Origin of the sequence: Azonexus hydrophilus, assembly GCF_001956855.1 — a bacterium.
GTDB lineage: Bacteria > Pseudomonadota > Gammaproteobacteria > Burkholderiales > Rhodocyclaceae > Azonexus > Azonexus hydrophilus_A.
The window spans coordinates 1-55,584 of sequence record NZ_MTHD01000007.1; the positions used below are offsets into that span (position 1 = coordinate 1).

The following is a 55,584-nucleotide window of genomic DNA, read 5'->3' on the forward strand; positions in this document are numbered from 1 at the left end:
GGCGGCACGCTGACGCTGACGCTGAACGCCTCGGGTGCGAACCCGGCGACGGAAGGTGTGGACTACAAGGCAGCGACGTTCCAGTACAGCCTGGACAATGGCGTGACCTGGCAGAACGCGGTTGAAGGCACGGCCTTCGCGGTGAATGCGGGTGACAGCCAGGTGCTGGTGAAGACGGACACGTTCGACGACACGATTTTTGACCCGAACGAAACCTTCACACTGGGTGCCATCCTGGGCAGTGCCGGTGCAAACTACAGCGATACGGCGATTGCCACGATCGTCGATAACGATGTGACCATCACTACCAGTGCCGCGACGGTTTCGGAAGAAGGTTTGCCTGGCGGCAACCCGGATACCATCGGTAGCCCGGATACCACGAATTCAGCGACCTACAGCGGTTCGATGAACATCGAAGGGCCGGGGCCGCTGAGCATTTCCTTCAACGCACCGACCAATCTCACTTCCGGTGGTGATCCGGTCACCTGGACTACTTCGACAGTGGCTGGCGCAACGGTTCTGAGCGGTTCCGCCGGCGGTCAGGAGGTTCTGACGCTGACGATGCAGAGCAACGGCAACTACCAGGTTGAACTCAAGGGCCCCCTGGATCATTCAGGTGTCAATGTTGAGGATGCACTGTCTCTCAATATCGGCGTTACGGTCAGCAATGGATCCGACAGCAAGACCTCGAACCTGACGGTTCAGGTTGAAGATGATTCCCCGGTTGCCGGCACGCTGGTCCAGGACGTTGCCGTTACCCAGAACACCAATGTGATGATCGTTCTGGATAACTCCGGCAGTATGGATGGCACCCGTCTGACCCTGGCCAAGGCGGCGTTGGTCAATCTGATCAACACCTACGACGGTTATGGTGAGGTTGCGGTACAACTGGTGACCTTCTCGACCACTGCCAGCAGCTCCAGCCCGGTCTGGGTCAGTGCGAAGGACGCCATCGACCTGATCAACTCGGTTGTTGCTAATGGCTGGACCAACTACGATGCGGCACTTGCCCAGGCCATGGCCTCGTGGAGCAATGAAGGCAAGTTGACCAGCGTGCCGGCGGGTGGAACCCTGCAGAACGTGGTTTACTTCCTGACCGACGGTGAGCCGAACTACAACGACGGTAATACTTCTGCGCTGGTCAATAGCGGTGCCTCGAGCGGTGGAGCCGATGCGGGTATCCAGGCGGCAGAAGAAGCCATCTGGACGAACTTCCTGGCAGCCAATGGCATCAACTCGATTGCCATCGGCGTCGGTTCGGGTATCAGCACTGACGCGATGACGCGTATCAACCCTGTTGCCTACAACGGCACGACCGGGACGAATACCAATGCCATCCAGGTGCTCAATGAAAACAATCTGTCGGCCGTGTTGCAATCGACGGCGATTCCGAGCAGTTCCGGCAATCTCCTGAGTGGTGCAACGCCAGGTGCCGTTGGTGCCGATGGCGGTTACATCAGCATCATCTCCATCGGTGCTGTCGGTGATCGGAGCACATATACCTGGAATCGTACGACCAACACCATCAGTGCTGCCAACGACGCCGGTGCGACCAACACCTATGCCTGGGATGCGGCAACGCATACCCTGACCGTCACGACGGAGCAGGGCGGGACCTTTGTCATCGACATGGATACCGGTGATTACACCTACCGTCCGTCGGCAACGATGGTCGGTACAGCTCAGGAAGTCGTCGGGTTCACGCTGGTTGATGCCGACGGTGACCAGGGGAATGGTCAATTGACGATGAATGTGTCGCGCAATGCCGGTGGCGAAATCACGGGTAGCGCTTCGGCTGAGACGCTGAACGGTACCGCAGGCAACGACATCATCAACGGCATGGCCGGTGACGACATCATTTCCGGCTTTGACGGTGATGACAAGCTGTCGGGTGGTGCCGGCAACGACACCCTGTCGGGTGGTGCCGGCAACGACATCCTCTACGGTGGTGCCGGCAATGACACGCTTAACGGTGGCGATGGCAACGACACGCTCTGGGGTGGCGCTGGCAGTGACACTCTGACGGGTGGCCTGGGTGCAGATACGTTTGCCTGGGGGCTTGCCGATGCTGGTAGTGTGTCCTCGCCAGCGGTCGATACCATCACCGACTTCGGCACGGCCAGCTTTGCCAGCGGTGGCGATCGTCTGGATCTGCGCGACCTGCTGCAGGGCTCGGCAACCACGGCTGATGCCCTCGACAACTTCCTGCACTTCCAGTATTCGGGTGGCAATACGACGATCTACGTCAGCGCCAGTGGTTCCTTCAGCAACAACAATGCCGCTTCTGGCCTGCCCAGCAACGTCAACAACAACGACGTCCAGCAGATCATCCTCAATGGCGTCAATCTGGTAGGTAGCAGCAGCACCGATCAGCAGGTCATCCAGAACCTGCTGACCCAGGGCAAGCTGGTGGTTGACTGATTCCTGCGGTCGACAGCAAAAAGGGGCGGATTTCTTCCGCCCCTTTTTTTACGTCCGCGAAAATCAGGCGGAATAGCTGCGCAGGCGTTCCAGGCTGGGGATTTCGATGTCACGTCCCTTGACGACGATCAGCCGGTCTTCGACCAGTTCGTGCAGGATGCGCGAAAAATGTTCCTGGGTCAGGTTCAGGCGGGAGGCGACGACGCCCTTGGTGGTCGCCAGGGAAACCGTGGCCGAGTCGCTCGGTGTCGTACACGGCGGGAGTTCGCGCAGCAGGTAGGTGATGATGCGTTCCTTGCCCGAGTGCAGCGAATAGCCTTCCATGTCGTTCATCAACTGGTGCAGGCGCATTGCCATGCTGGCGAGCATCTTGCGCGCGAGTTTGGGGTCGTTTTCCAGTTCTTCGTAGAGTGCCACCTTAGAGATGTGTAGCATCTGCGAATCGGCCAGTGCCTGGGCGAAGACGATGTAGGGCGTATCCATGAACATGATCGCTTCGCCGAAAGTCTGTCCCGGCTGGATGATCTCGACGACCTTTTCGTTACCCTGGGCGGAGGTGAAGGCCAGTTTGATCTGGCCAGACAGCAACAGATGAAACCCCTGGTTCGGATCGCCCTTGTGGAACAGGATGTCGCCCTTGGCGGCGCGGATTTCCCTGGTGCCGCGGGCAATGCGGGCAATTTCGTCCTGTGACATGCTGGAGAACAGGGGCAGGCGGCCGATCAGGGCGGCAATGTCCAGGCTGGATGGAGTGGTCATGACAAGCTCTTTCAAATTGGACGAGACATGTTGTCACCTGCAGCCCGCCACCGGCAATACCTCTTAATGCTTACGTACTGCTGTTGCCTTTCATTTTCCGGTACAGCGTTTGCCGGCTGATGCCGAGTTGCCGGGCAGCAGCGCTGAGGTTGCCGTCGTGGCTGGCGATGGCTTGCTGGATCGCAGCCAGCGAAAGTTCGGCAAGATTCTGCTGCTTGCGGTCGACGCTGCCGGCAGGCGGATTTTCCGGCGGTTGCTGCAGTGCTGCGATCAGATCGTCCGGCAGATGCGCCCAGTCGATGCGCGTTTCGCCCGGATCGAGCATGGCGCAGGCAGTGCGCAGCACGCTGGCGAGCTGGCGCAGGTTGCCCGGCCAGGCATAGGTGGACAGGCGGTGCTGCAGCGCCGGAGTGATTGCCGGCGGGGCTTCGGGGAACAGGTCGTTGAGCAGCTTGTCGCACAGCGCGGCAAAATCGTTGCGTTCACGCAGCGCCGGCAGTTGCAGGGTCAGGCCGTTGAGCCGGTAATAGAGGTCGCTGCGGAACTGGCCGCTGGCGCAGGCGGCCGGCAGGTCGCGGTGGGTGGCGCAAATCAGCGAAAAATGGACGTCGACCGCAGTACCGCCGCCGAGTGCCGTCACCTTGCGTTCCTGCAGCACGCGCAACAGGCGGGTTTGCATGGTCAGCGGCATGTCGCCGATTTCGTCGAGGAACAACGTACCGCCTTCGGCTTCGCGCAGGCGACCGATGTAACCTTCCTTGCGGGCGCCGGTGAAGGCACCGGGCAGGTAGCCGAAAAGCTCGGCCTCGATCAGGTTTTCCGGCAGCGCCGCACAGTTGATGGCGATGAAAGGACCGTCGCGCTGTGGCGACGACTCGTGCACGGCGCGGGCAAACAATTCCTTGCCGACGCCGGACTCGCCACTGAGCAGCAACGGGATGTCCTTGCCGACGATGCGCCGGGCCTTGGCGGCGGCGGTGCGCCAGCGGGCATCGCCGGTATCGAGCGCAGCCAGTGCGTCGGCGTGCGCGTCGGCGGTCGTGGAGGGCGTCGACAGCACGCGTGGCTCGTGACCATCGACGCGGGCGTAGAGGACGCTGCCGTCGTGGCGGCGCAGGCTCAGCGTCTGCTGCGGTCGACGCCGGGTTTGCGCAAGAATATCCTCAAGCCGGGTGTCGACCGTACGAAACAGGGGCGTGCCGCCGATATCGGCGGTGGCGAGGCCGAGCATGCGCAAGGCGTTGCGGTTGGCGCCGACGATCCAGCCGTCCTCGGCAACGGCGACGATGCCTTCGGCGACGGTACCGATGCCGGCCGGATCAGGGTGGATGTACAGGCGCAGGTGGCGGCGGCAGGCGTCGGAAACCAGCCGGTTCTCGATCATCCGGGCGGCGGTGTTGACCAGGCCCAGAGTGTGCGGATGGTGGCTGCGCTGATCGCCGGAGATGTCGAGAATGCCCAGCAGTTCGCCGGTTGCCGAGACGATGGGTGCGGCGGCGCAGGTCAGGAAACCGTTGCGTTCAAGAAAATGCTCGGCACCGTGAATCTCGACCCCGGCCGCCTCGGCAAGCGCAGTGCCGATGGCATTGGTGCCGCGCCGGCGCTCGTCCCAGCAGGCCCCGGACATCAGGGCCACGCGTTCGGCCTTGCCGAGGAAGTCGGGGTCGCCCAGGGTATGCATCAGCACGCCGCGGTTGTCGGCGAGGATGACCATGCTGTGACTGTGCCGGACCTGCTCGAACAGGTATTCCATGATCGGCCGGGAATGGTTGAGCAGGTCGTGGTTGCGCCCGAGTGCCCGGCCCAGTTCGCTGGCCGACAGATTGTCCGGCGTCGCCAGCCGGCCGGTCGGCGACAGACCGGCTGCCAGGCTGCGCCGCCATGAGCGGGCCAGGCGTTCGTCGATCGCCGCATCGGGAAAGTCGCCGCCTTCCAGCAGCTTGAGCCGGGCCTGCCGCAACAGCGGTGCCGGAACGGGGGAATTCGCGCGCATCGGGTTTGTCTCCTCGCCGGGTCAATGCCCGGCTTTTCGACGAGTATAGGGTGCCGCGAACGGGATGCAAGACTTCCGGCCGGATTCGCCGTGCACTGTTCCAAATTGTGACAGTCGTTGCGTCCTGCAACGTTCCACTGCCTTGTTGCGGTCGACGGCAAAAAACAAAGCATTTCTAATTCAATGGCTTGTGAACCTGGCACGCAGCTTGTTAATGACTTGTTGCCATCAGGCAACTGATTCACTCATTCGTAATAACAAAGGAGACGAGATGATCTACGCAGCCCCCGGCACCGCTGGTGCAAAAATCGCCTACAAGGCCAAGTACGAGAACTTCATCAACGGTCAGTGGACGGCCCCGGTCAAGGGCCAGTACTTCGACGTGGTGACGCCGGTCAACGGCAAGGTTTACACCCAGGTTGCCCGGTCGACCGCAGAAGACATCGAACTGGCGCTCGACGCCGCCCACGCCGCCTTCCCGAAGTGGGGCAAGACCGATGCCGCGACGCGTTCGAACATCCTGCTGAAGATCGCCGACCGCCTCGAAGCCAACCTCGAACTGCTCGCCTACGCCGAGACCGTCGACAACGGCAAGCCGATCCGCGAAACGCTGAACGCCGACATTCCGCTCGCCGTCGACCACTTCCGCTACTTCGCCGGCTGCCTGCGCTCGCAGGAAGGCGGCATCTCGGAAATCGACGAGAACACCATGGCCTATCACATCCATGAGCCGCTCGGTGTCGTCGGCCAGATCATCCCGTGGAACTTCCCGATCCTGATGGCCGCCTGGAAGCTCGCACCGGCACTCGGTGCCGGCAACTGCGTCGTCTTGAAGCCGGCCGAATCGACGCCGATCTCGATCCTGATCCTGATGGACCTGATCGCCGACCTGCTGCCGCCGGGCGTGCTCAACATCGTCAACGGCTACGGCCGCGAAGCCGGCATGCCGCTGGCGACCAGCAAGCGCATCGCCAAGATCGCCTTCACCGGCTCCACCGCCACCGGTCGCGTGATCGCCCAGGCCGCTGCCAACAACCTGATTCCGGCGACGCTGGAACTGGGCGGCAAGTCCCCCAACATCTTCTTCGCCGACGTCATGGACAAGGACGACGGCTTCCTCGACAAGGCCATCGAAGGCCTGGTGCTGTTCGCCTTCAACCAGGGCGAAGTGTGTACCTGTCCGAGCCGCGCCCTGATCCAGGAATCGATCTACGAGAAGTTCATGGAACGTTGCCTGGCCCGGGTCGCCGCGATCAAGCAGGGCTCGCCGCTCGACACCGAAACGATGATGGGCGCGCAGGCGTCGCAGATCCAGATGGACAAGATCGAGTCCTACCTGAAACTGGGCAAGGAAGAAGGCGCCGAAGTGCTGATCGGCGGCGAACGCGCCCAGCTCGACGGTGATCTGGGTGGTGGCTACTACATTCAGCCGACGCTGTTCAAGGGCCACAACAAGATGCGCATCTTCCAGGAAGAAATCTTCGGGCCGGTACTCGCCGTCACCACCTTCAAGGACGAAGCCGAAGCCCTGGCCATCGCCAACGACACGCAGTACGGTCTCGGCGCCGGCGTCTGGAGCCGCAACGGCAACGTCGCCTACCGCATGGGCCGCGCCATCCAGGCCGGCCGCGTGTGGACCAACTGCTACCACGCCTACCCGGCGCATGCTGCCTTCGGCGGCTACAAGGAATCCGGCATCGGCCGCGAGACCCACAAGGTCATGCTCGACCACTACCAGCAGACCAAGAACCTGCTGGTCTCCTACGCCGAACAGAAGCTCGGCTTCTTCTGATCCGCTTCAAGCTTTATCTCTGCGCGCCCTAGCGGGCTTCAGGGGGGCTTCTGCCCCCCGTTTTTTTCGGAGAAAACCATGGTTGACCGCGTAACTGCCACGCCGGCAGCGCTGACACTGATCGAGCAACTGCAGGTCCAGTTCGGCAGCAAACTGATGTTCTACCAATCCGGCGGCTGCTGCGACAACAGCAGCCCCAACTGCTACCTGCCGGGCGAACTGACCATCGGTCCTTACGATCGCCATCTCGGCGACATCGGCGGCGTGCCGTTCTACATCAGCGCAGCGCAGTACGAATACTGGCAGCACACGCAACTGATCATTGATGCGGTCGACGGGCAGGGCGGCACTTTTTCGCTGGAAAGCGGCAGCGGCAAATGCTTCCTGACCCGCTCGCGGCTGTTCGACGACAGCGAACTGGCGCAATTGCAGGGCAGCTGAGTGCACCCGGCGGTATACTGCGGCCTTCTTCAATCCGGATGCATTTCATGGCCGCCAACGATACCTCCAGCATGGCGCTTTTCTGCGACTTCGAAAACGTCGCACTCGGCGTGCGCGACGCGCAGTACGAGAAATTCGATATCCGCCCGGTGCTCGAGCGTCTGCTCGCCAAGGGCAGCATCGTCGTCAAGAAAGCCTATTGCGACTGGGATCGCTACAAGGCCTTCAAGGCACCGATGCATGAAGCCAATTTCGAACTGATCGAAATCCCGCATGTGCGTCAGTCGGGCAAGAATTCCGCCGACATCCGCATGGTCGTCGACGCGCTTGACCTCTGCTACACCAAGGCGCACGTCGATACCTTCGTGATCATTTCCGGCGATTCCGATTTTTCGCCGCTGGTCTCGAAGCTGCGCGAGAACGCCAAGAAAGTCATCGGCGTCGGCGTCAAGCAGTCGTGTTCCGACCTGCTGGTGACCAATTGCGACGAGTTCATCTACTACGACGACCTGGTGCGCGAGCGCGAGGCCGCCGGTCGTTCCGGGCAGCGGCGCGAGCGCGAGAAGCGTTCGCCGGAAGAGGAAGCCCGCCGGCGCGAGAAGCTGGAAGAGCGCAAGAGCAAGGCGGTCGATCTGGTTGCCGCGACCTTCGCCGACCTGATGGCCGACCGTGGCGAAGCCGAACGGACCTGGGCTTCGGTGCTCAAGGAAGTGGTCAAGCGGCGCAATCCGGGTTTCAGCGAGAGCTATTACGGCTTTCGCACCTTCGGCAACCTGCTCGAAGAAGCTGCCAGCCGCGGTTTGCTGGCCATCGGTCGCGACGAAAAGTCCGGTAACTACGTGACTCGCGCCCGCCCGCATGACGGCGAAGTCCAGGCTGGCGAGCCGACGCTTGCGGTCGACCTGCCGGAAAATGAAAAAACCGTCGCTGAATCAACGGCGCCGGTGCCTGTCGCCGCTACCGAAGAGAAGTCGGCAGGACGTCGTCGCGGTGGTCGGCGTACGCGCAAGGATGGCCGGGAAAGTGCCGAGAAGGCAGTCGTCGAGGTGCTTGCCGAGGTGCCGGAAGCAGTGCCGGCGCCGGTCGACGAAGCCGTGATCGCTCCGGTCGTTGCCGAAGTCGCCGAGACCAGGGAAAAGCCGCGGCGCAGCAACCGCCGGCCGCGCAAGACGGCCGAAGCGGCAGTCGCGCCGGCCGAGGTCGCAGTCACGCCGCCGGCGGCCGATGTTGCGGTCGACGCTCCGGTCAGCGAGAAAAAGCCGGCCAAGAAGGCGACGCGCAGCCGCAAACCGAAGAAAACCGAAGAAAAGTCCGAAGGCAGCGCCGGCTAGATCACGCGCAGCAGCAGGGTGCGAAGTTCCTCCGCCCGGCGGCGGCCTTCGCGCGTCTGTACGACGGCGTGAAACCACGGGTCGAACTGCAGGCGCAGTTCCTCGTGGCTCTTTGCCGCATAGGCCGCTTCGACGATATGCAGGTGGGCAAAGGGGCCGCAGAAGGTCTTCAGTGTGTTCTGGATGAAGTTGCGGGCCAGCTCCATGTCCTTCGCGTTCACCGCATCGACCGGCCGGAAGGCGGTGATCGACGGCAGCGGGCCGTCCGGCGCGGGCTGGGTCGCACCGGCCGCGTCCTTCAGCCCGGCTACCTCGATGAAGCCTGATTCCTCCAGCAGGCCCAGCGTGTGCTGCAGGTCGTCCGACAGCAGCATTTCGCGCAATTCATCGACGGTGCGCTTGCCGTCCACCATGATCAATACGCGTCGCTGACGCGGGGTCAGGCCGCCGGTCTTGGCCGTCAGCTCTTCCTGGCCTTTCGGTGTCTTGGCGAAAATCACGCCCATGCTTTGTCTCCGTTGCGGTTTTTAAAAATTGTGCAACGGATTGTACAGAAAAAGAAAAACCCGCCAACAGGCGGGTTCCTTTCAAACCGGGTTCGACTGACGGGTCAGGCGGCGGCTTGTACCGGGATCTTGTGACCGCGACGGACGATGCGGTTCTGCGAATCAACGTAGATCAGATCCGGCTCGTGACGGGCCAGTTCGACTTCGTTGTATACGGCAAAGGTGGCGATGATCAGGATGTCGCCCGGGGCAGCGCGGCGGGCAGCCGAGCCGTTGACCGAAATGACGCCGGAACCACGCTCGGCACGGATCGCATAGGTGGTGAAACGCTCGCCGTTGTTGACGTTCCAGATGTCGATCTGTTCGTATTCCTTGATGTTGGCTGCTTCGAGCAGGTCTTCATCAATCGCGCACGAACCTTCGTAGTGCAGATCGGCGTGCGTTGCCGTCACGCGGTGCAGCTTGGATTTCAACATGGTTCTCTGCATGGTTTCACTCATCCAGAAAGTTGGGGGAAGCGAATTTTAACGGCATTGGACTGTGTGTCAACGATCTTTTTTTGCCCGTCAAAACCGCGTTAAACCTCAATATTGTCGATCAGCCGGGTGGCACCGAGCCGGCTGGCGGCAAGAATGACCAGCCGGGCATCGGCGACAGCGGGGACGGACAGGTCGGATTGTTGTCGCACCGCAACATAATCGGTCTTCCAGCCATTTGCGGTCAACCCGGCAATGGCCGCATTTTCCAGCGCCGCGAAGTCGCGGTTGCCGTTACGGATGGCATCGCGGATTTCGTTGAGCAGGCGGTACAGGCGCGGTGCCTCGGCGCGTTCGGCGGGGCCCAGGTAGCCGTTGCGCGACGACAGCGCCAGACCGTCGTCGGCGCGCACGGTTTCACCGCCGATGATGTCGATCGGCAGCGCCAGCTGGCGGGTCATGTTGCGGATCACCATCAGCTGCTGGTAATCCTTCTTGCCGAACAGCGCGGCTTGCGGCTGCACGATGTTGAACAGCTTGAGGACGATGGTCGCGACGCCGCGGAAATGGCCGGGGCGGAACTCGCCGTCGAGCACGTTCTGGATCGCCGGCGGTTCGACGATGTATTCCTGCGGCTCGGGGTAGAGGTCGGCCTCGGTCGGCGCGAACAGCACGTCAACGCCGGCAGCGGCGAGTTTGTCGCAATCGGCCTGGAAGGTCCGCGGGTATTTGTCGAAATCCTCGTTCGGCCCGAACTGCAGGCGATTGACGAAGATGCTGGCAACCACGGTGTCGCCGTGGGCGCGCGCCTGTTCCATCAGGCTGATGTGGCCGGCGTGCAGGTTGCCCATGGTCGGCACGAAAACGATGCGGCCGCGCCCCTTGAGCGCCGCGCGCAGATCGGCGATGCAGGAATGGATGTGCATGGTCTCAGGCGGAATAGGTATGTTCGGGACCGGGGTAGCTGCCGTCCTTGACGGCGGCAACGGCGCGGCAGGCGGCGTCGTGGATGCTGCTGGCGCCGTCCATGAAGTTCTTGACGAACTTGGCCTTCTTGCCCGGCGGAATGTCGAAGGCGTCGTGCAGCACCATGACCTGGCCGGAACAGTCCTTGCCGGCACCGATGCCGATGGTGATGATGTTCAGCGCCGCCGTGACTTCGCTGGCCAGCGTTGCCGGAATGGCTTCGAGGACGATCATCGTCGCGCCGGCGTCCTGCAGGGCCTGCGCATCGTCAAGTAGCTTGCGTGCGGCGGCATCGCCTTTGCCCTGGACCTTGTAGCCGCCGAGCACATGTACCGATTGCGGCGTCAGGCCGACGTGCGCACAGACCGGAATGCCGCGATGGACGAGGAAGTCCACGGTTGCCGCCATCTCGGCGCCGCCTTCGAGCTTGACCATCTGGGCGCCGGCAGCCATCAGCACGACGGCGCTGCGGAAAGCCTGTTCGGGCGATTCCTGGTAGCTGCCGAAAGGCATGTCGGCGATGATGAAGGCCTGGTCGGCGCCGCGCTTGACGGCGGCGGTATGGTAGGCGATGTCGGCGACGGTGACCGGCAGCGTCGTGTCGTGGCCCTGGATGACGTTGCCCAGCGAATCGCCGATCAGCAGGCATTCAACGCCGGCACCGTCGAGCAGACGGGCGAAACTGGCGTCGTAGCAGGTGAACATGGCAATTTTCTCGCCGGCACTGTAGCGCTTGGCGAGGTCGGCCTGGGTCAGGCGGCGGGTGATGCTTTGAGCAGACATGGGCGTCCCGTGGCGTTGTTGACGGCGCCAAGGATACACAGCGGCGCCGAAGTGGCAAGCGTTAAATCAAAGCCGGCAGATTCCCTGGTTGGCAACGGCCGGCAGCCAGGCGGCGAGGCTGCCGCGACCGGGAATCGCCAGATCCGGCGCCAGGTCGGCCAGCGGCTGCAGCACGAAGGCGCGCAGATGCAGGCGCGGGTGCGGCAGCGTCAGGCGCGGTGTTGCCAGCGTCAGGTCGTCATAGAGCAGGATGTCGAGGTCAAGCGTGCGCGGGCCGTTGCGCTCGGCGCGGACGCGGCCGAAGGCCTGTTCGATGGCGAGCAGCGCGTCGAGCAGGGCTTCCGGCGCCAGCGTCGTGTCGATCAGGGCGGCGGCGTTGACGAACTCAGGCTGCTCGGCGATGCCGACCGGCGCCGTACGGTACAGCGCCGAAGTCGCCAGCAGGCGGCTTTGCGGCAACTGGTCGAGGGCGGCAAAAGCGGCGTTGACGGTAGCCGCCGGGTCGCCGAGATTGGCGCCCAGGGCGATGTAGGCGAGGCTCATGCGTCGCTGGCTTGGGGCGCGCCGTTGGCCGGCTTTTTCCGGCGCCGGCGCTTTTTCTTGTCGCCAGCGGCTTCCGGAATCAGCATTTCGGCGCGCTTGTCGCCTTCGGCGTTCTGGAAGTGCGTCCACCAGTCGGCGACTTCCGTGTCGATTTCGCCGGCCTGCGCGCGCAGCAGCAGGAAATCGTAGCCGGCGCGGAAGCGCGGCTGTTCGAGCAGCGCGTACGGGCGTTTGCCAGCGCGTTGTTCAAAACGCGGCTGCAGCGCCCAGATGTCCTTGATGTCGCCGGCGATGCGGCGGGTGATCGCGAGCTTTTCACCCTGCACGTCGAGGACCGTGTCCATCGCCTGGAACAGCGCCGGAATCTTTGCTTCGCCCTTGGCCTTCATCTTGTCCCAGTGCGCCAGCACTTCGTGCCAGAGCAGCGTCGCGAACAGGAAGCCGGGCGAGGTGCCCTTGCCGCGGCGGACGCGCTCGTCGGTGTTGGCCAGCGCGGCCATGACGAATTTTTCGCCCATCGGCTGTTCGAGAATGACGTCGAGCATCGGCAGCAAGCCGTGGTGCAGGCCCTCGTCGCGCAGTTGCGTGATGCACTTGACCGAATGACCCGAGGTCAGCAGCTTCAGCATTTCGTCGAACAGGCGCGCGGCGGGAACGTTTTCCAGCAGTTCGGCCATCTCGCGGATCGGCTTCTTCGCCTCCGGGTCGATGGCCAGGCCGAGCTTGGCGGCGAGGCGGACGGCGCGCAGCATGCGCACCGGGTCCTCGCGGTAGCGTGCGCGCGGCTCGCCGATCATGCGCAGGGTGCGGGCTTTCAGGTCGCCGACGCCGTGGTGGTAGTCGATGACGGTTTCGGTCGTCGGATCGTAGTACAGCGCGTTGGCGGTGAAATCGCGGCGGGCAGCGTCTTCGGCCTGCGAGCCGAAAACGTTGTCGTGCAGCACGCGGCCGTGTTCGTCGGTTTTCGTGTTGGCATCGAGCGTGCCACGGAAGGTGGTGACCTCCAGGGTTTCCTGGCCCATCATCACATGCACGATCTGGAAACGGCGACCGATGATGCGCGAACGGCGGAAGGCGCGGCGCACTTCTTCCGGCGTGGCATCGGTGGCGATGTCGAAATCCTTCGGGTCGGCGCCGATCAGCAGGTCGCGTACGGCGCCGCCGACGACGTAGGCCTTGAAGCCCTCGGCCTGCAGGGTTTCGCAGGTGCGCCGGCTGCCGCTGGAGAGGCGGTCGCGGGTAATGCCGTGGCTGGATACCGGGATGATGGCCGGTTCGTTGCTGCCGGAACGGGACTTTTTACCGCTGAAAACGCGGGAGATGAATTTGCGGATCACAGGTTCCTGAGGGTCAAGCGCACGATGCGCTGCGAAAAGAGGCGGATTTTACCGCAAAGTGATGATTTTCCAGCCCATTTCCAGCGCATGGGCACGCAGTTTGTCATCCGGGTCGACGGCCACCGGGGTTTTGACGTGTTTCATCAGCGGCAGATCGTTGTGCGAATCGCTGTAGAAGTAGCTGTTGTCGAAGCTGCCCCACCACAGGCCGAGGGCTTCCAGCCATTGTTCGACGCGGACGATCTTGCCGGCCTGGAACGACGGCGTGCCGGTCGATGTGCCGAAAAATGCCCCGTCCTTGACGTCGACCGCAGGAATCGTCCCGATCAGGTGGTGGATGCCGAATTCGCGGACGATCGGGCCGGTGACGAAGCTGTTGGTGGCGGTGACGACAACGCACAGGTCGCCGGCGTCCAGATGGCTGCGGACCAGCGTGCGGGCCTGGTCGCTGATGATCGGGCGGATGTGGCGTTCCATGTATTCGCGGTGCCAGTTGTCCAACTCCGCACGCGGGTGGCGGGTCAGCGGCGCCAGCTGGAATTCGAGGAAGGCGTCGATGTCGAGCGTGCCGGCCTTGTAATGCTCGTAGAACTCGACGTTCTTCGCTTCCTGGATTTCGCGGTCGACGACGCCCCGGGAGATCAGGAATTGCGCCCACTCAAAGTCGGAGTCGCCGGCGAGGAGGGTGTTGTCGAGGTCGAAGAGGGCCAGGTTCATGTCGGGCTTTCCAGGGTCAGCAGTTCACGGAGCAGCGGCAGCGTGACGGCCCGCTTGTGCTCCAGGGTGTAGTGGTCGAGGGCGACGATCAGCGCCGACAGCGTGCGCATGTTGCGCGGCGCGTGGCGCATCAGGTAATCGATGGCTTCGGGCGTCAGCTTCAATGCCCGCTCTTTCGCCTGGGCCGCCAGGGCGGCGGCCTTTTCGGCGTCGGACAGCGGTTGCAAGCGGTAGATCAGTCCCGAGCCGAGGCGGGTGCGCAGGTCCTCGCGCAGCGCCAGGTGCTGCGGCGGTTGCAGCGTCGCGGCCAGCAGCCGTTCGCCGCCGGCCTTGAGCTGGTTGAACAGCGCGAACAGTGCGATCTGACCATCGGCGTCGAGCGCCTCGACGTTATCGACTGCCAGTGCCGTGTCAGCGGTGATGCCGGCAAGGCCGGGATTGGCCGCGGCATCGACGTAGTGGAAGCCGCTCGCCTGCAACAGGTGCGATTTGCCGCAACCGGCCTCGCCGTGCAGGCAGAACGCCGTGTCCTGCGGTTCGCCGGCCAGCCAGCCGGTGAACACCGCCAGCGCTTCCGCGTTGGCGCCGGGCACGAAGTTGTCCAGCGTCGGCGGACTGTCCGGCAGCAGGTCGAGGGTCAGTTGGCGCATGGCGGCTTTACTGCCAGCTGACCAGACCGTAATTCTTCTTGCCGCGGCGCAGGATGGTGAAGCGGCCGTAGAGCAGCTCGTCGCCACTGACGACGTGATCGAGCGCCTCAATCTTGTTGCCGTTGATGCTGACGCTGCCGCTCTGGATGAAGGTGCGCGCTTCCGACTTCGACTTGGCCAGGCCGGCGGCGACCAGTGCGTCGATCAGGCCGGCGTTGGCTTGGTCGATCTGGACGCCGGGCATGCCGTCCTGGGCCAGTTGTTCGAGGTCGTTTTCGGTCAGATCGGCGAGTTGACCGGAGAACAGGCATTCAGTGATGCGCCGTGCCGCCATCAGCGCGACTTCGCCATGCACCAGGCGGGTCGCTTCCTCGGCCAGGATGCGCTGGGCTTCCGGCTTGCCGCCGCTGGCCTGATCCGCCGCTTCGATGGCATTGATGCGGTCGACCGGCAAAAAGGTGAAGAATTTGAGGAACTTGTACACGTCGGCATCGGCCGTGTTCAGCCAGAACTGGTAGAAGGCGTAGGGCGAGGTCTTCTTCGGATCGAGCCAGATGGCGCCGGATTCGGTCTTGCCGAACTTGGTGCCGTCGGCCTTGGTGATCAGCGGCAGGGTCAGGCCGTAGACCTGCTTCTGGTGCAGGCGGCGGGTCAGGTCGGTGCCGGCGACGATGTTGCCCCACTGGTCGGAACCGCCGATCTGCAGCACGCAGCCGTGGCGCTTGTACAGTTCGGCAAAGTCGTAGCCCTGCAGCAGGCTGTAGGAGAACTCGGTGTAGGAAATGCCCTGGTCTTCGCGGGTCAGGCGCTGCTGCACGGATTCCTTCTTGATCATCGCGTTGACCGAGAAATGCTTGCCGATGTCGCGCAGGAATTCGAGGCAGTTCATGCCGCCGAACCAGTCGTAATTGTTGGCCATGATCGCCGGATTGGCGCCTTCGAAATTCAGGAAGGGCGTGACCTGGTCGCGGATCTTGCCTACCCACGAGGCGATTACGTCGGGCGTGTTGAGCTTGCGTTCGGTGGCCTTGAAGCTCGGGTCGCCGATCATACCGGTGGCGCCGCCGACCAGCGCAATAGGCTTGTGGCCGGCTTCCTGGAAGCGCTTCAGGATCAGCACCGGCACCAGGTGGCCGAGGTGCAGGCTGTCCGCCGTCGGGTCGAAGCCGCAATAGAGCGTTACCGATTCCTCAGTCAGCAGTTTGTCGAGCGCCGAGGCGTCGGTGATCTGGGCGATCAGGCCGCGCTCGTGCAGATCCTGGATGAGGGGGGACTGGTACATGGCAAAACTCTCCACTGGGACAGGCGACCGCTGCAAATCGCGGGCGCCGAAAAATTCGGACCCGCGATTTTAGCAGAGGCCGGCGGTGCTTCAGCGACGTGACGATGTCAAATTGGTGACGACGACAGCCCTGTCAAGCGGCGCGCGCTCGCCGCCAGCGTTTCCGGCGCAATTTCGCCCCGTTCCAGCAGCTGCGCGGCCGCGAAGATCGCCCGGTAGACCTGGCGCGGATCGTAGCTGACCAGCACCAGGTCGACGCCAGCGCCCAGCGCCTCGCTGGCGACCTTGCCGATGCCGAGGTTGTACACCGCACCCATGTTCAGGTCGTCGGTGACCAGCACGCCGTCGTAGCCCCAGTCGCTGCGCAGCAGCCGGATGACGGCCGGCGAGTGCGAGGCAGCGCGCTGCGGGTCGAGCGCGTCCAGCGTGACGTGGCCGAGCATCAACGCGCTGCCGGCGTGGCCGGCCAGTGTGCGGAAGGGCAGCCAGTCGGCGGCCAGTTCGGCCGGCGTCTCGCTCAACCGGGCCGGGTGCAGGTGCGTGTCACGGTCGACCCGCCCCAAACCGGGAAAATGCTTCAGCGTGCCGCGCACGCCGCTGGCGGCGAGGCCGTCGAGGTAGCCGGCGGCGACTTCGGCGACGCCTTCCGGATCGCTGCCGATGGCGCGCGCCGGGATGTCGCTGAACATGTCGCCGGCCGGTCGGTCGGCTGGGCGCAGGTCGACCACCGGGCCGAAGTTGAGCGTCACGCCGAGCCCGGCCAGCGCGCCGCCCTGGCGTTCGCCGTAGGCCTGCGCGGCAATGCCGGGGTCGGGCTGATCGACCACGCCGGCCAGCGGCGGCAGACGTTCGAGTAATGGCGACAGGTGATTGACCCAGCCGCCTTCCTGGTCGGCGGCGACGATCAGCGGCGGCAGGCCGACCCGGGCGCGTACCGCCTGCAGGTTGGCGATCTCGGCGCGCACCTCGGCCAGGCTGCGCCCGCGCACGTTGCGCCGGCCGACGTAGATGCCGCCGATCAGCCCCTTGGCCGCCAGCTCGCGGACTTCCTCGACATCGGTGTAGCCGACGACGAAATGCCGGCCGACCTCGCGCATCGCCGGCCCGGCGGCGAGCACCGCGTCGCGCTGCCGGTGATAGTCCAGCGCCTGCCAGCCGAGCAGCAGCCCGACACCGAGCAGCAGCACCCGGGCAATGCCCGGCAGCCGCCGCCAGCAGAGCAGGCCGAGCAGCGGCAGGCCCAAGAGCAGCGCGCTTTCGCCGTGGCGCAGGCTGAACAGCAACGGGTGCTGGTAATGCCAGGCCGAGGGCAGCAGCGCCAGCGGCCAGAGATTCGCCGCCAGCGTCGCCGCGCCGCGACCGAACGCGGTGCCGGCCGGCATCAGGCGTCCTCCGCCTTGCGGCCGAGGCCGTACCAGTCCAGCCGCCGCGTCGCCAGCATGGTCGCGCCGAGCGCCGCGAAGAGCAGCAGGCTGCCCATCAGCAGCGCGTTGTCTTCCGAGCGCAGCACGCCGAAGAGCACGCCGTAAAGCCCGCTCAGCCCGGCGCCGAAAGCCGCGCCTTGGCGCCAGCCGCCGAGCGCGCCGGCCAGGTACCAGCCGATCAGCACGATGCAGGCCGCCGCCGACAGGCCGTAAGCCGTGGCGAAAGGCATGTGCTCCGAGAATGCGATCAGCAGCAGGAAGAAAATCGCCAGCGCCAGCCCGACCAGCAGGTATTGCAGCGGATGGATCGGCGCCCGGCGCAGGATCTCGGTGAGGAAGAAGCCGGCAAAGGTGAGCACGATGAACAGCACGCCGTACTTCACCGCGCGCTCCGACTGCAGATAGACGTTGACCGGGTTGATGAAGTCGATGGCCAGCGCCTCGCCGCTGTTCGGGTTGAGCGCGTTGTCGAAATTGCGGGCGAGGTGGGAGACCTCCCAGCGGGCGTTGAAACCGTCGGCACCGACGCTGCGCTCGCGGGGCAGGAAACGGCCGCCGAAATTCGGATGCGGCCAGGCCGACTTCAGCGCGATGCGGTTGCTCTCGCCGACCGGCGCGATGGCCAGGCGCGTGGTGCCGGTCAGGTGCAGCGGAAAGCTGACGGCGAAATCATGGGGCTTGCCCGCCTCGATGCGCCCGAGTGCTACGGTCAACGGCTGCAAAGGCATGATTTCCGGATCAACCTTGCCGCTGGCGAAGCGATGACGCTGGCCGTTGATCGTCACCTCCGGATCGCTGGCCACGCCGCGCGGATCGGACAGGCCGACGACCAGCGTCGCCTGCAGATCGAGCAGTTCGGCATCGCCGCTCGGTGTCGGCGCGTTGAAACGGAAGCGGCCGGCCACCTGACTGTCGAGGTGGAACAGCCGCGCCTGGTAGATACCGCGCTGGCGCGTCTCGACCTTGGCCTCGCCCTCGATGCTCAGCGACTCCGGCGCCACCAGCCGCCGATGCTCGACCACCCGCGTGCTCTCGGTGATCTTGCCGGTCTCCGGCGCCACCCGTGTCTCGCGCAGCCGCTCGCGGTAACGCAGCACGACGATCGGCCCGATCAGCGTCTGCGCCCCGGCCGAACTCTCGGCGATGTTCTGCTGCACCTCATGCTGCCGCTGGCTGCGCTCGCGAATCTGCCCCTCGATCAGCGCCAGTGGTATCAGCAGAAGAATCGACATCGTGACGATGGCGACGATCTTGTAAAGCAGTTTCCTGTCCATGATTGACTCCCTGTTGAATGACGGGAGCGAGTCTGGATGGGGCGGGTGAGGTGGTTATGAGGCTATGTGAAGTGGGAGTGAAGTGGGGAAAAACGCCCTATTCGTCGTTTTCGATACGATTAAAAATGCTACAGCTACGCAAGATTTCTGTGCCGTCAACGTGCCCAACAATTACTGTTTCAGTATCTTCATCCCAATTGTCTTGATTACCCCATGCGTAGATTAGCGCCGATATGTATCCGGTTTTTATCGACCAAAGCATAGATTCTGGCTCTCCGGATATTATTTCTTCTGTCCAAGAAGAACTTCTCAAATAGCTATGATTTGATTCAAATAAATATTCTTCAGCGGAGAATGATTTGAACTCACTTTCTCGAACATCATCGTCGCCTTCGTAGGTTACTTCTCCTTGGTGAATAACGAATTCTTTTGTGTTTAATAAGTAATCCTGTAGTTGCTTTTGGGTTACGGGATTTCCGCCAAGAGTTCCTACGATTAGGTTGTGTGTGGACGCACCATATTCTGCCAGTGCTGCGCTTAAAGCGAGGTTTAGGCCGCCGTTGTTTAATAGCTCATTTTTTTGCTGTTCGGCCCATCTTTGTAAATATAACTTTTCGATTTTTGGAATTGCGGATTGACGTGATAGGTCTTTTTGAGGTGCTGATTGGATAATCCCAGTTATTCCGTCAATATATCCTGCAAATATTCCTTTTGTAACACCAAGTGCGGATTTTGAACGGTATTTTTCAATGACTGCACATCGGCCAATTACTTCATTGGTTTTGTCTTTGGCATCTGTTAGTTTTAGCCAGCTGTGATGGCGTTTCATATTGTCGTCGGCGTAACTAAATGGATATAAGCGTCTCATTAACTCTAATGTGGGTAATTTTTTCCAGTCGTTAGCTTTAACGGCAATTTTCCTAGAGCCTTGTTCTTTGATGACTATGTCAATGTCGATCGCTGGTGACAGATGTGCCACGGTCTGATCTATCGTAAGTATTCCGTCTTTTCCCCACGGGACGGACTCTTTTATGCCAAGTTTTTCCTTTTTCTCTGGTGTCAGAAAAACTGATACACATGTTCCGGATTTCTTTAGTTTTTCGGATTTGTTTGGCGCGCGGAGCAATGGACGGCTTCTCGTTCCAGAATTAAATTCGAGCAACCATCCGTTATCGTTTTCATCGTCTTTGGCTTCGCAGCGCTTTGTGCATACACGAACTTGGTCGCTGAGCATAAATACTGAGAAAAATCCGATGCCAAATTGTCCAACAGCCTCGAAGTCGCTGGATGCTAAGCCGCTCCACTCACTTTTTATTTCGTCGCTGCGCCAAAGCGAATGCCCGAAATCAAGGAGGACTTCCGTCAATACGTAGCGGCTCATGCCAATGCCATTGTCGGTGATGTGTAGCCAATGTCCTCCGTCGGTATCTTCGACGCAAACTTCAATTTCGCCTTCGTTATTATTCAGATATCCAAGACTGCGAGCAGCGTGAATGGCATCGCGGGCATTCTGTATCAATTCGCGCAGTGCCAACCAGGGTTTATCGCCATAGAGTTTTTCTCCTCCGAAACGCTCTACAACAGATTGAATATTACTGATACGTAGCGAGCTATCGATTGGATACCAGCCATCCGTGGCCACGAACCGAGCAAAACTCTCCGGACTACGGCTACCAGCAATTTCTTTTGCTGCAAGGCGTTGACCGCGAAAATCTCTTAGCAGCGCATCGCTAGCAGAAAGCTCTTTATCGGCTAGACAAGCTGCGTCATAGGCCTGCCACCAAGCGGCTTGCTGGCTGATTTTGAATGGACTACCTGTGATGCGGAGTTCTTCGCGTTCCTTGTCGCAATGAATCTGATGGAGTTTGGATTGAAACTGCCAATGGATTGCCGAAACACCTTCAGGTCGATTGAGTAGCATCAGAAAACGTGGGGCACGGCGAGCGTCGAGATGGCATGCGTCAGCCACGCGCAAAAGGATGGCTAGCTTGAGTGGATCAATAGTCCAATTGGCCGGTGCGAGACAGGTTGGCGCAGCGCGTACAGTTTTACCGAAACTTTCTAATTGGTGGGGGTGAAACCAATGGCTCTCCGCGATTTGACCAATCAAGTCGCCATAGGCGTTACGTAGTTCGTCGTCTGGAAAAAGGCTGGCTTCGGTACCGTCACTGTCTTTCCATTTTGCGAAGACGAGTTCTTTGGCTTGTTTGGGATGGAGTGCGCGCAAGGTATCGAACAGCACTCCCTGAAACTCGTCGCTGCCGGGGAGTAAGCCCTCAGGGGCAAGTCCACGGCGTGCCGCTGCATCACGCCATTCGTCGAGTTTCTTTAGTTCGTCTAGTCCGCCAGGGTAAGCGGCACGACAGTGTGCGGCATCGTGAAGTAGAAAAGCGCCACCCAGCACCAGTGCTTCTGCTGGGTTCAAAGGGTAGTCCGGACCGGCAATTTCCGAGGCTACTTCCCAAAGGGCATCGACGTGTGTGATGTCGTGCAGTGTCAGGTTAGGCAGTTCCTTCTGTATTTGTTGCAGCAGTAGCGCGACCCGTTCACGAAAACGTTCATGGGCTTCGATGATTCGTTTTCTTTGTGCAACGTGATCGCTAGCGCTGTCGGGAAATGCGGTTTGCCAGAGGCTGCTTCGGCGATAGGAGGCTTCCATGCTGCGGACCAGTTTTGTTCTTCGAAGAAGCAATTATTACCGCAAATCTGATGCTGTTTGTGTCCTGCGATACCAAATCACTATGCACTTCGGCTGTTGAGGGAAATTCCACTCGTTTTGCCACGCCTGGGCAACTTATTCCTTTGGTGGCGGCAACGTACCCGATTGTTGAACCAGCTTCTTCTCTTCTGCCTTTACCCGCCGCTCCAACTTTTTGATGTCTTCTTCCGCCGGTAATTGTTCCGGCTTGATGCCGCGCTGGCCGAGCATGTCGCGGACGCTTTCGTTGTTTTGCACATGCTCGCGGGTGATTGCCCGTTCGCCTTGCAGGTTGTCCTGGTTGACGTTGTGATTGGTTATTTCGGTCGCCAGATTCTTGGCGGCGATGGTCAGGGTCGGGAGAAAGTCGGCCAGCGGGCGGGTCTTGGTGATGCCGAAACGGTCTTTCATGGCCTGGGTGGTGTGGCCACCGAAGAGTGCTGCGTCGCCTTGGGAGCGGATGCGGCCGAAGCCGGCATCGTCGACGCCGCGTTCGTAGATGTTCTGGGACAGCGTCTTTTCCGATTCGCGCAGGCGTTCTCGGGCATCGAGCCGGGCTTGCAGGCGCATGCGGTCTTCGATCAGTTCCTGCTTGCGGGTCTGGATTGCGAAGTAGCTTTGGGCAAAGGCGATGGCTTCCTTGCGCGGGTCGCCGTTCTGGGCGATCAGATAGCAGGCGTAGCGGGTGAGCATGAAGTCGTCGATTTGCCGCTCGGCGCCGCTGCCAAGTTTGACCATTTTCGTGACGCCACGAAAATGGTCGCCGATGGCATAACCCGTGGTGTCGCAGGAATCCATGGCGCGGTTGATGGCGGTCTGGAAGTTTTCCCAGCGCGCGTAGCCAAGCGGTTCCATCAGGTCGCGGGCAAACCAGAATTCGATGTCTTCTTCCGGGGTGCGCTGGCTCAGGGCGTCGAACTGGTTCTTGAGTAGTTGGATGGCGCCGGATTGCATGGTGGTTCCCCGTAAAATCGCTGGAAAGCGATCATGTTATTTGAATAATCCGGCGCCGCGAAGCGTTCTGGTTTGACCGTCAGCCACGTGCCAAAGCCAGCCGCGCTTCACCGCCACCCTCCGGATGATTCGCAAACCCCGCTTCGCCGCCATGCAGCCGTGCCACCTCCCGCACCAACGCCAGCCCCAGGCCGGTGCTCTTCTTCCCGGTCGCCGGGCGGGGCAGGGAGTAGAAGCGGTTGAAGAGTTGCGCCAGGGCGTAGTCGGGGGCACCGGCGCCGTGGTCGCGGAGGCGGATTTCGGCTAATTCTGCGGTCGACCGCAGAATTAGCGCGATTTCGCCGCCGTCGGGCGAGAACTCGATGGCGTTGTCGAGCAGGTTGAGGATGGCCTGGCGGAGCAGGAAGGCGTCGCCGTTGATGTTGATGCCGGATTCGGCGTCGATGACGCAATTCAGATTGCGGGCGGCGAGCGCCAGTTGGCGGTCGGCGACGGCGGTTTTGAGCAGTTCGGCGAGGTCGACCGCAACATTGGCGCCGGGCGCCTGCAGTTGTTCGACGCGGGCGAGTTGCAGCATGCGCTCGATGATGTCGCGCAGGCGGCCGGCCTGTTCGCCGATGCTGGCGGCGAAGCGGCGGCGGTCGGCTTCCGGGAGTTCGTCTTCGAGGATTTCGGCGGCGCCGATCACCGCCGTCAGCGGGCTTTTCATCTCGTGCGCCAGGTTCTGCACGTAGCGTTCGACGTACTGCTTGCCTTCGAGCTTTTCGCGCATGGTCGCCAGCGCCTGCGCCAGTTCGGAGAGTTGGCGGCCGCCGCCGCTCGGCGGCTCGGCATTGCGTCCCTCGCTGACGGCGCGGGCGTAGTCGCGCAGGCGGTGGATCGACCAGCTGAGCCAGGCGGTAAACACCAGGCCAATCACCGCCGTCGCCAGCAGCAGCGTCAGGCCGGAGGCGCGCACGCGGTTGGTGGCGCGCTCGACGAAGGGAGCGATCGAGGTCATTGGCTTGGCCAGTGAGACGACGCCGATCAACTGGCCGTCGCGGCGTACCGGCGCGGCGACGTGCATGACCGAGGTGCTCGGGTCGTTCGGGTCGATCCGGCTCTGGCGGGCGCCGTATTCGCCGCGCAGCACGCGGGCGACGTCGTTCCATTTCGAGAAATCCTTGCCCTGCGCCTGCCCGGCCGAGTCGTAGACGACGATGCCACGTGCGTCGGTGAGGGTGATGCGCAGGTCGACGCTGTCCTTCTTGATGCCATAAATTTCGGCGTCCGGGTGACGCTGCAGCGCGGCGCCGACGGCCGTGGCGAAGGCGCCGTCGTTGATGCGCCCGGCGGCGAGTTCGCCGGCCGCCAGTTCGGCGAGCAGGTTGGCGCTGTCGACCAGGCTTTCCTCGGTGGCCTGGCGGATGCTCGGCTCGCTCTCCTTGACGAAGGTGTACAACACGAACCAGGCGGCCAGCCCGACCACCAGGAAATAGCCGAAAAACAGGCGGACCGAGATGTTCACGCTCAGGCCGCCAGGCTGTAGCCGAGGCCGCGATGGGTGAGGATGACCTCGTCGTCGCGCACTGCGCGCAGCTTGCCGCGCAGCGTCTTGATGTGGGTGTCGACGGTGCGCTCCAGGCTTTCGCCGTCGTCCTGCCAGACCGCCGCCATGATCTGCGGGCGGCTCAGGATGCGTCCCGGGCGTTCGAGCAGCAGCGCCAGCAGCAGGTATTCGTAGCGGGTCAGCGCCAGCCAGTGGCCGTGGTAGGCGATGCGCAGGCCGTCGCGGTCGACGGCGAATCTGGCCGTTTTTTCAGGTTGACCGCGCGATTCGCCGTTAGCGTGCAGGCGGCGCAGGATGGCGCGTACCCGCGAGGCGACTTCGCGCGGGCTGAACGGTTTGGTCACGTAGTCGTCACCGCCGAGTTCGAGGCCGACGATGCGGTCGACCTCGTCGGAACGGGCGGTGAGGAACAGCACCGGCAGGTCGGAATCGCGGCGCAGCGCCCGGCAGACGTCGAAACCGGTGATGTCGGGCAGGCCGACGTCGAGGACGACGAAATCGATGCCACCGCGCTGCAGCCGCGCCAGCGCCTCGCCGCCCAGCATGCAGCACTCGGTGGCAAAGCCCTCGGCACGCAGCGCGTAACTCAGCGTATCGGCGATGGCCGGTTCGTCGTCGACGATCAGGATGTTCATGATGGCGGCAATGATAAGCCAGGCGGTGCCGGAAAAAGTTGCCCGGAATGCGCGTCGACCGCAGGATTTTTCATTGTTGTGTCCGGAACTTAAGAAGTGTCCGCGTTTCGGGTAAAATCTCGGGTCTTTCAGCAGCTTGGCCTTGTCCATCATGACCCAGAATACTTCCCTCTCCTACCGTGATGCCGGTGTCGACATCGATGCCGGCGATGCCCTCGTCGAGCGCATCAAGCCCCTGGCCAAGAAGACGCTGCGCGACGGCGTGCTCGGCGGCATCGGCGGCTTCGGCGCCCTGTTCGAAGTGCCCAAGCGTTACAAGGAGCCGGTGCTGGTGTCCGGGACCGACGGTGTCGGTACCAAGCTGAAACTGGCTTTCGACCTGAATCGTCACGACACCGTCGGCCAGGATCTGGTCGCCATGAGCGTCAATGACATCCTGGTGCTTGGCGCCGAATCGCTGTTCTTCCTCGATTACTTTGCCTGCGGCAAGCTCGATGTCGATACCGCTGCGTCGGTCGTCGGCGGCATCGCCAAGGGTTGCGAACTGGCCGGCTGCGCGCTGATCGGTGGCGAAACCGCCGAAATGCCGGGCATGTACCCGGCCGGCGAATACGATCTGGCCGGTTTTGCGGTCGGCGTCGTTGAAAAGTCCAAGGCCATCGACGGCAAGTCGATTGCGCCGGGCGACGTGGTGCTCGGTCTGGCGTCTTCCGGCGCCCACTCCAACGGCTACTCGCTGGTGCGCAAGATCATCGACCGTTCCAAGCCGGACATGAACGCACCGTTCGACGGCGATCGTTCGCTGGCCGACGTGGTCATGGCGCCGACCCGCATCTACGTCAAGCAGGTGCTGGCGACGCTGGAAAAGGTCGCGATCAAGGGCATGGCGCACATTACCGGTGGCGGCCTGCTCGAAAACGTGCCGCGCGTGCTGCCGGAAAACACCGTCGCCGAGCTGGAAAAGGCCGCCTGGCCGCGTCCCAAGCTGTTCGACTGGATGCAGGCCGAAGGCAATGTGGCGGAGAGCGAAATGCACCGCACCTTCAACTGCGGCATCGGCCTGGTCATCGTCGTCGCTGCGGCCGACGCCGATGCGGCGATGGCCGAACTGAAGGCACAGGGCGAAGCCGTCTATCGCATCGGCAAGATCCGGGCACGGCAGGGTGACGAAGCGCAGACCCTCGTGGTCTGAGGCTTGCCGGCGGGTCGCGGCTTTATGCTGTGGCCTGTGCCTGGCGGCTACGCTGGCGGCGGAAGAACTGCCGGCGCCGGCGGAGGGCGGGATCGTGGAAGGTCTCGCCAGCTATTACGGTGGCAAGTTCCACGGCCGTAAAACGGCCAGTGGCGAACGTTACGACAAGACGCAATTCTCAGCGGCGAGCAACCGCTTTCCCATTGGTAGCCGGGTGGCGGTACTGCGCCCGGTCAACGGCTTGTGCGTCATCGTCCGGATCAACGACCGGATGCATCGCCGGCACCGGGTTCGCGTCATCGATGTTTCCAAAGGCGCCGCCGACTATCTTGAAATGCTGAAGGCCGGTGTCGTCAAGGTACGGGTCGCACCATTGCGGGCGGACTGGCTGCAACGCGGGCCGCTGGCCTGCGCCGATGCCTTTGCCCCGGAAAACTGCCCGGATTGCGGTCGACCGAAGGAATCCGGCGCTGCCGTCGGCGATCCGGCTGATGTTGAGTACAATCCGGCAGGCATAGTGACCTTTCGGTCGGAAACAGGATTATCTGCACAATGAATACGATGACTCGTCGCGGCGTTGTCGCGCTTTCCCTTGTCGGGCTGCTTGGCCTGGGCTGGTACGCATGGTCGGCCAATCGCAGTGCGCCGGCGCCGGCGGGCGCGCCAGCGGGCGCAGCGTCAGCGCCGGCGGACAAGCCGGTGGCGGTCGAGGTGGCGCCGGTGCTTGCGCTCGATTTTGCCGACGAGACGACGGCGGTCGGTACCCTGAAGGCCAGCGAATCGGTGGTGCTGCGTCCGGAAATCAGCGGCCGCGTGGCGACCATCGGATTCCGTGATGGCGCGGTGGTCGGCAAGGGCGATCTGCTGATCGGTTTCGATGCGGCAGTCCAGGATGCAGAACTGGCGCAGGCGCGGGCCAACCTGGCGCTGGCCAGTTCGACCTATCGGCGCAACCAGGAATTGCTGGCAAAGAAATTCATCAGCCCACAGGCGCTCGATACTTCCGGAGCCAGTCTGAAGGTGCAGGAAGCAGCGGTCCAGCTGGCCGAGGCAAAGGCCGCGAAGATGCGCCTGCGGGCGCCGTTCCGCGGTGTTGTCGGCTTGCGCAACGTGAGTGTCGGCGGTTACGTCAAGGAAGGCGAGGAGCTGGTCAATATCGAGGACATCAGCAGCCTGCGCGTCGATTTCCGTCTGGCCGAGACCTATCTCGGTCGGCTGCAGAAGGGCCAGTCGCTGGAACTCGGCAGCGATGCGCTGCCCGGGCAGAAATTCGCTGCCGTGGTCGAAGCCATCGACCCACAAATTGACCCGAACGGCCGCTCGATTTCGGTGCGTGCCCGCCTCGACAATGCCGCCGGTCATTTGCGGCCGGGCATGTTCGTTCGTGTGCGTCTGGCCTTCGGCGAGCGCAAGGGCGTGTTGATGGTGCCGGAAGAGGCGATCATGCCCGGGGCCCAGGCGGCGGTGTTCAAGGTGGTGGACGGCAAGGCCGAGCGCGTCGTCGTGCGTTCGGGCGCGCGCCGCGATGCCCGGGTCGAGATCGTCGAGGGACTGGCAGCCGGTGATCTCGTCGTCACCGCCGGCCAGATGAAACTGCGCCCCGGCGCACCGGTAAAGGTTCCGGCTGGGCCAGCGGCGGCCGGCAAGCCATGAGGATTTCCGAAATATGCATCGAGCGGCCGGTGCTGGCGACCGTGCTGTCGCTGGTCATCATGCTGCTCGGCATCGTTTCCTACGACCGTCTGTCGGTGCGCGAATACCCGAAGATCGACGAGCCGGTGGTCACGGTGAGCACCGATTACCGCGGCGCGTCGGCCGACATCATCGAGTCGCAGGTGACCAAGCCGCTCGAGGATTCGCTGGCCGGGATCGAGGGCGTCGAGGTCCTGACGTCGATTTCGCGCGCCGAGCGCAGCCAGATATCGGTCCGCTTCAAGCTCGAACGCGACCCGGATTCGGCTGCTTCCGATGTCCGTGACCGCGTCTCGCGGGTGCGCAGCAAGCTGCCCGACGAAGTCGACGAGCCGGTCATCGCGAAGGTCGAGGCCGACGCCAACCCGATCATCTGGCTGGCGTTCTCGTCCGACGTGCATACGCCGCTCGAAGTCACCGACGTTGCCAACCGCATCGTCAAACCGCGCCTGCAGACGTTGCCTGGGGCGGCCGATGTGCGCATCTTCGGTGAGCGCAAGTTTTCCATGCGCATCTGGCTGGACAAGCAGCGCCTGGCCGCTTACCAGCTGACGCCGGCAGATATCGAAGAGGCGCTGCGCCGGCAGAATGTCGAGGTGCCGGCCGGCCGCATCGAGAGCCGCGAACGCGAATTCTCGGTGGTGGCAACGACCGACCTGCGTACGCCGGAAGAATTCGGCGCGGTCGTCGTGCGCACCGTCGACAGCTATCCGGTGCGCATCCGCGATGTCGCCCGGGTCGAGATCGGCGCGGCGGCGGAACGCAGTTCGGTGCGCTTCCGCGGCCGTTCGGCGGTTTCGCTCGGCCTGATCAAGCAGGCGACGGCCAATCCGCTCGAACTCTCGCATGCCCTGCGTGCCGAGTTGCCGCGCATCGCCGCCGAGTTGCCCAAGGGCATGACCGTCGATATCTCCAACGACACCTCGATCTTCATCGACCGCTCGATCAAGTCGGTGTTCACGACCATCGGCGAAGCCATCGTGCTGGTGCTGGCGATCATCTTCTTCTTCCTGCGCAACCTGCGCGCGACGCTGATCCCGCTGGTGACGATTCCGGTGTCGCTGGTCGGCGCCTTCGCCATCATGTTCGTGCTCGGCTTCTCGATCAATACGCTGACGCTGCTGGCGCTGGTGCTGGCGATCGGCCTCGTCGTCGACGACGCGATCGTCGTGCTCGAGAACATCTACCGCCATATCGAGGAAGGCATGCCGCGGCGCGAGGCGGCGTTCAAGGGGGCGAAGGAAATCGGTTTTGCCGTTGTCGCGATGACGCTGACGCTGGCCGCCGTCTATGCGCCGGTCGCCTTCATGACCGGTCGCACCGGCAAACTGTTCATCGAATTCGCGCTGACGCTGGCCGGTGCCGTGCTGGTGTCCGGTTTCGTCGCGCTGACGCTGTCGCCGATGATGTGCTCGGTGCTGCTGAAACATGAGGAAAAGCACGGCAAGGCCTACGTTCTCGTCGAAAATTTCCTGAATTGGCTGAATTCCGGCTATCGGCGGCTGTTGACCGCAGCATTGCGGCAGCGCTGGATTGTTTTCATCGGTTTCTTCGTGGTTGCAGGCGCCTGCGGGGTGCTGCTGAAGGCGCTGAAGTCGGAGCTGGCGCCGATCGAGGATCGTGGCATCATCGTCGGCGTGATCAGTGGCCCGGATGGCGCGACGCTGGACTACACCGAAAAGTACGCCCGCCAGCTCGAAGGCATCTATGACAAGACCGCCGATATCGACCGCTACTTTGTCGTTGCCGGCAGTCCGACGGTTAATGACGGCATTTCCTTTGTCGGCCTGACCGACTGGAGCGTGCGCGACCGGCATTCGAAGGATATCGCCCGCGAACTGCAGCCCCAGTTTGCCGCCATTCCCGGCGTCAGGGCTTTCCCGGTGACGCCGCCGTCGCTCGGCCAGAGCCCGCGTGACCGTCCGATCAACTTCGTCATCGCGACGTCGGCGCCGTACGCCGAACTGTTGCAGGTGACCCAGCAGTTCATGGCCGAACTGGGCAAGAATCCGGGGTTGACCAACCTCGACAGCGATCTGAAGCTGAACAAGCCGGAGTTGTCGGTCGCCGTCCGTCGCGACAAGGCGGCTGACCTGGGCGTTCCGGTCGAGACCATCGGCCGGACGCTGGAAACCTTCCTCGGCGGCCGCCAGGTGACGCGCTTCAAGCGTGATGGCGAGCAGTACGACGTGATCATCCAGGTGGCCGATGCCGACCGGCGCAACCCGGACGACATCCGCGACATCTACGTGCGCGGCGCCGACGGCGCCATGATCTCGCTCGACAATCTGCTCGATGTCAGCGAGACGGTGGCGCCACGCGAACTCAACCACTTCGGCCAGCGTCGCGCGGTGACCATTACCGCCAACCTGGCGCCCGGTTATACGATCGGCGAGGCGCTGACGGCGATGGATACGCTCGCCGCGCAGACGCTCAAGCCCGGCTATGCCGTCGACTACAACGGCCAGTCGCGCGAATTCCGCCAATCCTCGTCGTCACTGGCGCTGACCTTCGGTCTGGCGCTGGCCTTCATTTACTTGGTGCTGGCAGCGCAGTTCGAAAGTTTCCGCGATCCCTTCATCATCATGCTGACCGTGCCGCTGTCGATGGCTGGTGCGCTGTTCGCGCTGTGGGCGACCGACGGCACGCTCAACGTCTACAGTCAGATCGGCCTGGTGACGCTGGTCGGCCTGATCACCAAGCACGGCATCCTCATCGTCGAGTTCGCCAATCAGTTGCAGGAGAAGGGCAGGGCCTTGAACGAGGCGGTCATCGAGGCGGCCGAACTGCGCCTGCGTCCGATCCTGATGACTACCGGCGCGATGGTGCTGGGGGCGGTGCCGCTGGCGCTGGCCACCGGTGCCGGTGCCGAATCGCGCCAGCAGATCGGCTGGGTCATCGTCGGCGGCCTGCTGCTCGGCACCTTCCTGACCTTGTTCGTCGTTCCTGCGGTCTACACGCTGCTGGCGGCAAAAAAGCCGGCGCTGCAGGATGACGTCGCAAGCGAATTGCACGTTTCCCCGAAAGAGTCCTGATGAAGCTGTTTTCCCCGCTGTACCGCCGGGCCATGGTCTGGTCGCGTCACCCGCATGCGCCGTGGTATCTCGGCGGCCTGAGTTTTGCCGAATCGTCGTTTTTCCCGGTGCCGCCGGATGTGATGCTGGCGCCGATGGCGCTGGCCAATCCGCCGCGCTGGTGGTTCCTGGCCCTGCTGACGACGCTGGCCTCGGTGGCCGGCGGGCTGTTCGGTTACCTGATCGGCTATTTCGCCATCGATGCGATCCTACCCTGGCTCCAGGAAAGTCGTTACTGGCCGGCCTACGAGACCGCCGTGGCGTGGTTTGGCAAGTGGGGTTTCTGGGCCATATTCGTGGCCGGGTTTTCGCCGATTCCCTACAAGGTATTCACCATCGCCGCCGGTGCCTTGTCGATGGCCCTGCTGCCTTTCACGCTGGCCTCGCTGATCGGGCGCGGCCTGCGCTTCTTCCTGGTCGCCGGGCTGATGGCATGGGGCGGCGCGCGCATGGAAGATGCGTTGCATCGCTACATCGATCGGCTGGGTTGGGCGACGGTTGCCATCGTCGTGCTCGGCGGTCTATGGTACGGAATGCAATAAGACAATGTTGGCGGGGTACTGCCCCTCAACGATCGGCACAAGGGAGCGATCATGGAAAACAAGTTGCGTGTATTCATCGTCGACGACGATCCGATTCTGCTCGATGTCCTGGATGGTGCGCTGGCGGAGGATTTCAACCGCGAGTTCTTCACTTCGGGTGAGGATTGCCTGGCGCGGATCGCGGATTCCCGTCCGGACATCCTCATTCTTGACCTGACCTTGCCCGGCATCAGCGGCTTCGAGGTCTGCCAGCGCCTGAAGGAAGACTGGGACACCCAGAACATTCCCATCCTTTTTGTCTCCGCCAGCGACGACATCGAGACGCGCCTGCTGTGCTACGAAGCCGGTGGCGAGGATTTCATCACCAAGCCCTTCGATCCCTCCGAACTGCTGCGCAAGGTCAAGGTCGCGGCCCGTATCCTCGGCGAGAAAAAAGCCCTCCATGAACAGGCCGGCTATGCCCAGCGCACGGCGATGTCGGCGATGGTCAGCATGGGCGAGCTGGGCATCGTCCTTCAGTTCCTGAGCAAGTCCTTCGGTTGCGGCACGCCGGAAGAACTGGGGTCGGCGCTGATCGAATCGGTCCGCCAGTACGACCTGAGTTCGGCGGTCCAGTTGCGCATGGACGACCGTGCACTGTCGATGAGCGAGAACGGCAACGATCTGCCGCTGGAAGTTTCAGTGCTCAATCATGTCCGTCACTCCGGCCGGATTTTTCAGTTCAAGACGCGTTGCGTCTTCAACTACGGGCATGTCACGCTGCTGGTGAACAACATGCCGCTGGAAGATCCGGACCGCTGCGGCCGTATCCGCGACAATGTCGCGTTGCTGGCCGAAGGGGCCGATGCCCGGATGCGGGCGATCGAGGCCGAGGAACTGGCGCGCCATCGCCGCGCCGGCATCGAGGCGGCGCTGCCCAGCGTCAGGAGCACGCTGGAGTCCGTTCAGGCCAATTACCGGCGCAATTCGCTGGAACTGACGCAGGTGATGATCGAATTCCAGGAAGCACTCGGCAAGTCCTTCTTCACCCTCGGTCTGACCGAGTCGCAGGAAGAGTCGATGACCACGCTGGCTGCCGATTACATGCAGCGGATGGTTGCCACTCAGGATGACAGCCTGGTCACCATCGGTCAGTTGCAGGAACTGGCTGACAGCCTGGCCAGCGTGCTCAGGCGTTGAGGAAGCGGGCGACCCGGGCGACGACCGTCGCGCCGAGTTGCGGGTCCAGGCAGTCGTGGTTTTCCGCGGCGAAGGAATTGCCAAGCCAGGTGATCTGGCGTTTGGCCAGCTGGCGCGTGGCGAAGATGCCGCGGTCGCGCAGTTCACGGCGCGGGATCAAGCCATCCTGGGCTTCCCAGGCCTGCCGGTAACCGACGCAGCGCATCGACGGCAGGCCGGGGTCCAGCACGTATTTCCGGCGCAGCATGGCGAGTTCGTCGTCGAGACCGGCCAGCAGCATTTCGTCGAAGCGGCGGGCGATCCGTTCGTGCAGCACGGTCCGGTCGGACGGCAGCAGGCCAATCTGCAGGAAATCGTAGGGCGGTTTTTCGGCGACGCTGTCGGCCAGCAGTTCCGACATCGGCCGGCCGCTGCTCAGGCAGACTTCCAGCGCGCGCTGGATGCGCTGGCTGTCGGTCGGGTGCAGCCTGGCGGCAGTCGCCGGATCGAGCCCGGCCAATCTGGCGTGCATTGCCGGCCAGCCGTCGCGCGCGGCATCGGCGTCGATTTCGTCACGCAACGCCGCATCCGCCTGCGGCAACTCGGCCAGGCCATCGAGCAGGGCGCGGAAATACAGCATGGTGCCGCCAACCAGCACCGGGACCCGGCCGGCGGCGGTGATTTCGGCCATCGCGGCCAGCGCATCGCGACGAAAACAGGCGGCGGAATAGCGTTCCTCGGGGGAAATCAGGTCGATCAGCCGGTGCGGGTAGCGCGCCAGCATCGCCCGCTCGGGCTTGGCGGTGCCGATGTCCATGTCGATGAAGACCTGCGCCGAATCGACGCTGATCAGTTCGACCGGCAGGCGGTCGGCCAGCGCCATCGCGGCAGCGGTCTTGCCCGAGGCGGTCGGGCCCATGATCAGGATGGCGGGAGGAAGGGCAGACTTCATGGCGGCGAATGCTAGCACGGCGGGCGGGCAGGACTATACTTCCCGAACATCATGAACAACGATTCCCTCCCCCCTGTTGTCGCCTTCAACCGCCGCCGTTTCCTGGCCGGCGGCCTGCTGGCCCCACTTGCCTTGCTGCAGCCGCTGCCGGCATCTGCCGTTGCCGACCGCCTGCACGGCCTGACTGCCCGTCACGCCTACGTGGGCAATCTCGGCGATACCCTGCTGGCGATCGACGCCGACCGGCCGGTGCAGATTGCCTCGATCACCAAGCTGATCACCGCCTGGGTGGTGCTGACGGCCGAACTGCCGCTGGCCGAGACGGTCCGTATCGAGCAGGATGATGTCGTGCAGTCCGAGCATACGAAGTCGAGCCTGCCGGTGGGGTCGCGCTGGCGTCGCGAGCAGTTGCTCGAGTGGCTGGTGATCGCTTCGGACAATCGGGCAGCGGCAGCGCTGGCGCGGACCTTTCCCGGTGGCTGGCCGGAGTTTCGCTACGCAATGCGGGCGCTGATGACGCAGATGCAACTGTTCAGCTTCGATTTCGGCGATTCGTCCGGCCTGTCGTCGACCAACCGGGCCAGTGCCCGCGATCTCGGCGTGCTGCTGGTGACGTTGGCGCAGATTCCGTATTTCCGCGAACTGTCCCGCAAATCCGCGGTGGGCGGCAAGATGAACGTCAACCGCTTTGCCCACGACCGCTCGGTGGCCTTGCTGGCCGGCAAGACCGGCTTCACGTCGGCCGCCGGTTTCTGCCTGGCCGAGGCCGAGCAGTTCGGCGGGCGCATTGTCGCCATGGTCGTGCTCAACGCGGCCAATCGTGAGGCGCGGGCACAGGACATGAACCGCCTGCGCCGCTATGCCAGCGAAAGGTTAGGCAGCGCCTGATTCACGGGTGAAGCGCTGCTTGTCCTGCATCCGGCGCAGCAGTTGTTCCGCCTGCCCGGCAGCCGCCGGGCGGCCGAAGTGGTAGCCCTGCATCAAGGTGCAGCCTTGCTGCAGCAGGAAGTCGATCTGCTGCGGCTGTTCGACGCCTTCGGCGATCACTTCCTTCTGCAGGCTGTCGGCAATGGCGATGATGGCGCGCACGATGGCGATGTCGTCGGCGTTGTCCGGCAGGTCGCGGACAAAGGATTGATCGATCTTGATCCGGTCGAAGGGCAGTCGTTTGAGGTAGCCCAGGCTGGAATAGCCGGTGCCGAAATCGTCTACCGACAGTTTGATGCCGAGTGCCTGCAGTTGCTGCAGGACTTCGACGATCCGTTCGGTATCGCGGATGAACGCGCTCTCGGTGATTTCCAGTTCGAGCCAGCGGGCATCAAGGCCGCTTTCGGTGAGGACGGCGGCAATCCGGCTGGCGAATTCGGGCTGGCGCAGTTGCATGGCTGACAGGTTGACCGCCATCACTACCGGCGGCAGGCCCATGTCCTGCCAGGCGCGGTTCTGTCGGCAGGCCTCGCGCAGTACCTGGTCGCCGATCTGGTTGATCAGGCTGCTTTCCTCGGCGATCGGAATGAAACGGGCCGGCGGGATGTCGCCCTGTTCGGGGTGATGCCAGCGAACGAGTGCTTCGAAACCGATCAGCAGGCCGCTGTGCATGTCGACCTGGGGTTGGTAATGAACGGCGATCTGGTCGCTGTTCAAGGCCCGGCGAAGGCTGTTCTCGAGCGTCACGCGCTCGAAGATGCGGGCGTTCATTTCCGGCGTGAAGAAGCGGTAGGTATTGCCGCCGGCACCCTTGGCCTGATACATCGCGGTGTCGGCATTTTTCAGCAGGCTGCCGATGTCCTGTCCATCCTGCGGATAGGTGCTGATGCCGATGCTGGCGCCGACGCGCAATTCGTGACTGGCCACGCTGAATGGCTGGACCAGGGCATCGTTGAGGCGCTGGGCGATCACCGCCAGGCGGGCCGGCGTACCGTAGCCGCGGATGAGGATGGCGAACTCGTCGCCGCCCTGGCGGCTGATGGTGTCACGGTGGTCGAGGCAGGCAGTCAGGCGCTGGGCAACCTGGAGTAGCAGTTGATCGCCGATTTCATGGCCGAGGGTGTCATTGACGTTCTTGAAATTGTCCAGATCAAGGAAGAGCAGCGCGATCTGCGCCTGCGGGCCCAAGGTTTCGGCCAGTGCGCTGGCCATGTGGGTGGCCAGCAGGGCGCGGTTGGGCAGGTCGGTGAGCAGGTCGTGTTCGGCCAGGTGACGGATGCGTTCCTGGTCGTCGTGGAGTTGCGTGATGTCGCGGGCGACGCCGGCAACCCCCGCCAGTTCGCCGGCTTCGTCGAAGACCGGGGTGGCGACATATTCGAAATGGCGCCGTTCGCCGCTGGCAAGTTGCTGGCTGTCCTGGCGTTTCTGCTGACATTGTTGTGTCAGTGCCGCGTTGTCCAGTTCGGCCAGCGGTCGGGCAGCTTCGGCTGGCCAGACCTGTTCGACGGTCTGGCCGAGGATGTCTTCGGCCGGCGCGCCGGCAAGTGCGGCATAGGCGTCGTTGACGGCGATCAGGCGGCGTTCCCGGTCGCTCAGCCAGGCCGGGTCGGGCAGACTGTCGAGCAGCGCGCGGGTGCGGCGGAAGGTGGTCGCGTAGGCCTGGGTCATGTCCTGGGCGATTTCCCGGGCGCGGTCGTAGGTGCGCAGCCAGACGATGATCCAGCCACTGAGCACGAGCGTCAGCAGGACAATGCTGAGTACGCCCCAGGACAACTGGCTGTACCAGTTGGCGAGGTAGGCGGATTCGGCGTGCCCGACCAGTACGTAGAGCGGGTAGTCGCCGACACGGCGGACGACGTACAGGCGCTCGACGCCGTCGACGGCTGACTTGGTGGTGTAGCGGGCATGCGTTTCGCCGCGCCCGATCATGCCGATCAGGCGTTCGCTGGCCAGCGGCTGGCCGAGCATTTCGGGGGCTGCCGGGTAGCGGGCGATCAGGCGGCGCTGGGCGTCGATCAGCGTGACGCTCTGGCCCGGGCCGAGGTTGAGGCTGGCGAAGAAATCCTGGAAGTACTCGGCGCGGACGGCGGCCTGGACCAGGCCCGAGAATTGCCCGGCGCTGTCGTCGAGGCGCCGGCTCAGCGTGATCACCCAGTTGTGGGTGATGCGGGCGAACAGCGGTTCGGAAATGACCAGTTGCCCGGCCGGCTGGTCCCGGTTCTGGCGGAAGTAGTCACGATCATCGATGCGGGCCGGGGCGATGACGCCGGAAGCGTCGTGGATGAAGCGGCCGCTGGCATCGGCCACGCGCAGGCTTTGCGATTGCTCGTTGATCAGTGCCAGGTAGCGGCCCAGCGTGGTGTTGATCGACGAGCGGTCGCGCGGTTCGCCGGTGATGGTTTCGTTGAGTTGCAGCTGGGTGGCAAGCAGGATCGTGTCGATCTTGTCTACCGTGCTGTGGGCGTGGCCTTCGAGGACGCGGCCCAGGTTTTCCAGATTGCGTGAGGCGAATTCGACTTCGCGCTCATGCGCGAACATCAGGCCGCCGGCGACCAGCGCGGCATAGGTCAGCAGAGCCAGCAGCCCCAGCGCGATCAAGCTGTTGTGGCGCCAGGGGGCCTGGCTCGATGCGGGAAGCCTGGGCGGTCTGGATGACGGAAGATTCATGAGCGCCTATGGCTTTGGTGGTGCCGAATTATTGCCCGCGGAGAAACAGTTTGTCGAGTTCGTGAAGCGATAGCGCCGTCCACGTCGGCCGGCCGTGGTTGCACTGGCCGGCGCGCTCGGTCTCTTCCATCTGGCGCAACAGGGCGTTCATTTCCGGAATGCTCAGTTGCCGGCGGGCACGCACGGCGCCGTGGCAGGCCATGGTGGCGAGCAGTTCGTTGCGCCGGGCGGTGGCCAGCTGGGTGATGCCGTGTTCGCGCAGGTCGGCGATCAGCGAGCGCGCCAGCGCTACCGGGTCGCCCGATTGCAGCAGTGCCGGCACGGCGCGCACGCCGAGCTGGTTCGGGCCGAGCGGGGCGATCTGGAAACCGAGTTCGGCCAGTGCCGTGGCGTGTTCCTCGACCGCCGCGACATCGACCGGATCGGCGGAGAATACCGCCGGAATCAGCAGGTTCTGCGTCGCCACCTGGCGATCGTCGAAAGCGGTCTTCAGTTTTTCGTAGAGGATGCGTTCGTGTGCCGCGTGCATGTCCACGATGATCAGCCCGCTGGCGTTCTGCGCCAGGATGTAGATGCCGTGCAGCTGGGCGACGGCGTAGCCGAGCGGCGGGCCGTCGCGGTCGACGGCGATTTCCGGGCGGAATTGCGGCGCATCGGCCGGGGCGCTGCTGCCCGGTGTCAGGCGCTGGGCGGCCTGGGCGAAAGCCAGGTAGGCGGTGGCTGCGGGTTCGGCGACGCCGAGGCTGCCCTGGTGGCGCAATGGTGGCGGGAAATTCGGTGGCGGGCTGGAAATTGCCGGAGTATTGCGGTCGACCGCAATATTTTGTGGATTTTCCACCGGCGCAGCCTGGATCGGCGTTGCCAGCGTACGCTGGATGGCGTGATAGACGAACTGGTGCACGGCGCGGCTGTCGCGGAAGCGGACTTCGGTCTTGGCCGGATGGACGTTGACGTCGACCAGCGTCGGGTCGATTTGCAGGAACAGGCAGACGGCCGGCTGGCGGCTGCCGTGCAGCACGTCGCGGTAGGCTTCGCGCAGTGCGTGGCCGATGATCTTGTCGCGGACGAAGCGGCCGTTGACGAAGACCTGCTGGCCGTCCTTGATCTCGCCGGCGCGGGTCGGATCGATGGCGAAACCGCTCAGCAGAATCGGCCCGGCGGCAGCGTCGACCGCACGCGCGGCGCCGAGGAAGTCGTCGCCGAGGATATCGGCGATGCGCCGGGGGCGGTCGGCCGGCGCCAGCTGGAACAGCGTGCGGCCATTGTGGGCGAGGCTGATTGCCACGTCCGGCCGGGTCAGCGCCAGCCGTTTGACGGCGTCGGCGCAGTGGGCGAATTCGGTGCCTTCGGCCTTGAGGAACTTGCGCCGGGCCGGCGTGTTGAAATACAGGTCGCGCATCTCGACGACGGTGCCGGCCATCAGTGCTGCCGGTTCGGGTTCGGCGCCGGATTCACCGCGCAGTTTCCAGGCATGGCTGGCGCCACGTGCCCGGCTGGTCAGCGTCAGCCGGGCGACCGAGGCCACCGAGGCCAGCGCTTCGCCGCGAAAACCCAGGGTGGCGACCTGTTCGAGGTCGTCGAGCGAGGTGATCTTCGACGTCGCATGGCGGGTCAGCGCCAGCGCCAGTTCGTCGCGGGCGATGCCGCAACCGTCGTCGGTGATGCGGATCAGCTTGATGCCACCTTCTTCGAGGTGTACCTGGATGGCGGTGCTGCCGGCGTCAAGGCTGTTTTCCAGCAGTTCCTTGAGGACGGAGGCGGGGCGCTCGACGACTTCGCCAGCGGCAATCTGGCTGATCAGGAGGTCGGGGAGGCGGGCGATTCTGGGAAAATGAGTCGGCATGCGCGGATTATAATGCGGCCTCGTTCATTCCCCGGTTGACCGCATGCAATGCTTCCATGGTGGTGCGAAATTCGCGCTGTGCCTGCTGCTGGCACTGACGCTGGGTGCCTGTTCGACCCGGCTCGATCGCGATGGCCGCAGCACGAGCACGGTCGATGGCAAATATCTGCTGAAAACCGAGATCGACCGTATTGCCGATACCAACCGGGCCGAAGTGGTCGATGGCCTGCTGCGCATTGCCGACAAGCTGTACCGGCGAAATCCGCGAGAATGGAAACAGGCCGGTCTGGCCAGCCGGGAGGCGGCCGTCGAGCGGTTGCGCCAGCGCCTGCGCAATGACTGGCCGGAATTGCTCGGCCAGCGCGAACGCCTGGCTGCGGCGCTGGCCTTCAACGAAAACTACGCTGGCGATCGCGTCGCGGCGCTGATGTTCGGCCTGCTGACCATGGTCGATGCGGCCTTCGAGCACAAGGACGATTTCTACCTCCTCGACAGCCTGAACGAGATCAAGCTGTACAACGCCGCCCGCAACATGGAAATCGCCATCTGGAAACTGGGCCACGACCGGCGCGCCGGCGGCGAAGCTTTCCTGCTCTCCAACGAACTTGACCCGGCCAACCGCAACCTGTCGTTCGAGCGCGAATTCGGCCGCATCATCGGCCTGCTCGACTTCATGGCGCACGTGGTTGCCGACCGCAACGGCCGTACCCTGTCGCGCGTCACCCAGTCGGTGGCGACGGCCATCTTTCTCCCTGTAGGTTTCTGAAACATGAAAAACATCGTCATCCTGATTTCCGGCCGCGGCAGCAACATGGAGGCCATGATCGCCGAGCGCGATGCCGGTCGTCTGCCGGTCAACATCGCCGCCGTGATCAGCAACCGGCCCGATGCCAAAGGGCTGGAAACCGCTGCCGCCGCCGGCATCGCCACCCACAGCCTCGATCACAAGGCCTATGCCGGTCGCGACGCCTTCGATGTCGCGCTGGCCCAGTGCATCGACGAATACGCCCCGGATCTGGTGGTGCTGGCCGGTTTCATGCGCATCCTGACGCCGGCTTTTGTCCGTCGCTACGAAGGCCGGCTGTTCAACATCCATCCCTCGCTGCTGCCGTCCTTTCCCGGTCTGCACACGCATCAGCGGGCGCTCGACGAAGGCGTGCGCATCCACGGTTGCACCGTCCATTTCGTCACTGCCGAGCTGGATCACGGGCCGGTCGTCATCCAGGCTGCCGTGCCGGTCGTCGACGGCGACAGCGAGGCAACGCTGGCGGCGCGCGTGCTGCGTCAGGAACACCGCATCTACCCGCAGGCCGTGCGCTGGTTTGCCGAAGGCCGGTTGCGCCTGGCCGACGGCCGGGTGCAGGTGGATGGCGCGATGGCTGACGACGCCGGGCTAGTCGTTCCCGAACTGATTGTTCCCGAGCTGCGCTGAGCGCCGTGCCGGTCATCCTGTTCGCCGCTCTGGCAGGGTCACTGGCCATCCACCTCGTCGCGCTGTTTGGCGTCGATCACGGCCTGTTCGGCGAGCCGCCGGAGCGGCCGCCGCTGCAGGCCGAACTGCGGGCGCCACCGCCTTTGCCCACCCCGCCAGCGCCCGCCGCGGTGCCAGCACCGGCAGCGAAGCCGCTCAAGCCGAAGCCGGAAAAGCCTGCGACGGCGAAAGCTGCAGCGCCGGTGGTCGAGGCTGTGACGGAAATTGCCGAAAAAACGGTGTCGACCGCAACAGAGCCGGAGCCGGCACCGTTGCCGCTGGCGCTGGCAGCCGTTGACGCTGTGCTGAAGGGCAGCGGCCGCCTGGCTTTCGTTGTCGTCAAGGAATCGCTGGGCATGCAGATCGGGCGTGCCGTGCATCGCTGGGAATTTGGCGAGGATGGCAGCTACCGTCTGACCAGCATGATCGAGACTAGCGGCCTGGCGGCGTTGATCCGGCCGTTGCGGCAGCGCTATGAAAGTCGCGGCCGTCTGGGGCCGCGCGGCTTGCAGCCGGAAAGCTACCAGACTTGGCGCAACGGCCGGTCGAACGGCGAAAATGCCGATTTCGACTGGTCGACCGCAGAAGTCCGTCTGCAACGCGACGGCAGCGTGCAGCGCATTGCCCCCGGCACGCAGGACCTGCTGTCGCTGAATTACCAGCTGGCCTACCTGCCGGCGCCGGAAAACGGTTCGACCATCGGCGTCGTCACCGGGCGTAAATACGAGCGTTACGACCTCGATTCGTTCGGTGAGGAGGAAATCGACACGCCGGCCGGGCGTTTCCGCACCTTGCACCTACGGGCGGCCGGCGAAACGCTGACGGAAATCTGGATAGCGCTCGATCATCAGCGCTTGCCGGTTAAAATCCGCTTTACCGATAAAAAGGGCGACAGCTATCAGCAGCTCGCCACCGAAATCGACGTCATGCCCGTGGCGTCGGATTAGAACACCCAGGAAAACCATGAAAGCCCGTTTCACGCCCGCCCTGTTTGCCCACGCCGAAGCCGTTCTCGGTCAGTTGCTGCGCTTCGATCATCCGGCCGACGCCATCGTCTCACGCTATTTCCGCGAGCACCGCCAGCTCGGTCATGCCGACCGGGCTTTCGTCGCCGAAACGGTGTTCGCCGTGCTGCGCCGTGGGCGCAGCCTGGAAGCGCGCTGTGCCGGCCGGCTCACCGATCGGCATCGGCTGCTGGTCGCGCTGGCCATCACCCGTGGCTGGAGCCTGCGCGAGCTGGCGCCGGTGCTCAACGCCAACGAGGAAGGCTGGCTGGCCGCTGCCAAATCAATGGCGGAGGCCGATATGCCGCCGGCGGTGCGCTGCGACCTGCCGGACTGGCTTTACGAACGCCTGCTGACGCAATACAGCGCCGACGAAATCATCGAACTGGCCGAGGCGCTGAACCGCCCGGCGCCGCTCGACCTCCGTGCCAACACGCTGAAGACCAGCCGCGACGCGCTGCTCGAACAACTCGCCGCCGCCGACATCGCTGCCGTGCCCGGCCAGCTGTCGCCGCTGTCGATCCGCCTGCGCGACAAGCCGGCGCTGGCCAAGCATCCCTTGTTCCTCGGCGGCTTGTTCGAAGTGCAGGACGAGGGCAGCCAGTTGCTCGGCCTGGTCGTCGAGGCCAAGCGTGGCGAGATGGTCGTCGATTTCTGCGCCGGTGCCGGCGGCAAGACGCTGCTGCTCGGCGCGCAGATGCGCAATACCGGCCGCCTCTACGCCTTCGATGTTTCCGACAAGCGGCTGACCAATCTGAAGCCGCGGCTGGCCCGCTCCGGGCTGTCGAACGTTCATCCGGTGCGCATCGAGCACGAGCGTGACACGCGGGTCAAACGGCTGGCCGGCAAGGCCGACCGCGTGCTGGTCGATGCGCCGTGTTCCGGCCTTGGCACGCTGCGCCGCAATCCCGACCTGAAATGGCGCCAGGGCGAGGAATCGATCGCCGAACTGACGGCCAAGCAGACGGCCATCCTCGATGCCGCGGCGACGCTGGTGCGCCCCGGCGGCCGGCTGGTTTATGCCACCTGCAGCCTGTTGACCGCAGAAAACGAGGCGATCGTCGACAGTTTCCTGGCCCGTCACCCCGATTTTGCGCTGCTGCCGGTGTCGACCGTGCTCGAGCGTCAGGGTGTTGCCTTCGCCGGCGACATGCTGCGCCTGCTGCCGCACCGTCATGACACCGACGGCTTCTTTGCCGCAGTGCTGGAGCGCAAGGCATGAACGACACGGGTGTCCAGGCGCTGCAGTTGATCGGCAATCTGCTCGACGATTTCCAGGACCCGAATTTCATCTGGCAACTGCTGGCGCTGCTCACCAGCCTGCTGCTGGCCTGGCTGATTGCCCGCCGCTGGCAGGCTGGCCGGACCCAGGAAAGCAACGGCCGCTTGCGCCAGGTCGGCTCCCGCCTGGCTTTCCCGCTGTCCGGGATGTTGCTGACCGGTGTCGCACTGTTGCTGCTCAAGCCGTTCTTCTCGGTCAGCCTGCTCAAGCTGGCGCTGCCGCTGCTCGGCTCGATGGCGCTGGTGCGCAGCGTCATTTTCGTGCTCCGCCAGGCTTTTCCCGGCGCCCGCTGGCTGACGGCATGGGAAAAGATCATCGCGACGCTGGTCTGGGGCTGGCTGGCGCTGTACATCACCGATCTGGCACCTTACGTCATTGACGCGCTGGAACAGTTCGACTTCACGCTGGGCAAGCAGAAGCTCAATCTGTGGCTGGTCATCAGCGGCGTCACCACCGTCTTCCTGACCCTGGTCTTCGCCTTGTGGATTGCCGGGGTCATCGAGACCCGTCTGATGGGCTTGCAGACGCTTGATGGCAATCTGCGCATCGTCGGCATCCGCGTCACCAAGGCAGCGCTCACCGTCGTCGCGATCATTTCCAGCCTGGCCATGGTCGGCATCGACATGACTGCGCTGTCGGTGTTCACCGGTGCGCTCGGCGTCGGCCTCGGCTTCGGCCTGCAGAAGATCGCCAGCAACTATGTTTCCGGCTTCATCATCCTGCTCGAACGCTCGATCCGCATCGGCAACATCGTTCAGGTCGGCGCCGATGCCGGTGAAGTGACCCAGATCACGACCCGCTACACCGTGCTCAAGCACCCGGGCGGCACCGAATTCATCGTGCCGAACGAAACGCTGATCGGCAGCACGGTGCAGAACCAGACCTATTCCGACCACAAGCTGCGGCTGGCAACGGTGGTCGGTGTGGCGTACGACACCGATCTCGATCTGGCGATGCGCCTGCTGGTCGAGTGTGCCAAGCGTCAGCCGCGCGTTCTCGCCGCGCCCGAGCCGAAGGTGTTGCTGACGCTGTTCGGCGACAGCAGCATCAATCTCGAACTCGGGTTCTGGGTCGATGATCCCGAGAACGGCAAGATGAATGTCGTCTCCGACATCAATCTGGCGATCTGGCATGCTTTCAAGGAAAACGGCATCCAGATTCCCTTCCCGCAGCGCGAGGTGCGCATCCTCAACCCGGCCTCAGAATAAGGTTGTCGCGCGCACCCAGGCTTCCGGCATCAGTTCGACGACGCGGGCTTCCAGCCACTTGTCGCCGCCGCTGAGGATGGCGATGCCGGTGAGCAGGATGAGTACGCCGAACGCCTTCTTGATGCCGTCGATGCGCGCCATCACCCAGCCGCGGGCAGCGGTGAAGCCGCGGCGCGAGGCGTAGGCCACGGCCACCAGCGGGATTGCCGCGCCCAGCCCGAACAGCCCGAGGATGATGCCGCCGCGCAGCGCGCCGCCCTCGCTGGCAACCAGCGTCAGCGCCGAGGCCAGCAAGGGACCGGAACACGGACTCCAGACCAGGCCGAGGACGCCGCCGAGCAGCAGCGCACCACCCAGCGAACCGCCGTCGAGACGGGCCGAGGCCGCGTTGGCGCCGGAGGCGATGGGCAGCATCCATTGCGTGAAGCGCTGGTTCAGGAAGGGCACCAGCATGACCAGGCCGAAGGCGATCAGCAGCCAGGCGCCGAACACCCGGACATGCTCGGAATCAATGCCCAGCGCCGGGCCGAGCGCGCCGAGCAGGATGCCGATCAGGGCGAACGAAGTGGCCATGCCGACGCCCATCGCCACGGGTGCCAGCCGGTTGCCCTGGACGGCGCCGCCGACGACCAGCGGCAGGATGGGAAAGACGCAGGGCGACAGCGTCGTCAAGCTGCCGGCCAGCAGGCTGAGGCCGAGGTGGGTGAGCGGGATGTCCATGGCGGCTCAGCGCGCACTGCCGAGCACGGCGCGCAGCGCGGCAGGGTCGGTGTCGCCGGCCAGTCGGCCGGTTTCCGCGCTGCCCTTGAAGACGATCACTGTCGACTGGGTGCGCACGCCCATTTTGCGGCGCAGGTCGCGGGCATTGTCGTAATCGACGACGAGCAGCGTGCCGGGGACGGCGGCATCGCCCTGCCAGCCCTTGAACACTTTTTCCTGCGCCTTGCAGGTCGGGCACCAGTCGGCATGGAAGTGCAGGGCGACCGCTTGCCCGGCCTGCTGCAGGCGCTGCATTTCTGGTGCGCTGTAGGGCTGGATTTCCAGTGCCCAGGCGCTGTTGACCGCAACAATCAGGGCGGCGGTAACAAGGTGGCGGATTTTCATGATCTTTTTCTCCATCGGGTTTGTGGGGCTTGCAAACCTTGGTCGGCGGAGGGGGCGAAAACCTTACAGGGTCTGGCTGCCGAGAATGATTTCCTGTTGCCGTAGGTCGTCGAGCACGGCACGGCCGAAATCCACCAGCGTCTGCGGCGCCGGGTGGCGCAGGGCGTCGGCCAGCGCCAGCAGGATCTCTTCGCCGCTGGCCTGTGACTCTCGGTTTTCTTCCAGCCGCGCCAGCAGGCTGGCGGTGACCGGGCTGATTTCACTGAAACGCACGCATTCGCTACGGTCGCGATAGACGACGAGGTGCGTGGCTTGCGTCTGGCGCGGCCGGTAGTCGGGGCCGATGCGCTGGACCGGCCAGGCGCAGGCGAGATCAAGCCGGGCCGGGTTGAGCAGCGGCACGCCGCGCAGCAGGTCGCCCTGCGGATCGTGCTCGGGAATTGCCGTTTCCATGATGTCGACCGCAAGTTCCGCCCATTCGTAGCGGGCCAGTTCGCTCAGCCAGGCGGGACGCGGTGTGGCGATTTCAGCCGTCTCCAGGTAGCGGACGAATTCGCGCGGAATGTCGCGAAACCACGGCGTATGCAACGGCCAGTCGCGGTAGAAGGTGCGGTTCAGGCGGCGCCAGCGTGGCTCGCCGAGTACCGCCCGGCTGACCGGGAAGCATTTGTCGAGAAAGCCGCAGATGTTGTTGAACAGCAACTCGCCGTAGATCGCCGCGCGCCGGGCCGGGATGCCGGGCGGGCGTGGCGCGTGGTGCGGATCGCGCAGGTGGCGGGCGAAGGCGCGCTGGAAGTCCTGGAAATCGGGGGCGGGCTGATTCATCACGCGGCTTTCCGGCGGGCGCTGGGCGCCGCGGCCTGGATGCGGACAATCTGCTCGACTTCTGCGGTCAACGCCTGCAGATCGGGAATATTGAAATCGCGTTCGAGGCAGATCGGCACGTCGCCGCCGATCCGCTCGCAGGCGGTCGTCAGCAGTTGCCAGACCGGGTCGATGACATCGGCGCCATGGGTGTCGATGCACAGCCCGTCGGCTTCGACCCAGTGGCCGGCGACATGCACGTAACAGGTGCGGTCCAGCGGCAGCGCATCCAGGAATTCGACCGCGTCAAAGCCGAAGTTGCGGCTGTTGACGTGGATGTTGTTGACGTCGAGATGGAGCAGGCAGTCGGCGTCGTGCACAATGCGCGTGATGAATTCGCTTTCCGCCATCTCGGCGCCCGGAGGTGCCGCGTAGTACGAGGCGTTTTCGATGCCGATGCGCAGGCCGAGGATGTCCTGGGCCTGACTGATGCGGTCGACCGTCCATTTCAGCGCTTTTTCGCTGAGCGGAATCGGCAGCAGGTCGTAGAGCTGGCTGTCGTCGGCGCACCAGGACAGGTGCTCGGTGTACAGCGTCATGCCGTGCTCGCCCATGAACTGCCGGATACGCCGCAGCAAGGCGGTGTCGAGCGGCGCGATGCCGCCCAGCGACAGCGACAGGCCGTGGCAGACGAAGGGATGGCGCTCGCTGAAAGCGCGCAGTTCGCGGGCCGAACGGCCGCCCATGCCAGCCCAGTTTTCCGGCGCGACTTCGAAGAACGAAATGCATTCGGGCACGCCGGCCTGCAATTCGCCGATCAGTTCGCGCCGGAAACCGAGCCCGGCGTCGCGGGGCGGGCGACCGGCTTGCATCAGGCTTCGCCGCGTGCCGGGTAGTTCTTGGCCAGCACGAAATCGATGGCGCCGAGCATGTCGGCGAAATGCGGCCGGGCGAAGGGCATGGTCTGGACGCTGCCCCAGTACAGCGTCAGGTCGGGGCGTGCCAGGTAGATGCCGGGTTCGGAGAACAGCGCCGGCTCCTCGACGCCGGTCGAGGTCAGGCCGCGGCCGGTGGAAACGTACAGGCCCCAGGCGCGGGCCTGCTCGATGCTCAGGCCGTAGCCAAGGTCGAGGCGGCCGAGCGACCATTCGCTGGCGGCCAGTTGCGCCCGCTCCTGCGTGTCGGAAGACAACACCAGCAGCTCGACGCCGCGCTGGCCGAAGTCGTCGGCCAGGCGGTTGAGTTCGGTCAGGTAGGCGCGGCACAGCGGGCAGTGGTAGCCACGGTAGAAAACGACCAGGCTGAAATTTCCGGCCTGGCCGGAGCGGAGCTGCAGGCCGTTGCCGGACAGCGATTCGACGGCCAGCGCGGGAACCGGCTGGCGGGGCATCAGGGAAGGCATGCTCGGATATCCTAGGGTTGGTGTGGCGCGGATTCCGGCCCCGCGCCTTGCCGGATCAGTCGCTTCGGATTACTTGGCGGCGCCGCACTTGCCGTCAGCCGACTTCTTGTCAGCGCCGCATTTGGCATCGGCCTTCTTGTCGGCACCACATTTGGCATCGGCCTTCTTGTCCGCACCGCACTTGGCATCCGCTTTCTTGTCGGCGCCACACTTGGCGTCGGATTTCTTGGCCCCGCACTTGCCGTCGGTACCCTTGGTGTCGGCCTGCGCCAACTGGTAACCCGCCTGCAGCTGGCTGGCGGAGAAGGGATTGTCGGCGGCGTTGGCCACCGGGGTCAGGGCAACGGCAGCGAAGGCAGAGGCGGCGGCCAGGGAAGCAAAATTCTGTTTTTTCATGTCGATTCTCCATCAGGGTTGAGGTGGTCTGCCGGTGGCAGTCCGGGGAATCCGGGTGCGCGCACCCGGGTTTCCTGATTGCTTGGTCGGCAGGTTCGGCGAAAACTTACAAAAATTTTCAACTGGTGGCGTGCCAGCCGGGCTTTCATCCCGTTTTCGCTGTCAACGCAGGAGAGACCGCACTTTTCAGCAGGGGTTCAAACCTCGCTGCCGGGTTCATTCCAGTGCATGTTGTGCCGATGTTTTGCGTGTCGGCTCATGCAGATGGATTGTATTTCTCGAAACGCCTACATATACTCGTTCTACTGCTTTGATCTTGCGGGGGTTTTATGCTGGCTGGCACAATAAGCAAATATCTGTTCCGGATCCGGACGCGCAACGGTGTGATCGTCGAACACCTGTCGTTCTATGGTCGGGATGAAGCCGAGGCGCGGCGCAAGGTGGCGCAGATATACAACTACTGCGAAGTCCTGGAATGCGTTCATCAGCAGGTCACCATGAACGGGCGCCTGGGAACGGTCAATTACGAGGATGTGGTGGACCTGATCAGCGCATCGTGACCGGCAGGCTGCCACGCTCGACCAACTCGCCGAGCAGGTTGCGGTAGTCGTGCGCGCCGGTGCTGCCGGCGTTGTGCCGGAATACATCCTGGTTCAGCGACGGGCTTTCTGCCACAGTGACATTTTCTGAAATCACGGTGTCGAGCACATCGTCACCGTAGCGCTCGCGCAGCTTGTTGCGTACGTCGTCGCTCATCCGGCGCCGGCGGTCGAAGCGGGTCAGCAGGTAATATCGGTTGACCCGGCGTTTCATCACCGGTTCGAGCACCTGCAGCGTCCGCGTGATGTGATCGGCGGCCTGCAGCGACAGGTAGTCGGTGGATACCGGGATGATCAGGCAGTCGCAGGCAAAGATGGCGTTGAGCGCCAGCACGCCGATGTAGGGACAGCAGTCGATCAGGCACTGGCGGTCGGGCTGGGATTCCTCGAGGGCATCGAGTCCGTGGCGCAGCTTGTTGAGGATCGCCGGCCCCTTGCCGAAGATCGAATCGACCTTGATCAATTGCTGGTGAGCGGGAATGAGTCGGCCGATGTGCTCCCAGTCGACTTCCAGTTCGCGCAGCGTGTGCTGTTCCTGGAAAAACGAGAAGAGACTCTGGTTGGCATCCAGCGGCGCCTTGCCATGAATGCTCGACAGGTGTCCCTGCGGATCGAGATCGATCAGCAGCGGCGGATTGCCCGAGCGGTTCAGGGCGGCCCCGAGATTGAGTGCGGTCGTCGTCTTTCCGACGCCGCCTTTCTGGTTGAATATGGCGATTCGCATGGTTTTGCCGTTCTATACAAGGCGCTATTTTTCACTTAACATTCAGCTTTCTGCAACTCTTTCCGGATATTTCTTCGGTTCGGGTCGCAATCGTTCCGGCGGCGGTGGCCGCCGTTTTCGTTTTATGGGGTTGCCTCATGTCGCATGTCATGAATACCTATGCCCGGCTACCGGTGGCTTTCAGCCACGGCAAAGGCAGCCGGATCACCGATACCGAAGGGCGCGAGTATCTGGATGCGCTGTCCGGGATCGCGGTCAATACCCTGGGTCATGCCCATCCGAAACTGGTCGCCGCGATCGCCGCGCAGGCCGGCCGCATGCTGCACACGTCCAATCTCTACGGGATGACCGGCCAGGAACTACTGGCCGACAAGCTGTGCGCGCTGTCCGGGATGGAGGAAGTCTTCTTCTGCAATTCCGGTTGCGAAGCCAACGAGGCGGCAATCAAGCTGGCGCGTTTCTACGGCCACAAGAAGGGTATCGAGAACCCGACCATCATCGTCATGGAAAAGGCCTTCCATGGCCGTACCATGGCGACCCTGTCGGCCACCGGCAACCGCAAGGCGCAGGCCGGCTTCGAGCCGCTGGTCTCGGGCTTCGTGCGCGTTCCCTACAACGACCTCGACGCCATCAAGGCGGTGGTTGACCACAACAAGAACATTGTTGCCGTCATGCTGGAAATCATCCAGGGCGAGGGCGGCATCTACCTGGCTTCGATCGATTACCAGAAGGCACTGCGCCAGTTCTGCGACGAGCACGGCCTGCTGCTGATCTGCGACGAAGTGCAGTGCGGCATGGCGCGGACCGGCAACTGGTTCGGTTACCAGATCGCCGGCATCCGGCCGGACATCGCGACGCTGGCCAAGGGCCTTGGCTCCGGTGTGCCGATCGGTGCCTGCATGGCCAGCGGCAAGGCGGCCGGCCTGTTCGGTCCGGGTAACCACGGTTCGACCTTCGGCGGCAATCCGCTGGCCTGCACGGCGGCGCTGACGACCATCGAATGCATCGAGGAAGAGGGCCTGCTGGCCAACGCCGAGCGCATCGGTGCGCTGATCCGCCAGTTGTTTGCCGAGGCGCTCGCGGCGACGCCAGGTGTCGTCGAAATCCGCGGTCACGGTCTGATGATCGGCATCGAGCTCGACCGGCCGTGTGGTGAACTGGTGGGCAAGGCGCTGGCTGCCGGCCTGCTGATCAACGTTACCGGTGACAAGGTGGTACGTCTGCTGCCCTCCCTCAATTTCAGCGAAAATGACGCACGCGAGCTGGTTGACCGCAGCACGCCGCTGATCAAGGCTTTCCTGGCGGGCTGAGCATGAGCATCAAACACTATCTGCAATTCAAGGATTTCACCCGCGAGGAGTATGACTACCTGTTCCAGCGCACGCGCTGGATCAAGGACCAGTTCAAGTCCTACCAGAAATACTGGCCGCTTTCGGATCGCACGCTGGTGATGATCTTCGAGAAGGCGAGTACGCGTACGCGCCTGTCGTTCGAGGCCGGCATGCATCAGCTGGGCGGTTCGGCGATCTACCTGAACACCCGCGATTCGCAACTCGGTCGCGGCGAGCCGGTCGAGGACGCCGCCCAGGTCATCTCGCGCATGAGCGACCTGGTGATGATCCGCACCTTCGAGCAGGACATCATCGAGCGCTTCGCCGCCAATTCGCGGGTGCCGGTGATCAACGGCCTGACCAACGAATATCATCCATGCCAGATCCTCGCCGATATCTACACCTACATCGAGCATCGCGGCAGCATCCAGGGCAGGACCGTGGCCTGGGTCGGCGATTCGAACAACATGTGCAATACCTGGCTGCAGGCCGCCGAAGTGCTGGACTTCAACGTCCATGTGTCGACGCCGCCGGGCTATGAAGTCGAACCGGAACGCGCCGGCCTGTACGGCACGGCCAATTTCGAACAGTTTGCCGATCCGATGGACGCCTGCCGCGGCGCCGACCTGGTGACCACCGACGTGTGGACGTCGATGGGTTTCGAGGCCGAGAACGAAGAACGCCTGAAGGCTTTTGCCGACTGGTGTGTCGATGGTGACATGATGCACGTGGCCAACGCGGGTGCGCTGTTCATGCACTGCCTGCCGGCGCATCGCGGCGAGGAAGTCACCGCCGAGGTGATCGACGGGCCGCAATCGGTGGTCTGGGACGAAGCGGAGAACCGCTTGCATGTCCAGAAGGCTTTGATGGAATACCTGCTGCTCGGCCGTCTCAAGGTCTGATCGGCATTGTCAAAACGTAATTGGAAAAACAAATGAGCGACGTCAAGAAAGTGGTTCTCGCCTATTCGGGCGGTCTGGATACCTCGGTCATCCTGAAGTGGTTGCAGGATACCTACCAGTGCGAAGTGGTCACCTTTACCGCCGACCTCGGCCAGGGTGAAGAGCTTGAGCCGGCGCGCGCCAAGGCGCTGCAGTTCGGCATCAAGCCGGAAAACATTTTCATCGACGACCTGCGCGAGGAATTCGTCCGCGATTTCGTCTTCCCGATGTTCCGCGCCAACACCGTCTATGAAGGCGAATACCTGCTCGGCACCTCGATTGCCCGGCCGCTGATCGCCAAGCGCCTGATCGAGATCGCCAACCTGACCGGCGGCGATGCCATTTCGCACGGCGCCACCGGCAAGGGCAACGACCAGGTCCGTTTCGAACTCGGCGCCTACGCGCTGAAGCCGGGCGTCAAGGTCATCGCACCGTGGCGCGAATGGGATCTGCTGTCGCGCGAGAAGCTGCTGGCCTATGCCGAAACCAACGGCATTCCGATCGAGATGAAGCACAAGCAGGGCGGTTCGCCGTATTCGATGGACGCCAACCTGCTGCACATCTCCTTCGAAGGTCGCCACCTGGAAGACCCGGCGGCCGAAGCCGAGGAAAGCATGTGGCGCTGGACGGTGTCGCCGGAAGCTGCACCGGACCAGGCTGAATACCTCGATCTGGAATTCGCCAAGGGCGATCTGGTTGCCATCAATGGCCAGGCAATGAAGGCACATGAGCTGCTCGCCAAGCTCAACGAACTCGGCGGCAAGCACGGCATCGGCCGTCTCGACCTGGTCGAGAATCGCTACGTCGGCATGAAGTCGCGCGGCTGCTACGAAACCCCGGGTGGAACGATCCTGTTGCGCGCCCACCGCGCCATCGAATCGATCACGCTCGACCGCGAAGTCGCCCACCTCAAGGACGACCTGATGCCGCGTTACGCCAGCATGATCTACAACGGTTACTGGTGGAGCCCGGAGCGCCTGGCACTGCAGGCGCTGATCGACTTCACGCAGCAGACGGTCAATGGTTCGGTGCGCCTGAAGCTGTACAAGGGCAATGTCATCGTTGTCGGCCGCGACTCGAAGACGGATTCGCTGTTCGACTCGACCATCGCCACCTTCGAGGACGATGCCGGTGCCTACGACCAGAAGGATGCGGGCGGCTTCATCAAGCTGAACGCGCTGCGCATGCGCATCGCCGCCAACCTGAAGGCGAAGAAGGGGCAGGGCTAAGTCATGGAAGGTGGCACCCTGTTCGGCCTGACCGAGGAGCAGATTGCAGATTTCGGCTCAACCTGGGGTGTTGGCGCCTTCATCCTGTTCATGCTGTTCATCATCGGCGAGATCGCCTGGAAGTCGAAAGCCGGCAAGACGGGCACCTTCGTGCTCTTCTTCGTGCTGGCGTTCGGCATGGTCGGCTTCATCGCCAAATCCGTCATTCAGAAACTCTGGGGTATTTAAATGTCGCAATACGACAACGTTTCCGTGGTCAAGAAGGCCAATGTTTATTTCGATGGCAAGTGCGTCAGCCACACCGTCGTCCTGGCTGATGGTACGAAGAAAACCGTCGGCGTGATCCTGCCGTCCAGCCTGACCTTCAATACCGGCGCGCCGGAAATCATGGAAGGCGTCGGCGGTTCGTGCCGCGTCAAGCTCAAGGGCGAGTCCGAGTGGACGACCTGGGGCGAAGGCCAGTCCTTCAACGTGCCGGGCAACTCTTCCTTCGAGATTTCCGTCGCCGAAGGCGATGCCTACCATTACGTCTGCCACTTTGGATAATCGCCATGCCGAGCTTTGACTTCACCTCCGAAGCGGACATGGTGGCGTTGAAGAACGCTGTCGACATCACCATCCGTCAGATCGACAACCGTTATGACTTCAAGGGCACCTCGGCCAAGGTCGAGTTGAACGAGAAGGACAAGGTCATCACGCTGCACGGCGATTCAGATTTCCAGCTCGACCAGATCAAGGACATCCTCTTCCCCGGCATGGAGAAGAAGGAAGCCGAGAGCACCAAGCGCCTGGATCACCAGCCGGTGCAGAAGGTGTCCGGCAACAAGGTCAAGCAGGAACTGAAGATCAAGAACGGCATCGAGAGCGAGATGGCGAAGAAGATCGTGAAGATGATCAAGGATGCCAAGCTCAAGGTCCAAGCCTCGATCCAGGGCGATGAAGTGCGTGTTCAGGGCGCCAAGCGCGACGATCTGCAGGAGTGCATCGCGCTGGTCAAGAAGACGATCACCGACTTCCCGATCAAGTACGGCAATTTCCGCGATTGATTGCGGTCGACCGCAACAAAATGACAAAAAGGCAGCCGCGGCTGCCTTTTTGCTTTCGTTCCCGGGTCAGCGCTGCAGGCCGCCGATCCACACCGAATAAAGCTGTTCCGACAACTGGCGCATGACCGGCAGGCGTTCGCCGAGTTCCCCGAGCATCTGTTCCGGCGTCTGCGCGCTTGGCTGGTCGGCGACGGACAGGGCTTCGTCGGCCCACTGCTCGCACCAGGTGGCGATCATTTCCGGGGTCATCTCGACGTGACATTGCATGCCGAGGTTGGGGCCGAGTACATACATCTGGTTGGCGCAGTAGCCGTTGGCAAACAGCCGTGTTGCCCCGGGCGGGATGCTGAAGGTCTCGCCATGCCACTGGAAGACGGTGCCGGCCTTGCCCGCCAGTTCGCCGAGCCAGTGTCGGGCGATTTCATGGTCCTCGGCCAGTGCTTTGCCCCAGCCGATTTCCTTGACCGGGTTCTTCGTCACCTGGCCGCCGAGTGCCTTGCTGATCAACTGGCCGCCCAGGCAGTGACCGATCACCGGGATGCCGCGCCCGGTGGCGTCGCGGATCAGGGCACAGACCGGATCGATCCATGGCAGCGGATCATTGACGCTCATCGGCCCGCCCATGAAGCACAGGCCGGAATAATCCGCCGCCGTCGCCGGTGCCGCCTGGCCTTCGTCGATGGCGATCAGGGTCCATGGAATGCCTTGCTGCTCAAGGAATATGGCAAAATAGCCCGGACCTTCTGTGGGGGAGTGGCGAAAGATGGCAACAGGCTTCATGGCTTTGGCTCGGCTTCGGAAAACAGGCGTCAATTTTACGCTGGGTAGCCTGTGTTTTCTGTTTTCCCTCGGTTTGGGTGCGCAGGAAGTCGGTCTGGCCGGCATCATCGGCAGCAAGGCGCTGCTGATGATCAACGGCGCCCCTCCCCGTTCGGTGCCGCAGGGCAGCACGGTGGATGGGGTCAAGGTCGTGGCGGTGCAGGGCGATCAGGTGATCATTGAAATCGGTGGTCGCAAGCGGCCGCTACGCGTCGGCCAGCATGCGGTCGGCGTGATTCCCGAGGGCGGCGCGGACAAACTGGTGTTGAATGCCGACGGCCAGGGACATTTTTTCACGACCGGAGTGATCAACGGGGTTTCCGTGCGTTTCCTGGTCGATACCGGGGCCAGCATGATTTCGCTGGGCGCCAGCGATGCGCGGCGCATGGGGCTGGATTTCAATCGCGGCCAGAAGGGCATGTCGCAGACTGCCAACGGGCAGGTCGTGGTGAGCAAGATACAACTCGACAACGTACGCGTCGGCGGTGTTACCCTGCATCAGGTCGATGCAGTGATCCATCAGACGGACATGCCCATTGCCCTGCTGGGCATGAGCTTCCTGAACCGGATGGAAATGCAGCGCGACGGCAATACCATGACGCTGAAAAAGCGCTTTTAGGAGAGAGAAGAATGCCGCAACGGGATCAGGAAATCGCACTTTTGCGTGAAGAACTGGAAATGCTGATGCGCGAACGGCAGTTCCTGCTGCGCGTCGTCGGGGCCAGTGCCGCGCTGATCGCCTCGCTGGACAGCAAGCGCTTGCCGGTGGGTGCCGTCGAGGCCGCCGATGTCGTCGCCACGACGATCAACTGTCTGTCCGAGGAAACGCTGCAGGATGCGCTGTCGGCGGTCCATGCCGAGATCGAGGAGGGTTCGGCGGCAGCATGAGCATCGATCTGGATCGCCTGCGGCATTGTCTGCTGGCGGCCCCGCCCGATGGCGAGGCAGTGATCGAGGATGGCGCCGGCAGTGGCGCCCTGACCGCTGCCGCCGTGCTGTTTCCCATTGTCCTCCGCGACAATGGCTACACGGTCCTGCTCACCCAGCGGACTGCGCACCTGCGCGATCATGCCGGGCAGGTCAGTTTTCCTGGCGGCCGCGTCGAGGAAACCGATGCTACACCGCTCGATACTGCACTGCGTGAGACCGAAGAGGAAATCGGCCTGACCCGCAATCATGTCGAGGTCCTTGGTTACCTGCCCGAATACCGTACAGGCACCGGCTTTCGTGTCGTGCCGGTGGTCGGCGTGGTGACCCCGCCGTTCGACCTGCGGCCCGATCCCTTCGAGGTCGCCGAGGTTTTCGAGGTGCCGCTCTCCTTCCTGCTCGATCAATCGAATCACCAGCGGCATTCGGTGCATCTGCGGGGGGCGCTGCGCCACTATTTCGCGATGCCTTACGGCGATTATTTCATCTGGGGGGCAACTGCCGGCATGATCCGTTCGCTGACCGAAAGGCTTGTGGTATCTTGATGTCCTAGCCAAGAACAAACCGCTGCCAGCGGTACTTCTACCCCCATGAGTCTTTTTTCGTTGATCGCCGTTTTCCTGATCGAGCAATTCAAGCCGCTGGACTATCGTCGCATCGTGGCAGAGCCACTCGGCGCCTGGGCCGGATTCGTCGAATCGCGGTTCAATGCCGGCGGG

Annotated in this window: 55 protein-coding genes (1 of these 55 only partly in view); 27 read left to right on the forward strand and 28 right to left on the reverse strand. The window is 63.4% G+C overall.

The window, feature by feature from the left end; translation table 11 throughout:
* On the forward strand, positions 1-2,421 hold a 2,421-nt coding region (locus tag BJN45_RS18200; protein ID WP_139326373.1), incomplete at its 5' end, for a type I secretion C-terminal target domain-containing protein.
* Between the two features lie 63 nt (positions 2,422-2,484).
* On the opposite strand, the gene BJN45_RS16285 is transcribed toward BJN45_RS18200, so the two are convergent.
* A complete protein-coding gene (locus BJN45_RS16285; protein WP_076097179.1) occupies positions 2,485-3,180 on the reverse strand; it encodes a Crp/Fnr family transcriptional regulator in 696 nt (231 codons plus the stop codon).
* A gap of 70 nt (positions 3,181-3,250) precedes the next feature.
* On the reverse strand, positions 3,251-5,173 hold the full coding sequence (locus tag BJN45_RS16290) for a sigma-54-dependent Fis family transcriptional regulator (protein ID WP_076097181.1): 1,923 nt from the start codon (positions 5,171-5,173) through the stop codon (positions 3,251-3,253).
* Between the two features lie 271 nt (positions 5,174-5,444).
* Here BJN45_RS16290 and exaC point away from each other — a divergent pair, with 271 nt between their 5' ends.
* The 3 genes from exaC to BJN45_RS16305 all read left to right on the forward strand — a co-directional run bounded on the left by exaC (position 5,445) and on the right by BJN45_RS16305 (position 8,737).
* Complete coding sequence (gene exaC / locus BJN45_RS16295) at positions 5,445-6,965, forward strand: acetaldehyde dehydrogenase ExaC (protein WP_076095303.1); 1,521 nt, start codon at positions 5,445-5,447, stop codon at positions 6,963-6,965.
* Between the two features lie 78 nt (positions 6,966-7,043).
* Positions 7,044-7,406, forward strand: a complete 363-nt coding sequence (locus BJN45_RS16300; protein WP_076097183.1) for a DUF779 domain-containing protein — start codon at positions 7,044-7,046, stop codon at positions 7,404-7,406.
* Between the two features lie 47 nt (positions 7,407-7,453).
* Positions 7,454-8,737: an NYN domain-containing protein gene (locus BJN45_RS16305; protein WP_076097384.1), complete on the forward strand. Its 1,284-nt coding sequence runs from the start codon at positions 7,454-7,456 to the stop codon at positions 8,735-8,737.
* On the opposite strand, the gene BJN45_RS16310 is transcribed toward BJN45_RS16305, so the two are convergent.
* From BJN45_RS16310 to creB, 15 genes are all read right to left on the reverse strand, one after another.
* On the reverse strand, positions 8,734-9,243 hold the full coding sequence (locus BJN45_RS16310; protein WP_076097185.1) for a hypothetical protein: 510 nt from the start codon (positions 9,241-9,243) through the stop codon (positions 8,734-8,736). The genes BJN45_RS16305 and BJN45_RS16310 overlap by 4 nt on opposite strands.
* Positions 9,244-9,347: 104 nt before the next feature.
* On the reverse strand, positions 9,348-9,719 hold the full coding sequence (gene panD / locus BJN45_RS16315) for an aspartate 1-decarboxylase (RefSeq protein ID WP_276205219.1): 372 nt from the start codon (positions 9,717-9,719) through the stop codon (positions 9,348-9,350).
* A gap of 101 nt (positions 9,720-9,820) precedes the next feature.
* Positions 9,821-10,645 (reverse strand): pantoate--beta-alanine ligase, encoded by an 825-nt coding sequence (panC, locus tag BJN45_RS16320; RefSeq protein WP_076097186.1) that lies wholly within the window; start codon positions 10,643-10,645, stop codon positions 9,821-9,823.
* A gap of 4 nt (positions 10,646-10,649) precedes the next feature.
* On the reverse strand, positions 10,650-11,468 hold the full coding sequence (gene panB / locus BJN45_RS16325; RefSeq protein WP_076097189.1) for a 3-methyl-2-oxobutanoate hydroxymethyltransferase: 819 nt from the start codon (positions 11,466-11,468) through the stop codon (positions 10,650-10,652).
* Positions 11,469-11,534: 66 nt separating this feature from the next.
* Entirely contained in the window at positions 11,535-12,011 is a 477-nt protein-coding gene (folK, locus tag BJN45_RS16330; RefSeq protein WP_076097191.1) for a 2-amino-4-hydroxy-6-hydroxymethyldihydropteridine diphosphokinase, read from the reverse strand.
* Complete coding sequence (pcnB, locus tag BJN45_RS16335) at positions 12,008-13,348, reverse strand: polynucleotide adenylyltransferase PcnB (protein WP_076097193.1); 1,341 nt, start codon at positions 13,346-13,348, stop codon at positions 12,008-12,010. Before pcnB ends, folK begins: the two co-directional genes overlap by 4 nt.
* 48 nt (positions 13,349-13,396) lie before the next feature.
* A complete protein-coding gene (locus BJN45_RS16340; RefSeq protein WP_076097195.1) occupies positions 13,397-14,065 on the reverse strand; it encodes an HAD family hydrolase in 669 nt (222 codons plus the stop codon).
* Positions 14,062-14,715: a DnaA regulatory inactivator Hda gene (gene hda, locus BJN45_RS16345; protein ID WP_076097197.1), complete on the reverse strand. Its 654-nt coding sequence runs from the start codon at positions 14,713-14,715 to the stop codon at positions 14,062-14,064. Before hda ends, BJN45_RS16340 begins: the two co-directional genes overlap by 4 nt.
* Positions 14,716-14,722: 7 nt before the next feature.
* Positions 14,723-15,997, reverse strand: coding sequence for a tyrosine--tRNA ligase (gene tyrS, locus BJN45_RS16350; RefSeq protein WP_076097199.1), 1,275 nt, complete (start codon positions 15,995-15,997; stop codon positions 14,723-14,725).
* Between the two features lie 107 nt (positions 15,998-16,104).
* Complete coding sequence (locus tag BJN45_RS16355; RefSeq protein WP_076097200.1) at positions 16,105-17,379, reverse strand: glycoside hydrolase family 3 N-terminal domain-containing protein; 1,275 nt, start codon at positions 17,377-17,379, stop codon at positions 16,105-16,107.
* Complete coding sequence (gene creD / locus BJN45_RS16360; protein ID WP_076097202.1) at positions 17,379-18,695, reverse strand: cell envelope integrity protein CreD; 1,317 nt, start codon at positions 18,693-18,695, stop codon at positions 17,379-17,381. The genes BJN45_RS16355 and creD overlap by 1 nt, the downstream gene beginning before the upstream one ends.
* A gap of 97 nt (positions 18,696-18,792) precedes the next feature.
* A complete protein-coding gene (locus BJN45_RS16365) occupies positions 18,793-21,354 on the reverse strand; it encodes an HD domain-containing protein (protein WP_076097203.1) in 2,562 nt (853 codons plus the stop codon).
* A gap of 135 nt (positions 21,355-21,489) precedes the next feature.
* Entirely contained in the window at positions 21,490-22,347 is an 858-nt protein-coding gene (dinD, locus tag BJN45_RS16370; RefSeq protein ID WP_076097205.1) for a DNA damage-inducible protein D, read from the reverse strand.
* A 79-nt stretch (positions 22,348-22,426) separates the two neighbouring features.
* Complete coding sequence (gene creC / locus BJN45_RS16375) at positions 22,427-23,854, reverse strand: two-component system sensor histidine kinase CreC (RefSeq protein ID WP_076097207.1); 1,428 nt, start codon at positions 23,852-23,854, stop codon at positions 22,427-22,429.
* Positions 23,855-23,856: 2 nt separating this feature from the next.
* Positions 23,857-24,531 carry a two-component system response regulator CreB gene (gene creB / locus BJN45_RS16380; RefSeq protein WP_076097388.1) on the reverse strand — a complete coding sequence of 225 codons (675 nt, stop codon included), beginning with the start codon at positions 24,529-24,531 and terminating at the stop codon, positions 23,857-23,859.
* Between the two features lie 151 nt (positions 24,532-24,682).
* Here creB and purM point away from each other — a divergent pair, with 151 nt between their 5' ends.
* The 6 genes from purM (at position 24,683) to BJN45_RS16410 (ending at position 32,210) form a co-directional block, all read left to right on the forward strand.
* Positions 24,683-25,723, forward strand: coding sequence for a phosphoribosylformylglycinamidine cyclo-ligase (gene purM / locus BJN45_RS16385; RefSeq protein WP_076097209.1), 1,041 nt, complete (start codon positions 24,683-24,685; stop codon positions 25,721-25,723).
* 94 nt (positions 25,724-25,817) lie between these two features.
* Positions 25,818-26,279 carry a septal ring lytic transglycosylase RlpA family protein gene (locus BJN45_RS16390; protein WP_076097211.1) on the forward strand — a complete coding sequence of 154 codons (462 nt, stop codon included), beginning with the start codon at positions 25,818-25,820 and terminating at the stop codon, positions 26,277-26,279.
* Entirely contained in the window at positions 26,276-27,376 is a 1,101-nt protein-coding gene (locus BJN45_RS16395) for an efflux RND transporter periplasmic adaptor subunit (RefSeq protein WP_240494602.1), read from the forward strand. The genes BJN45_RS16390 and BJN45_RS16395 overlap by 4 nt, the downstream gene beginning before the upstream one ends.
* Complete coding sequence (locus BJN45_RS16400) at positions 27,373-30,450, forward strand: efflux RND transporter permease subunit (protein ID WP_076097213.1); 3,078 nt, start codon at positions 27,373-27,375, stop codon at positions 30,448-30,450. The genes BJN45_RS16395 and BJN45_RS16400 overlap by 4 nt, the downstream gene beginning before the upstream one ends.
* Positions 30,450-31,031 (forward strand): YqaA family protein, encoded by a 582-nt coding sequence (locus BJN45_RS16405; protein ID WP_076097215.1) that lies wholly within the window; start codon positions 30,450-30,452, stop codon positions 31,029-31,031. Before BJN45_RS16400 ends, BJN45_RS16405 begins: the two co-directional genes overlap by 1 nt.
* 51 nt (positions 31,032-31,082) lie before the next feature.
* A complete protein-coding gene (locus tag BJN45_RS16410; protein ID WP_076097217.1) occupies positions 31,083-32,210 on the forward strand; it encodes a response regulator in 1,128 nt (375 codons plus the stop codon).
* On the opposite strand, the gene miaA is transcribed toward BJN45_RS16410, so the two are convergent.
* A complete protein-coding gene (gene miaA / locus BJN45_RS16415) occupies positions 32,200-33,141 on the reverse strand; it encodes a tRNA (adenosine(37)-N6)-dimethylallyltransferase MiaA (protein WP_076097219.1) in 942 nt (313 codons plus the stop codon). The two genes, BJN45_RS16410 and miaA, sit on opposite strands and share 11 nt — an antisense overlap.
* Positions 33,142-33,192: 51 nt before the next feature.
* On the opposite strand from miaA, the gene BJN45_RS16420 reads away from it, so the two are divergent.
* Positions 33,193-34,029: a D-alanyl-D-alanine carboxypeptidase family protein gene (locus tag BJN45_RS16420; protein WP_076097221.1), complete on the forward strand. Its 837-nt coding sequence runs from the start codon at positions 33,193-33,195 to the stop codon at positions 34,027-34,029.
* Here the strand turns inward: BJN45_RS16420 and BJN45_RS16425 are convergent.
* Positions 34,015-36,735 (reverse strand): bifunctional diguanylate cyclase/phosphodiesterase, encoded by a 2,721-nt coding sequence (locus BJN45_RS16425; protein ID WP_205750621.1) that lies wholly within the window; start codon positions 36,733-36,735, stop codon positions 34,015-34,017. The two genes, BJN45_RS16420 and BJN45_RS16425, sit on opposite strands and share 15 nt — an antisense overlap.
* A gap of 28 nt (positions 36,736-36,763) precedes the next feature.
* The gene (gene mutL, locus BJN45_RS16430) at positions 36,764-38,578 is read right to left on the reverse strand and encodes a DNA mismatch repair endonuclease MutL (protein WP_076097225.1); all 1,815 of its coding nucleotides are present in this window, start codon (positions 38,576-38,578) and stop codon (positions 36,764-36,766) included.
* Positions 38,579-38,621: 43 nt separating this feature from the next.
* Here mutL and BJN45_RS16435 point away from each other — a divergent pair, with 43 nt between their 5' ends.
* Genes BJN45_RS16435 through BJN45_RS16455 form a run of 5 tightly spaced genes read left to right on the forward strand, consistent with a single transcriptional unit; the run spans position 38,622 to position 43,543 of the window.
* Positions 38,622-39,344: a hypothetical protein gene (locus BJN45_RS16435; protein ID WP_076097226.1), complete on the forward strand. Its 723-nt coding sequence runs from the start codon at positions 38,622-38,624 to the stop codon at positions 39,342-39,344.
* Between the two features lie 3 nt (positions 39,345-39,347).
* Positions 39,348-40,010 (forward strand): phosphoribosylglycinamide formyltransferase, encoded by a 663-nt coding sequence (purN, locus tag BJN45_RS16440; RefSeq protein WP_076097228.1) that lies wholly within the window; start codon positions 39,348-39,350, stop codon positions 40,008-40,010.
* 5 nt (positions 40,011-40,015) lie between these two features.
* The gene (locus tag BJN45_RS16445) at positions 40,016-40,996 is read left to right on the forward strand and encodes a DUF3108 domain-containing protein (RefSeq protein WP_076097230.1); all 981 of its coding nucleotides are present in this window, start codon (positions 40,016-40,018) and stop codon (positions 40,994-40,996) included.
* 16 nt (positions 40,997-41,012) lie between these two features.
* Positions 41,013-42,275 carry an RsmB/NOP family class I SAM-dependent RNA methyltransferase gene (locus BJN45_RS16450; RefSeq protein ID WP_076097232.1) on the forward strand — a complete coding sequence of 421 codons (1,263 nt, stop codon included), beginning with the start codon at positions 41,013-41,015 and terminating at the stop codon, positions 42,273-42,275.
* On the forward strand, positions 42,272-43,543 hold the full coding sequence (locus BJN45_RS16455) for a mechanosensitive ion channel family protein (RefSeq protein ID WP_076097234.1): 1,272 nt from the start codon (positions 42,272-42,274) through the stop codon (positions 43,541-43,543). The genes BJN45_RS16450 and BJN45_RS16455 overlap by 4 nt, the downstream gene beginning before the upstream one ends.
* On the opposite strand, the gene BJN45_RS16460 is transcribed toward BJN45_RS16455, so the two are convergent.
* The 6 genes from BJN45_RS16460 to BJN45_RS16485 all read right to left on the reverse strand — a co-directional run bounded on the left by BJN45_RS16460 (position 43,535) and on the right by BJN45_RS16485 (position 47,249).
* Positions 43,535-44,263 (reverse strand): cytochrome c biogenesis CcdA family protein, encoded by a 729-nt coding sequence (locus tag BJN45_RS16460; RefSeq protein ID WP_076097236.1) that lies wholly within the window; start codon positions 44,261-44,263, stop codon positions 43,535-43,537. The two genes, BJN45_RS16455 and BJN45_RS16460, sit on opposite strands and share 9 nt — an antisense overlap.
* Positions 44,264-44,269: 6 nt before the next feature.
* Complete coding sequence (locus BJN45_RS16465) at positions 44,270-44,647, reverse strand: thioredoxin family protein (RefSeq protein ID WP_076097392.1); 378 nt, start codon at positions 44,645-44,647, stop codon at positions 44,270-44,272.
* 63 nt (positions 44,648-44,710) lie between these two features.
* Positions 44,711-45,472 carry an HvfC family RiPP maturation protein gene (locus tag BJN45_RS16470; protein WP_076097237.1) on the reverse strand — a complete coding sequence of 254 codons (762 nt, stop codon included), beginning with the start codon at positions 45,470-45,472 and terminating at the stop codon, positions 44,711-44,713.
* On the reverse strand, positions 45,472-46,323 hold the full coding sequence (locus BJN45_RS16475; protein ID WP_076097239.1) for an HvfB family MNIO-type RiPP peptide maturase: 852 nt from the start codon (positions 46,321-46,323) through the stop codon (positions 45,472-45,474). Before BJN45_RS16475 ends, BJN45_RS16470 begins: the two co-directional genes overlap by 1 nt.
* A complete protein-coding gene (locus tag BJN45_RS16480) occupies positions 46,323-46,853 on the reverse strand; it encodes a peroxiredoxin-like family protein (protein WP_076097241.1) in 531 nt (176 codons plus the stop codon). The genes BJN45_RS16475 and BJN45_RS16480 overlap by 1 nt, the downstream gene beginning before the upstream one ends.
* 69 nt (positions 46,854-46,922) lie before the next feature.
* Entirely contained in the window at positions 46,923-47,249 is a 327-nt protein-coding gene (locus BJN45_RS16485) for an HvfA family oxazolone/thioamide-modified RiPP metallophore (RefSeq protein WP_076097242.1), read from the reverse strand.
* Between the two features lie 329 nt (positions 47,250-47,578).
* Between BJN45_RS16485 and BJN45_RS16490 the strand changes: the two genes are divergently transcribed.
* Positions 47,579-47,809 (forward strand): hypothetical protein, encoded by a 231-nt coding sequence (locus BJN45_RS16490; RefSeq protein WP_076097244.1) that lies wholly within the window; start codon positions 47,579-47,581, stop codon positions 47,807-47,809.
* Here the strand turns inward: BJN45_RS16490 and BJN45_RS16495 are convergent.
* On the reverse strand, positions 47,796-48,572 hold the full coding sequence (locus BJN45_RS16495; protein ID WP_076097246.1) for a ParA family protein: 777 nt from the start codon (positions 48,570-48,572) through the stop codon (positions 47,796-47,798). The two genes, BJN45_RS16490 and BJN45_RS16495, sit on opposite strands and share 14 nt — an antisense overlap.
* A 137-nt stretch (positions 48,573-48,709) precedes the next feature.
* On the opposite strand from BJN45_RS16495, the gene BJN45_RS16500 reads away from it, so the two are divergent.
* From BJN45_RS16500 to BJN45_RS16525, 6 genes are read left to right on the forward strand one after another with little or no spacing between them, the layout of a single operon-like run.
* On the forward strand, positions 48,710-49,882 hold the full coding sequence (locus tag BJN45_RS16500; RefSeq protein ID WP_076097248.1) for an aspartate aminotransferase family protein: 1,173 nt from the start codon (positions 48,710-48,712) through the stop codon (positions 49,880-49,882).
* Between the two features lie 2 nt (positions 49,883-49,884).
* On the forward strand, positions 49,885-50,805 hold the full coding sequence (gene argF / locus BJN45_RS16505; RefSeq protein ID WP_076097250.1) for an ornithine carbamoyltransferase: 921 nt from the start codon (positions 49,885-49,887) through the stop codon (positions 50,803-50,805).
* A gap of 32 nt (positions 50,806-50,837) precedes the next feature.
* Complete coding sequence (locus BJN45_RS16510) at positions 50,838-52,073, forward strand: argininosuccinate synthase (protein WP_076097252.1); 1,236 nt, start codon at positions 50,838-50,840, stop codon at positions 52,071-52,073.
* A 3-nt stretch (positions 52,074-52,076) separates the two neighbouring features.
* Entirely contained in the window at positions 52,077-52,301 is a 225-nt protein-coding gene (locus BJN45_RS16515; protein WP_076097254.1) for a DUF2788 domain-containing protein, read from the forward strand.
* Positions 52,302-52,619, forward strand: a complete 318-nt coding sequence (locus BJN45_RS16520; RefSeq protein WP_076097256.1) for a pyrimidine/purine nucleoside phosphorylase — start codon at positions 52,302-52,304, stop codon at positions 52,617-52,619.
* A gap of 5 nt (positions 52,620-52,624) precedes the next feature.
* On the forward strand, positions 52,625-53,119 hold the full coding sequence (locus BJN45_RS16525; RefSeq protein WP_076097258.1) for a YajQ family cyclic di-GMP-binding protein: 495 nt from the start codon (positions 52,625-52,627) through the stop codon (positions 53,117-53,119).
* 66 nt (positions 53,120-53,185) lie between these two features.
* Here BJN45_RS16525 and BJN45_RS16530 read toward each other — a convergent pair whose 3' ends face one another.
* On the reverse strand, positions 53,186-53,899 hold the full coding sequence (locus BJN45_RS16530; protein ID WP_076097260.1) for a type 1 glutamine amidotransferase: 714 nt from the start codon (positions 53,897-53,899) through the stop codon (positions 53,186-53,188).
* Here BJN45_RS16530 and BJN45_RS16535 point away from each other — a divergent pair.
* The 4 genes in view from BJN45_RS16535 to BJN45_RS16550 are tightly spaced (at most 45 nt apart) and all read left to right on the forward strand, a layout consistent with a single transcriptional unit that may run on beyond the window.
* Complete coding sequence (locus BJN45_RS16535; RefSeq protein WP_240494603.1) at positions 53,883-54,557, forward strand: retropepsin-like aspartic protease family protein; 675 nt, start codon at positions 53,883-53,885, stop codon at positions 54,555-54,557. The genes BJN45_RS16530 and BJN45_RS16535 overlap by 17 nt on opposite strands.
* 11 nt (positions 54,558-54,568) lie before the next feature.
* Positions 54,569-54,826, forward strand: coding sequence for a hypothetical protein (locus BJN45_RS16540; protein ID WP_076097262.1), 258 nt, complete (start codon positions 54,569-54,571; stop codon positions 54,824-54,826).
* Positions 54,823-55,410: a CoA pyrophosphatase gene (locus BJN45_RS16545; protein ID WP_076097264.1), complete on the forward strand. Its 588-nt coding sequence runs from the start codon at positions 54,823-54,825 to the stop codon at positions 55,408-55,410. Before BJN45_RS16540 ends, BJN45_RS16545 begins: the two co-directional genes overlap by 4 nt.
* 45 nt (positions 55,411-55,455) lie before the next feature.
* A protein-coding gene (locus BJN45_RS16550) for a CobD/CbiB family protein (RefSeq protein WP_076097266.1) crosses the window boundary here: on the forward strand, positions 55,456-55,584 show its beginning. It continues 795 nt past the right edge of the window; the window shows 129 of its 924 coding nt (coding positions 1-129); its start codon is at positions 55,456-55,458; its stop codon lies off the right edge, out of view.

Excerpts from the sequence above, each read along its gene's own strand:
- BJN45_RS16285 (WP_076097179.1), bottom strand. The coding sequence starts at position 3,180 with ATGACCACTCCATCCAGCCTGGACATTGCCGCCCTGATCGGCCGCCTG.
- BJN45_RS16290 (WP_076097181.1), bottom strand. The coding sequence starts at position 5,173 with ATGCGCGCGAATTCCCCCGTTCCGGCACCGCTGTTGCGGCAGGCCCGG.
- exaC (WP_076095303.1), top strand. The coding sequence starts at position 5,445 with ATGATCTACGCAGCCCCCGGCACCGCTGGTGCAAAAATCGCCTACAAG.
- BJN45_RS16300 (WP_076097183.1), top strand. The coding sequence starts at position 7,044 with ATGGTTGACCGCGTAACTGCCACGCCGGCAGCGCTGACACTGATCGAG.
- BJN45_RS16305 (WP_076097384.1), top strand. The coding sequence starts at position 7,454 with ATGGCCGCCAACGATACCTCCAGCATGGCGCTTTTCTGCGACTTCGAA.
- BJN45_RS16310 (WP_076097185.1), bottom strand. The coding sequence starts at position 9,243 with ATGGGCGTGATTTTCGCCAAGACACCGAAAGGCCAGGAAGAGCTGACG.
- panD (WP_276205219.1), bottom strand. The coding sequence starts at position 9,719 with ATGTTGAAATCCAAGCTGCACCGCGTGACGGCAACGCACGCCGATCTG.
- panC (WP_076097186.1), bottom strand. The coding sequence starts at position 10,645 with ATGCACATCCATTCCTGCATCGCCGATCTGCGCGCGGCGCTCAAGGGG.
- panB (WP_076097189.1), bottom strand. The coding sequence starts at position 11,468 with ATGTCTGCTCAAAGCATCACCCGCCGCCTGACCCAGGCCGACCTCGCC.
- folK (WP_076097191.1), bottom strand. The coding sequence starts at position 12,011 with ATGAGCCTCGCCTACATCGCCCTGGGCGCCAATCTCGGCGACCCGGCG.
- BJN45_RS16340 (WP_076097195.1), bottom strand. The coding sequence starts at position 14,065 with ATGAACCTGGCCCTCTTCGACCTCGACAACACCCTCCTCGCCGGCGAC.
- hda (WP_076097197.1), bottom strand. The coding sequence starts at position 14,715 with ATGCGCCAACTGACCCTCGACCTGCTGCCGGACAGTCCGCCGACGCTG.
- tyrS (WP_076097199.1), bottom strand. The coding sequence starts at position 15,997 with ATGTACCAGTCCCCCCTCATCCAGGATCTGCACGAGCGCGGCCTGATC.
- BJN45_RS16355 (WP_076097200.1), bottom strand. The coding sequence starts at position 17,379 with ATGCCGGCCGGCACCGCGTTCGGTCGCGGCGCGGCGACGCTGGCGGCG.
- creD (WP_076097202.1), bottom strand. The coding sequence starts at position 18,695 with ATGGACAGGAAACTGCTTTACAAGATCGTCGCCATCGTCACGATGTCG.
- BJN45_RS16365 (WP_076097203.1), bottom strand. The coding sequence starts at position 21,354 with ATGGAAGCCTCCTATCGCCGAAGCAGCCTCTGGCAAACCGCATTTCCC.
- dinD (WP_076097205.1), bottom strand. The coding sequence starts at position 22,347 with ATGCAATCCGGCGCCATCCAACTACTCAAGAACCAGTTCGACGCCCTG.
- creB (WP_076097388.1), bottom strand. The coding sequence starts at position 24,531 with ATGAACATCCTGATCGTCGACGACGAACCGGCCATCGCCGATACGCTG.
- purM (WP_076097209.1), top strand. The coding sequence starts at position 24,683 with ATGACCCAGAATACTTCCCTCTCCTACCGTGATGCCGGTGTCGACATC.
- BJN45_RS16395 (WP_240494602.1), top strand. The coding sequence starts at position 26,276 with ATGAATACGATGACTCGTCGCGGCGTTGTCGCGCTTTCCCTTGTCGGG.
- BJN45_RS16400 (WP_076097213.1), top strand. The coding sequence starts at position 27,373 with ATGAGGATTTCCGAAATATGCATCGAGCGGCCGGTGCTGGCGACCGTG.
- BJN45_RS16405 (WP_076097215.1), top strand. The coding sequence starts at position 30,450 with ATGAAGCTGTTTTCCCCGCTGTACCGCCGGGCCATGGTCTGGTCGCGT.
- BJN45_RS16410 (WP_076097217.1), top strand. The coding sequence starts at position 31,083 with ATGGAAAACAAGTTGCGTGTATTCATCGTCGACGACGATCCGATTCTG.
- miaA (WP_076097219.1), bottom strand. The coding sequence starts at position 33,141 with ATGAAGTCTGCCCTTCCTCCCGCCATCCTGATCATGGGCCCGACCGCC.
- BJN45_RS16420 (WP_076097221.1), top strand. The coding sequence starts at position 33,193 with ATGAACAACGATTCCCTCCCCCCTGTTGTCGCCTTCAACCGCCGCCGT.
- BJN45_RS16425 (WP_205750621.1), bottom strand. The coding sequence starts at position 36,735 with ATGAATCTTCCGTCATCCAGACCGCCCAGGCTTCCCGCATCGAGCCAG.
- mutL (WP_076097225.1), bottom strand. The coding sequence starts at position 38,578 with ATGCCGACTCATTTTCCCAGAATCGCCCGCCTCCCCGACCTCCTGATC.
- BJN45_RS16435 (WP_076097226.1), top strand. The coding sequence starts at position 38,622 with ATGCAATGCTTCCATGGTGGTGCGAAATTCGCGCTGTGCCTGCTGCTG.
- purN (WP_076097228.1), top strand. The coding sequence starts at position 39,348 with ATGAAAAACATCGTCATCCTGATTTCCGGCCGCGGCAGCAACATGGAG.
- BJN45_RS16450 (WP_076097232.1), top strand. The coding sequence starts at position 41,013 with ATGAAAGCCCGTTTCACGCCCGCCCTGTTTGCCCACGCCGAAGCCGTT.
- BJN45_RS16455 (WP_076097234.1), top strand. The coding sequence starts at position 42,272 with ATGAACGACACGGGTGTCCAGGCGCTGCAGTTGATCGGCAATCTGCTC.
- BJN45_RS16460 (WP_076097236.1), bottom strand. The coding sequence starts at position 44,263 with ATGGACATCCCGCTCACCCACCTCGGCCTCAGCCTGCTGGCCGGCAGC.
- BJN45_RS16465 (WP_076097392.1), bottom strand. The coding sequence starts at position 44,647 with ATGAAAATCCGCCACCTTGTTACCGCCGCCCTGATTGTTGCGGTCAAC.
- BJN45_RS16470 (WP_076097237.1), bottom strand. The coding sequence starts at position 45,472 with ATGAATCAGCCCGCCCCCGATTTCCAGGACTTCCAGCGCGCCTTCGCC.
- BJN45_RS16475 (WP_076097239.1), bottom strand. The coding sequence starts at position 46,323 with ATGCAAGCCGGTCGCCCGCCCCGCGACGCCGGGCTCGGTTTCCGGCGC.
- BJN45_RS16480 (WP_076097241.1), bottom strand. The coding sequence starts at position 46,853 with ATGCCTTCCCTGATGCCCCGCCAGCCGGTTCCCGCGCTGGCCGTCGAA.
- BJN45_RS16485 (WP_076097242.1), bottom strand. The coding sequence starts at position 47,249 with ATGAAAAAACAGAATTTTGCTTCCCTGGCCGCCGCCTCTGCCTTCGCT.
- BJN45_RS16490 (WP_076097244.1), top strand. The coding sequence starts at position 47,579 with ATGCTGGCTGGCACAATAAGCAAATATCTGTTCCGGATCCGGACGCGC.
- BJN45_RS16495 (WP_076097246.1), bottom strand. The coding sequence starts at position 48,572 with ATGCGAATCGCCATATTCAACCAGAAAGGCGGCGTCGGAAAGACGACG.
- BJN45_RS16500 (WP_076097248.1), top strand. The coding sequence starts at position 48,710 with ATGTCGCATGTCATGAATACCTATGCCCGGCTACCGGTGGCTTTCAGC.
- argF (WP_076097250.1), top strand. The coding sequence starts at position 49,885 with ATGAGCATCAAACACTATCTGCAATTCAAGGATTTCACCCGCGAGGAG.
- BJN45_RS16510 (WP_076097252.1), top strand. The coding sequence starts at position 50,838 with ATGAGCGACGTCAAGAAAGTGGTTCTCGCCTATTCGGGCGGTCTGGAT.
- BJN45_RS16515 (WP_076097254.1), top strand. The coding sequence starts at position 52,077 with ATGGAAGGTGGCACCCTGTTCGGCCTGACCGAGGAGCAGATTGCAGAT.
- BJN45_RS16520 (WP_076097256.1), top strand. The coding sequence starts at position 52,302 with ATGTCGCAATACGACAACGTTTCCGTGGTCAAGAAGGCCAATGTTTAT.
- BJN45_RS16525 (WP_076097258.1), top strand. The coding sequence starts at position 52,625 with ATGCCGAGCTTTGACTTCACCTCCGAAGCGGACATGGTGGCGTTGAAG.
- BJN45_RS16535 (WP_240494603.1), top strand. The coding sequence starts at position 53,883 with ATGGCAACAGGCTTCATGGCTTTGGCTCGGCTTCGGAAAACAGGCGTC.
- BJN45_RS16530 (WP_076097260.1), bottom strand. The coding sequence starts at position 53,899 with ATGAAGCCTGTTGCCATCTTTCGCCACTCCCCCACAGAAGGTCCGGGC.
- BJN45_RS16540 (WP_076097262.1), top strand. The coding sequence starts at position 54,569 with ATGCCGCAACGGGATCAGGAAATCGCACTTTTGCGTGAAGAACTGGAA.
- BJN45_RS16545 (WP_076097264.1), top strand. The coding sequence starts at position 54,823 with ATGAGCATCGATCTGGATCGCCTGCGGCATTGTCTGCTGGCGGCCCCG.